At 58.9% G+C, this 57,671-nt stretch carries 45 protein-coding genes and 2 pseudogenes (1 of these 47 running past the window's edge); 26 read left to right on the forward strand and 21 right to left on the reverse strand.

From position 1 onward, the window contains the following. From M2400_RS19260 to tssB, 8 genes and pseudogenes are all read right to left on the reverse strand, one after another. A pseudogene (locus M2400_RS19260) lies at nucleotides 1-218 on the reverse strand (DotU family type IV/VI secretion system protein); the annotation flags it as partial. Then, nucleotides 211-1,557 (reverse strand): type VI secretion system baseplate subunit TssK, encoded by a 1,347-nt coding sequence (gene tssK, locus M2400_RS19265; protein ID WP_259197599.1) that lies wholly within the window; start codon nucleotides 1,555-1,557, stop codon nucleotides 211-213. The gene tssK and the pseudogene M2400_RS19260, both read right to left, overlap by 8 nt. A gap of 37 nt (nucleotides 1,558-1,594) precedes the next feature. Beyond that, nucleotides 1,595-2,944, reverse strand: coding sequence for a type VI secretion system lipoprotein TssJ (tssJ, locus tag M2400_RS19270; protein WP_259197600.1), 1,350 nt, complete (start codon nucleotides 2,942-2,944; stop codon nucleotides 1,595-1,597). Next, nucleotides 2,941-3,963: a type VI secretion system baseplate subunit TssG gene (tssG, locus tag M2400_RS19275; protein ID WP_259197601.1), complete on the reverse strand. Its 1,023-nt coding sequence runs from the start codon at nucleotides 3,961-3,963 to the stop codon at nucleotides 2,941-2,943. Before tssG ends, tssJ begins: the two co-directional genes overlap by 4 nt. Further along, nucleotides 3,927-5,693, reverse strand: coding sequence for a type VI secretion system baseplate subunit TssF (gene tssF, locus M2400_RS19280; protein WP_259197602.1), 1,767 nt, complete (start codon nucleotides 5,691-5,693; stop codon nucleotides 3,927-3,929). Before tssF ends, tssG begins: the two co-directional genes overlap by 37 nt. Nucleotides 5,694-5,700: 7 nt before the next feature. Then, nucleotides 5,701-6,114 (reverse strand): type VI secretion system baseplate subunit TssE, encoded by a 414-nt coding sequence (gene tssE / locus M2400_RS19285; protein WP_259197603.1) that lies wholly within the window; start codon nucleotides 6,112-6,114, stop codon nucleotides 5,701-5,703. Further along, complete coding sequence (tssC, locus tag M2400_RS19290; RefSeq protein WP_259197742.1) at nucleotides 6,115-7,587, reverse strand: type VI secretion system contractile sheath large subunit; 1,473 nt, start codon at nucleotides 7,585-7,587, stop codon at nucleotides 6,115-6,117. It abuts the gene before it with no gap. Between the two features lie 37 nt (nucleotides 7,588-7,624). Then, complete coding sequence (gene tssB / locus M2400_RS19295) at nucleotides 7,625-8,128, reverse strand: type VI secretion system contractile sheath small subunit (RefSeq protein WP_259197604.1); 504 nt, start codon at nucleotides 8,126-8,128, stop codon at nucleotides 7,625-7,627. 382 nt (nucleotides 8,129-8,510) lie between these two features. On the opposite strand from tssB, the gene vasI reads away from it, so the two are divergent. From vasI to M2400_RS19370, 15 genes are all read left to right on the forward strand, one after another. Beyond that, nucleotides 8,511-9,125 (forward strand): type VI secretion system-associated protein VasI, encoded by a 615-nt coding sequence (gene vasI, locus M2400_RS19300; RefSeq protein WP_259197743.1) that lies wholly within the window; start codon nucleotides 8,511-8,513, stop codon nucleotides 9,123-9,125. Further along, nucleotides 9,113-10,525 (forward strand): type VI secretion system protein TssA, encoded by a 1,413-nt coding sequence (gene tssA / locus M2400_RS19305; RefSeq protein ID WP_259197605.1) that lies wholly within the window; start codon nucleotides 9,113-9,115, stop codon nucleotides 10,523-10,525. The genes vasI and tssA overlap by 13 nt, the downstream gene beginning before the upstream one ends. Before the next feature lie 4 nt (nucleotides 10,526-10,529). After that, nucleotides 10,530-13,052 (forward strand): type VI secretion system Vgr family protein, encoded by a 2,523-nt coding sequence (locus tag M2400_RS19310; protein ID WP_259197606.1) that lies wholly within the window; start codon nucleotides 10,530-10,532, stop codon nucleotides 13,050-13,052. Then, nucleotides 13,049-14,854: an alpha/beta hydrolase gene (locus M2400_RS19315; protein ID WP_259197607.1), complete on the forward strand. Its 1,806-nt coding sequence runs from the start codon at nucleotides 13,049-13,051 to the stop codon at nucleotides 14,852-14,854. Before M2400_RS19310 ends, M2400_RS19315 begins: the two co-directional genes overlap by 4 nt. Then, the gene (locus tag M2400_RS19320; protein ID WP_259197608.1) at nucleotides 14,842-16,074 is read left to right on the forward strand and encodes a T6SS immunity protein Tli4 family protein; all 1,233 of its coding nucleotides are present in this window, start codon (nucleotides 14,842-14,844) and stop codon (nucleotides 16,072-16,074) included. Before M2400_RS19315 ends, M2400_RS19320 begins: the two co-directional genes overlap by 13 nt. Then, nucleotides 16,071-17,321 (forward strand): T6SS immunity protein Tli4 family protein, encoded by a 1,251-nt coding sequence (locus M2400_RS19325; RefSeq protein WP_259197609.1) that lies wholly within the window; start codon nucleotides 16,071-16,073, stop codon nucleotides 17,319-17,321. The genes M2400_RS19320 and M2400_RS19325 overlap by 4 nt, the downstream gene beginning before the upstream one ends. Before the next feature lie 103 nt (nucleotides 17,322-17,424). Further along, entirely contained in the window at nucleotides 17,425-21,036 is a 3,612-nt protein-coding gene (tssM, locus tag M2400_RS19330; RefSeq protein WP_259197610.1) for a type VI secretion system membrane subunit TssM, read from the forward strand. A gap of 63 nt (nucleotides 21,037-21,099) precedes the next feature. After that, entirely contained in the window at nucleotides 21,100-22,422 is a 1,323-nt protein-coding gene (locus tag M2400_RS19335; RefSeq protein WP_259197611.1) for a hypothetical protein, read from the forward strand. 110 nt (nucleotides 22,423-22,532) lie between these two features. Continuing rightward, on the forward strand, nucleotides 22,533-23,150 hold the full coding sequence (gene lexA, locus M2400_RS19340) for a transcriptional repressor LexA (RefSeq protein WP_177129347.1): 618 nt from the start codon (nucleotides 22,533-22,535) through the stop codon (nucleotides 23,148-23,150). Continuing rightward, nucleotides 23,150-23,761: a translesion DNA synthesis-associated protein ImuA gene (imuA, locus tag M2400_RS19345; RefSeq protein ID WP_017475309.1), complete on the forward strand. Its 612-nt coding sequence runs from the start codon at nucleotides 23,150-23,152 to the stop codon at nucleotides 23,759-23,761. Before lexA ends, imuA begins: the two co-directional genes overlap by 1 nt. A 7-nt stretch (nucleotides 23,762-23,768) precedes the next feature. Continuing rightward, the gene (locus M2400_RS19350; protein ID WP_259197612.1) at nucleotides 23,769-25,184 is read left to right on the forward strand and encodes a DNA polymerase Y family protein; all 1,416 of its coding nucleotides are present in this window, start codon (nucleotides 23,769-23,771) and stop codon (nucleotides 25,182-25,184) included. Further along, nucleotides 25,160-28,249: an error-prone DNA polymerase gene (locus M2400_RS19355; RefSeq protein ID WP_259197613.1), complete on the forward strand. Its 3,090-nt coding sequence runs from the start codon at nucleotides 25,160-25,162 to the stop codon at nucleotides 28,247-28,249. The genes M2400_RS19350 and M2400_RS19355 overlap by 25 nt, the downstream gene beginning before the upstream one ends. A gap of 114 nt (nucleotides 28,250-28,363) precedes the next feature. Beyond that, the gene (locus M2400_RS19360) at nucleotides 28,364-30,073 is read left to right on the forward strand and encodes an ATP-binding protein (protein ID WP_259197615.1); all 1,710 of its coding nucleotides are present in this window, start codon (nucleotides 28,364-28,366) and stop codon (nucleotides 30,071-30,073) included. Between the two features lie 165 nt (nucleotides 30,074-30,238). Then, the gene (gene uvrA, locus M2400_RS19365; protein ID WP_177042524.1) at nucleotides 30,239-32,767 is read left to right on the forward strand and encodes an excinuclease ABC subunit UvrA; all 2,529 of its coding nucleotides are present in this window, start codon (nucleotides 30,239-30,241) and stop codon (nucleotides 32,765-32,767) included. A 164-nt stretch (nucleotides 32,768-32,931) separates the two neighbouring features. Further along, nucleotides 32,932-33,543, forward strand: coding sequence for a hypothetical protein (locus tag M2400_RS19370; protein WP_259197620.1), 612 nt, complete (start codon nucleotides 32,932-32,934; stop codon nucleotides 33,541-33,543). Nucleotides 33,544-33,597: 54 nt separating this feature from the next. Here the strand turns inward: M2400_RS19370 and M2400_RS19375 are convergent, their stop codons facing one another. Then, entirely contained in the window at nucleotides 33,598-34,812 is a 1,215-nt protein-coding gene (locus tag M2400_RS19375; protein ID WP_177076946.1) for an MFS transporter, read from the reverse strand. A gap of 484 nt (nucleotides 34,813-35,296) precedes the next feature. On the opposite strand from M2400_RS19375, the gene M2400_RS19380 reads away from it, so the two are divergent. Beyond that, nucleotides 35,297-35,857 (forward strand): hypothetical protein, encoded by a 561-nt coding sequence (locus M2400_RS19380; protein WP_177129333.1) that lies wholly within the window; start codon nucleotides 35,297-35,299, stop codon nucleotides 35,855-35,857. A gap of 215 nt (nucleotides 35,858-36,072) precedes the next feature. Here M2400_RS19380 and M2400_RS19385 read toward each other — a convergent pair whose 3' ends face one another. Together M2400_RS19385 and M2400_RS19390 are read right to left on the reverse strand one after the other, a co-directional pair. Then, complete coding sequence (locus tag M2400_RS19385) at nucleotides 36,073-36,618, reverse strand: GNAT family N-acetyltransferase (RefSeq protein WP_177076956.1); 546 nt, start codon at nucleotides 36,616-36,618, stop codon at nucleotides 36,073-36,075. Nucleotides 36,619-36,898: 280 nt separating this feature from the next. Further along, nucleotides 36,899-37,375, reverse strand: a pseudogene (locus M2400_RS19390) (GNAT family N-acetyltransferase); the annotation flags it as partial. Between the two features lie 180 nt (nucleotides 37,376-37,555). Between M2400_RS19390 and yiaY the strand changes: the two are divergent. Beyond that, complete coding sequence (yiaY, locus tag M2400_RS19395) at nucleotides 37,556-38,704, forward strand: L-threonine dehydrogenase (RefSeq protein ID WP_259197629.1); 1,149 nt, start codon at nucleotides 37,556-37,558, stop codon at nucleotides 38,702-38,704. Between the two features lie 76 nt (nucleotides 38,705-38,780). Here the strand turns inward: yiaY and M2400_RS19400 are convergent, their stop codons facing one another. From M2400_RS19400 to M2400_RS19410, 3 genes are all read right to left on the reverse strand, one after another. Continuing rightward, a complete protein-coding gene (locus tag M2400_RS19400) occupies nucleotides 38,781-39,593 on the reverse strand; it encodes an oxidoreductase (RefSeq protein ID WP_259197630.1) in 813 nt (270 codons plus the stop codon). Nucleotides 39,594-39,720: 127 nt separating this feature from the next. After that, nucleotides 39,721-40,719 carry an NADP-dependent oxidoreductase gene (locus M2400_RS19405; RefSeq protein WP_259197632.1) on the reverse strand — a complete coding sequence of 333 codons (999 nt, stop codon included), beginning with the start codon at nucleotides 40,717-40,719 and terminating at the stop codon, nucleotides 39,721-39,723. 134 nt (nucleotides 40,720-40,853) lie between these two features. Beyond that, nucleotides 40,854-41,642 (reverse strand): SDR family oxidoreductase, encoded by a 789-nt coding sequence (locus M2400_RS19410; RefSeq protein ID WP_259197635.1) that lies wholly within the window; start codon nucleotides 41,640-41,642, stop codon nucleotides 40,854-40,856. A gap of 169 nt (nucleotides 41,643-41,811) precedes the next feature. Here M2400_RS19410 and M2400_RS19415 point away from each other — a divergent pair, with 169 nt between their 5' ends. The 3 genes from M2400_RS19415 (at nucleotide 41,812) to M2400_RS19425 (ending at nucleotide 43,336) form a co-directional block, all read left to right on the forward strand. Next, the gene (locus tag M2400_RS19415) at nucleotides 41,812-42,378 is read left to right on the forward strand and encodes a TetR/AcrR family transcriptional regulator (protein ID WP_259197636.1); all 567 of its coding nucleotides are present in this window, start codon (nucleotides 41,812-41,814) and stop codon (nucleotides 42,376-42,378) included. Nucleotides 42,379-42,556: 178 nt separating this feature from the next. Then, nucleotides 42,557-42,820 (forward strand): hypothetical protein, encoded by a 264-nt coding sequence (locus M2400_RS19420; protein WP_177019859.1) that lies wholly within the window; start codon nucleotides 42,557-42,559, stop codon nucleotides 42,818-42,820. Nucleotides 42,821-42,862: 42 nt separating this feature from the next. Then, nucleotides 42,863-43,336 carry a hypothetical protein gene (locus M2400_RS19425; protein ID WP_259197640.1) on the forward strand — a complete coding sequence of 158 codons (474 nt, stop codon included), beginning with the start codon at nucleotides 42,863-42,865 and terminating at the stop codon, nucleotides 43,334-43,336. An 18-nt stretch (nucleotides 43,337-43,354) separates the two neighbouring features. Here the strand turns inward: M2400_RS19425 and M2400_RS19430 are convergent, their stop codons facing one another. After that, on the reverse strand, nucleotides 43,355-44,101 hold the full coding sequence (locus M2400_RS19430) for a BPL-N domain-containing protein (RefSeq protein ID WP_259197643.1): 747 nt from the start codon (nucleotides 44,099-44,101) through the stop codon (nucleotides 43,355-43,357). A 192-nt stretch (nucleotides 44,102-44,293) separates the two neighbouring features. After that, a complete protein-coding gene (locus M2400_RS33415; protein WP_310503537.1) occupies nucleotides 44,294-45,790 on the reverse strand; it encodes a methyl-accepting chemotaxis protein in 1,497 nt (498 codons plus the stop codon). 953 nt (nucleotides 45,791-46,743) lie between these two features. Here M2400_RS33415 and M2400_RS19440 point away from each other — a divergent pair. The 3 genes from M2400_RS19440 to M2400_RS19450 all read left to right on the forward strand — a co-directional run bounded on the left by M2400_RS19440 (nucleotide 46,744) and on the right by M2400_RS19450 (nucleotide 51,639). Beyond that, the gene (locus M2400_RS19440; protein ID WP_259197645.1) at nucleotides 46,744-50,166 is read left to right on the forward strand and encodes a PIN domain-containing protein; all 3,423 of its coding nucleotides are present in this window, start codon (nucleotides 46,744-46,746) and stop codon (nucleotides 50,164-50,166) included. Between the two features lie 411 nt (nucleotides 50,167-50,577). Then, the gene (locus M2400_RS19445) at nucleotides 50,578-51,057 is read left to right on the forward strand and encodes a hypothetical protein (protein WP_259197647.1); all 480 of its coding nucleotides are present in this window, start codon (nucleotides 50,578-50,580) and stop codon (nucleotides 51,055-51,057) included. 93 nt (nucleotides 51,058-51,150) lie between these two features. Next, complete coding sequence (locus tag M2400_RS19450; protein ID WP_259197649.1) at nucleotides 51,151-51,639, forward strand: hypothetical protein; 489 nt, start codon at nucleotides 51,151-51,153, stop codon at nucleotides 51,637-51,639. Nucleotides 51,640-51,803: 164 nt separating this feature from the next. On the opposite strand, the gene M2400_RS19455 is transcribed toward M2400_RS19450, so the two are convergent. Together M2400_RS19455 and M2400_RS19460 are read right to left on the reverse strand one after the other, a co-directional pair. Then, the gene (locus tag M2400_RS19455; protein WP_259197651.1) at nucleotides 51,804-52,133 is read right to left on the reverse strand and encodes a DUF6124 family protein; all 330 of its coding nucleotides are present in this window, start codon (nucleotides 52,131-52,133) and stop codon (nucleotides 51,804-51,806) included. Between the two features lie 359 nt (nucleotides 52,134-52,492). After that, complete coding sequence (locus M2400_RS19460; RefSeq protein WP_003209751.1) at nucleotides 52,493-53,719, reverse strand: MFS transporter; 1,227 nt, start codon at nucleotides 53,717-53,719, stop codon at nucleotides 52,493-52,495. Nucleotides 53,720-53,941: 222 nt separating this feature from the next. Here M2400_RS19460 and M2400_RS19465 point away from each other — a divergent pair, with 222 nt between their 5' ends. Together M2400_RS19465 and M2400_RS19470 are read left to right on the forward strand one after the other, a co-directional pair. After that, nucleotides 53,942-54,493 carry a hypothetical protein gene (locus tag M2400_RS19465; protein WP_259197656.1) on the forward strand — a complete coding sequence of 184 codons (552 nt, stop codon included), beginning with the start codon at nucleotides 53,942-53,944 and terminating at the stop codon, nucleotides 54,491-54,493. 79 nt (nucleotides 54,494-54,572) lie between these two features. Then, entirely contained in the window at nucleotides 54,573-55,046 is a 474-nt protein-coding gene (locus tag M2400_RS19470) for a hypothetical protein (RefSeq protein WP_177042501.1), read from the forward strand. Nucleotides 55,047-55,073: 27 nt separating this feature from the next. Here M2400_RS19470 and M2400_RS19475 read toward each other — a convergent pair whose 3' ends face one another. From M2400_RS19475 to M2400_RS19485, 3 genes are all read right to left on the reverse strand, one after another. Continuing rightward, nucleotides 55,074-55,883, reverse strand: coding sequence for an AraC family transcriptional regulator (locus M2400_RS19475; RefSeq protein ID WP_177129308.1), 810 nt, complete (start codon nucleotides 55,881-55,883; stop codon nucleotides 55,074-55,076). 5 nt (nucleotides 55,884-55,888) lie between these two features. Next, a complete protein-coding gene (locus tag M2400_RS19480) occupies nucleotides 55,889-56,428 on the reverse strand; it encodes a kinase inhibitor (RefSeq protein ID WP_177042499.1) in 540 nt (179 codons plus the stop codon). A 101-nt stretch (nucleotides 56,429-56,529) separates the two neighbouring features. Then, nucleotides 56,530-57,393 (reverse strand): LysR family transcriptional regulator, encoded by an 864-nt coding sequence (locus tag M2400_RS19485; protein WP_177042498.1) that lies wholly within the window; start codon nucleotides 57,391-57,393, stop codon nucleotides 56,530-56,532. A 113-nt stretch (nucleotides 57,394-57,506) separates the two neighbouring features. Here M2400_RS19485 and M2400_RS19490 point away from each other — a divergent pair, with 113 nt between their 5' ends. Then, nucleotides 57,507-57,671, forward strand: partial view of a LysE family translocator gene (locus tag M2400_RS19490; RefSeq protein ID WP_259197661.1) — the start only. It continues 444 nt past the right edge of the window; the window shows 165 of its 609 coding nt (coding positions 1-165); it begins with the start codon at nucleotides 57,507-57,509; its stop codon lies beyond the right edge, outside the window.

The following is a 57,671-nucleotide window of genomic DNA, read 5'->3' on the forward strand; positions in this document are numbered from 1 at the left end:
ATCACCAGGCCGATCAGCGGCGTGGCGGCATCGCACAACGGGTTCCAGGCCACACCGCGCATAACGAATTCAGGGTCGGCGAGTAGCACGGGCGGCTTGGGCTTGGTCTGCTCCTCGGCGGAGTCCGGTTCCTTGCTGCCGGTCGCCTGTTGCAAATAACCCAAGAGCTCATTGTTGTCCGCAGGTGGCGTGGTGTCGGTGGGTGTTGCTTCATTCATCTCTCTCACTCCTGATTGCCCAGAACTGCAACTCCAGCTCCGGGAATTCGCCGGCGATATGGAAACCAAACCCGCTGCCACTGCTCAGGCTTTGCCAGGCGGGGTGATGGCGGTCGAGTTCGAAGTAGCTGAAGCCGGCATGGAACGGCAGGTGCCGTGGCGCCACCGGCAGCGGCCGCAGTGGAATGCCCGGCAGTTGCAGGCTGACCAGTTGCTCCAGGCCTTCGGTGGAGGTGACCTTGATCTGCTTGGGCAGTTGCTGGCGCAGGGTTTCCGCCGGCAATTCAGCCCGCACGGCGAGGATGAACTCGGCGTTGTCCAGCAGGCGTTTATCGTTCAAGGCGGCGGTACGTACCCCGTATTGCTGAACGACAATCGGCAACGACACCGCGCGTGGTTGCAGCACCGTGCCGAGGGCGCGGCGCAGGGTGTGCTCCAGCATCTGGAAGGATTCGCGCAGGTTGTCGTGCTGGTAGGCCGGGTATTCCTGGGGCAGGTGGCCCTCATCGGTAAAGGTCACCAACTCGCCGCAAGCCTGGGCCAGTGCGATGTACAGCCGCTCCGGGTGAACCTGACGCTGGCGGGCCAGGTGCTGGAACAACGGGAACAAGCGGTTGAGGGTTTGCAGCAGGTTGAAGTCGGTGACATCGGCCACCCCCGACTGCCCCGGTGAGCCGATCCGCTGGGCCAGGTTCTTGGCCCGCTCGCGCATCAGTCCGGCCACCTCACCCAAGTAGCGGTACAACGCCGGCACGGCTTGCAGGGACAGGCTGGTGGGGTAGAAATGCTCATCCATCACCAGGCTGCCGTCCGGGCGCTTGTCCTTGATTTTGCCCAGGGCAATGCCGGTGAAGGCGCTGCGGTCGCTGCGTTCGAGCATCAGTTGCAGGTTGGGCACGGCCAGGTCCATGCCGACCTGATCGCCGTCATCGCTGTGGGTGTCGCGAATTTCCTCGCGGCGGGCAATATAGCGGCTGTTGCCGTACTGCTCGGGCCAGCGCACTTCGAGGGCGCCGTTGGAACGCAGCGGCAGGGCCAGGTAGACGATCTGGCCGACCGCGCTGCTGTCGGCGATCTCCAGTGGGGAGGGCGGTGCCAGGTCGCGGGGAATGTCGAAGACGCTGCCATCCGGCATGATCCCGCGTGCCTGGGTAATGGCGATTTTGCCGAAGCTCAGGTATTCGTCGTTCAACGCCAGTTCGCTGAAGCCATAGAGCGCGTCGTTGAGGCTGTGCAGGCGCTGGTGCACGGCGGCTTCGGCGGCGCGGGCCTGTTGCTGGAAGTGCTGGGGTTTAACGAACAAACCTTCATGCCAGATGACGGGGTTGCGTGAACTCATCGGTAATTACTCGGGGCAAAAGCGGCTGAAAAAGGCGTCATCGGGTTTCTCCCTTGAGGCTGACCTGGGCGGCATCCAACTGCACCAGCACGGCGTACTGGCGGCCCTTGGGCTCGACGCGCAGCCGCTGTTTCCACTGGCCTGCATCGGTGTTGTGGTAGTTGGCAATCACCGCGATAAACCGGGTGTCTTCATCCAGGGTGCGCAGGTCGATGAACTTGAATTGGCCGGGGTTGAGCAGGTAGTCGTCGGCGCGGATGTAGGTGCTGCCCAGGGTCTTTTTCAGGTCGTCGGCCATGGCTTGTGGGCTGGCGTTGACCAGCAGCGAGTCATCGGTCAACTGCAAGACCTTGAAGGCGATGGGCGTGGCGACATGCGCCAGCGCCGGGTTGCCCCATGGCGTGGTGAGGCTTACACCCTGAGCGTCGTAGTCACCCAGCAGGGCGTCTTCGATGGGCGACATCGGCACGACGGTGGCTGGCTCCTCGCTCAATGGCGACTGGGCCGGCACGCTTTCGTAAAGGTGACTGAGCAGGGTTTGTACTTTGTCCGTCAGGGCTTGTGGGCTGGTTGCCTGCACGTTGAGGGTGTAGGGCGAACGGCTCGCGTCTTCATCCAGTGCCGTGCCGGTGCTGATCAGGCGCGGATTGACTTCGTCACTGGCGTACAGGCTCAGGGAGTAGCGGCTGGGCTGATCGTCGGGGCCGCCGACCGGGATCGACGGGGTCCAGATCACCTGGCCGATCTTGCCGAGCATGGTGCAGCCGCCGAGGGTGAGGCAGGCGAGCAATAAGGTGCCCAGGCGCAGGTTGCTGAACAGGCTAGCGCTGCGCTTGTGTGCAGGCGCGCCAATATCCGCGAGTGGTTCGGGCGACGGCGCTGTATGCATCGCTCGGAGAGGGTCGCCTTGCTCCGTCAAGTCCACGGGTTGGCAAAGACGCTCGAATTCCGGGCAAGTGGCAGGTCGCTTATCCGCCGGTGGCCGACTCGGCAGATCTTCCTGATGCCACACGTGCATCCCCTCAGCATGGTCACCGAGAAGCTCATCGAGCGAATGCTGCCCTGGGGCGTGCTCGCCCAACTGCACCGCGACCTGATATGCACCAATCTGCAATCGATCACCGTCGTTGAGGCTTATTGCAACATGGCGCTCAAGCGGCAGGTCGTGGCCGTTGACGTAGGTTCTACCGCTGCGGTCGATCACGCAGAACCGCCCTTCGACGACGCGGATGTCGCAGTGGTTGGGGCGTACGCTGTTGTGGCGATCATCCAGGCGCCAGTCCTCTGCGGCACTGCCGATGCTGCCGCCCTGTGGGCCAAACCGGTGAAGGGGCAAATACCCGTGCAGCAACTGCGCAGGATTATTGATAACCAGAGTCAGTTTCATGCGCGCCCCCGAATCCGCACCACGGCGGGATGACGTTGTTCCTGATCTTCGATAAAACTGGTCCAGCCCAGGTGGGTGCCGCTGGAGCGTTGCAGGTTGAACGGCGGTACATCTTCTTCGCGCAGCCCCAGTTCCAGGTCATAGGCGGTGGCATCGCGCAGCAGAAAATCCATCAATTGGCGCAAGCGCCCGAACTGATCACCGCTGGGCAAAAACTGCCGAAAGCGCGCCTGGGTCAGGTTGGGAATGACGAGGGTGAACTTGCTGGCGCGGGTCTTGCTGCGGTCACCCACCACAAAATCGCTGCCCAAGGTGGCGTTGGCCTTGCCCAGCGCCATGCGCTGACGCTGCGGCAACCTCACCGAGCGCGTCTCGAATTCACGGATGTAGACGCCGTGCAGATCGAAGCAATGCTCGACGATCCCGGACACTACCGAAGGCGAGCGACTACGACTGGCGATCAAGCCGGAGAAGCTCAGCAATCGCCCCCACGGCAGCGGCGTCGCACCGCGCAAGTCGTTGTCGTTCAGCCCGACCATCGAGAACACGTAACGCGAAAAGCGGTCGCTGGCCTCGGCCTGGAAGCGAATGTAGTAGCGGTACTTGCGCCAACTGGTGTGCAGCAGGGTCAGCAAGCGATGATTGAAAAAGTCCATGAACGCCGGGCGAATCCCGCGCTCCTGGGCCTGCTCATACGCCAGGCGATCCAGGTAATAGCCGGGCAAAGGCGAGTCGGTGCCGTGCAGGCCGAAGAAGCTGGTCTGCAAGCGGTAGCGCACCTCTTCGCGGTCCTCTTCAATGCGTGCCGCCTCGACCACATCGGAGGCCGGAAAACCCAGTCCCGCATGGCTTTGCAGGCGCACGCGACGGCGCGCCGCCGCACTCAAGGGGCGCGCTTCCAGGTCATCGCCATGCAAGGCGTGCAAGTGCTCCAGCAAACGGTGAAACGAGTAGTTCCGCGCGTCGGCCAGCAGCACATCGGCTAGATCACGGGTTGTCTGCCGGTCAACAGTGGCCATTCATAGCACTCGTTGTTGGTGGTATTGATCACTTCCAAACGGTGGAAGGAGTTGATGCTCGCGTAGAGGGCAAAGAAGTGCGAAAGCACGCTGGCGAACAGGTACAGCTCGCCCTCGCAGAGGAAGGCGTCCTGGTCCAGTCGCAGACGGGTTTGTACGCCGCGCACGGGCAGGCCTTTCATCAGCCAGTCGATGGGCGTGGTCACGGCATCCTGGATACCGTTGAGGCGCTTGCGGGTAGCGCGGGCCTGTTGCAGGTCGTGCAGGGCGGCGAAGTCATAGGCGCGGATCACGGCCTTGAGCGGCTCGGCCGACAGCAACGACAGGTAGTTCAGCGACAGGTTGGAAATCAGCGTCCAGTGCAGGCTGGCATCCAGTACCGGCCGGTAGGAACGGGTCGGTGCAATCAGATTGGTATAGGTGGCAAACGACGGCGTGGCCTCGTTGGACAGCGACACATCACCCACGCCCAGCGCCAATGGCAGGTCGCGGTTGGTGCAGGTCAGTTCGATCGAGGCCGTTTCATGCTCGCCGATGTACAGGCTTTCATCGCCACGCACAAAGGCGATGCGATGACGCAAGCCCTCGCGCCCGTGGGACTCCTCGATATGCGTGCGGAAGTACAGCGCGGTGCGGCCCCGGGCATGCTCAATCTCATGCTGGAACGACTCGAACGGAGTAAAGCGCCGCAGCGGATCGCCCTTGCGCTCCTTGTCGGCGGCGTCCCAGCCGGCCACCTGGTCGACACTGAAAATCTCAAAGGCGCCGAAGCGGTTGGCACTGGGGCTGATGCGCCGCTCCTGGCTGCGGCCATCCAGCGCGATGGGTTCGGCATCGTGACGGAACAGATTGACCGCCGGTGCGCAGAACAGGTGAAGGTCTGATGTGCGCAAATGCGTATTGACCGGCATCGGCCGGGAGAACTGAAACTCGAAGCGAATCTGTCCCGTGCTGACGGCCGGCCAGGCCTTGGCCAGCCGGGTCAGGCTGAAAAAGTGGAACCGCTGCGGCAACACAAAATATTCCTGCAGGATGCGGTAGCCATCGAACACGTTGCGCGGGTAGGGCAGCAGTGCCTCTTCGGTGGTGAAACCGGGAAAGCCCAACTCGCTCGGGTTCAGGCGATAGGGCGTGTTGTTGACGTACAGGGTGACGCTTTTGAGGTAACGGGACAGCCACAGGTACAGGGTCAGTGCGGTGGCGTTGTCGCCGCCCAGGTGAAAGTCCAGCTGATCGCACTCAAGGCTGTCGAGCGGTTGCTGGGTCAACACGTCGAGGTCGATGCGCAGCGTCGAGGCTTCGCGGCTGTGGGCATCGCTGACGTGCGCCAAAGTCAATGGGTACAGGTTGACGTCGGTGCAGGTGCGAAACTCGCAGGAGATGCCGTCCACGGGCTTGGCAAACAGCCGCGTGCCCTTGGGAATCACCTTGCGTTGACTGATCGCATTGGGCCGTGGCTCGAAGCGGATGATGGTCGCGCTGGGCAAGGGCCGCAGGTAGTTGGGCCAGAGCATTTGCAGCAACGGATGGGTCAGCTCCGGCAAGTCGTCGTCGATCTTCATGCCGAGCTTGGCGGTGAGGAAGGCAAAACCTTCCAGCAACCGTTCCACGTCGGGGTCACCCGCCTTGTCGCCAAGAAACTGCGCCAACTGTGGATTGTCCTCGGCAAACTCGCGGCCGAGTTCGCGCAGGTAGCGCAACTCCTCGGCAAAGCGTTGTTTCAAGTCCATCGCATCCTCATTTCACGCGGGTGTAGCCGTCGCGGCCATGCATGGCCACCTCGATCTGCACCTGTTCTTCCTTGTGATTGACCTGCACCTGGCAATCCAGGCGAAAGTTCAGTTCCAGCGGCAGGTCCGGGTCGGGCTGAAAGCGCACGCCCGTGACCTTGATGCGTGGTTCAAATGCTTCCACCGAACGCCGGATATCGGCGCTGATCGCTACCGCCAGATCACTGCTGGCTTGGGTGACGCCGTTGAAATCGCGCAGGCCCAGTTCAGGGCTGCTTTGCGAGCAGCCCTGGTGTGAGTTGAGCACCTGTTCCAAGTGGCGTTTGATCGTCTCGACACGCTGTCGCTCCTGTTCATCCGCGCTGCCGGGGCGGTAGCGCGCTGCGTCGGGTTCCAGGCGTTCGAACAGGCTGGTGCCCACTTAGTGGGTGTCCAGCCGTCCGACCAGCGAGATCTCGAAGTTGGCGCCCATGTACTTGAAGTGCGGCCGCACGGCCAACGACACCTGGTACCAGCCCGGATCGCCGGCCACGTCCTGCACGACGATTTGCGCGGCGCGCAAGGGGCGACGGCTGCGCACATCGGACGACGGGTTTTCCTGATCGGCGATGTACTGCTTGAGCCAGGTGTTCAACTCGCGCTCCAGGTCCTGGCGTTCCTTCCAGCTGCCGAGTTGTTCGCGTTGCAGCACTTTGACGTAGTGGGCCAGGCGATTGACGATGAACAGGTACGGCAACTGGGTGCCGAGCTTGTAGTTGGTCTGGGCTTCCTGGCCTTCGCGGGTCTTGGGAAAGTTTTTCGGTTTCTGTATTGAATTGGCAGAGAAGAACGCCGCGTTGTCGCTGTCCTTGCGCATGGTCAGCGGGATAAAACCGGCTTCGGCCAGCTCGAATTCCTTGCGGTCGGAGATCAGCACTTCGGTGGGGATCTTGGCCTGCAACTGGCCGAGGGATTCGTACAGGTGCACCGGCAGATCGTCCACTGCGCCGCCGGACTGCGGGCCGATGATGTTCGGGCACCAGCGGTAGCGGGCGAAGCTGTCGGTGATGCGTGAAGCCATCAGGAACGCGGTGTTGCCCCACAGGTAATTGTCATGGTTGCCGTCAACAGTTTCGTTGTAGTTGAAGCTACGGATCGGGTTCTCCAATCCATCGTACGGCGAACGCAGCAAGAAGCGCGGCAGCGTCGCGGCGATGTATTTGGAGTCTTCCATCTCACGCAGGCTGCGCCATTTGGTATGGCCGGGCCCTTCAAAAATGTCGCTGACTTCCTTGACCGACGGCAGGTCCTGATAGCTGTTGAGGTTGAAGAACTCAGGACCGGCAGCCATCACAAAGGGGGCGTGGGCCATGGCGCCCACGGAAGCGACGTAGCTCAGCAGCTTCATGTCCGGCGACGACGGGCCAAAGGTGTAGTTGCCAATCATCGCCGCAATAGGCTCGCCACCAAACTGGCCGTAGCCGGAGGTGTAGGTGTGTTTGTACAGGCCGCTACGGGTGATATCGCCCGCATTGTCGAAGTCGTCCAGCAGTTCCTCTTTGGTGACATGGAGCATTTCCAGTTTGATGTTCTCGCGAAAATCCGTGCGATCCACCAGCAGCTTCAGGCCGCGCCACGCCGACTCCAGTTGCTGGAACTGCGGCTGATGCAGGATCACGTCCATCTGCTGGCTCAACGCGCGGTCGATTTCGGCAATCATCTGGTCGACCCGATGCTTGTTGACCGGCTGCAGGTGGTCGCCGCTTTGCAGGATCTCACTGATGAACGCTGCCACGCCCTGGCGGGCGACGGCATAGCCTTCCTGGGACGGGCGAATGGTGGTGTTGGCCAGCAGTTGGTCGAGCAACGACGGTGGTTCGTCAATCACCAATACTTGGGCGACGGCGCTTTCCATAGTCATGGGGAGTACTCCGTTGAAAAGGGCATTCAAATCAGTGGTTGGGCGCGTCGAGCACCAGGTTCAATTCGCTGGCCAGGCGTTGGCGGGCCGTTTCATCGGTCAGCAGGCTTTGCAGGTGTTTGCGAAAGGCCGGGACATTGCCCATGGGGCCTTTGAGCGCAACTAAGGCTTCACGCAATTCCAGCAACTTGTTCAACTCAGGCACTTGGCGAGCGACGGCGTCGGGGCCGAAGTCGTGGATGTTTTTGAATTGAAATTGCACGTTCAAGTCGGTGCCATGGTCGTTGTTCAGAACAGACGGAACTGCCATGTCCAGAGCAACTTCGGCTTTGGTCAGGACTTCGTTGAAGGTGTCCTTGTCTATCCGAATGGATTGTCTATCCTCCAGCGCAGTTAGTTCGCCGTGGCCTTTGAAGTCACCTGTGATCAATAACTTCAGCGGCAACTCGACTTCAGCCTGTTGGTCGCCCGTGGCCGGGACATACTTGATGTTGACGCGCTCTTTGGGGGCGACAGAACCCTGAGTTTTCGACATGGGGAAAATCCTTTTCTAAAGGTCGGCGTATTAGAGCCAGCTGTTGCAAAGTTTGTCTTGTAGGACGACATGGACGCGATTCGTGGTCTTCGGATGTAGGAAATTGCTTTGCGCTTGGTGTTTCTAAAATTCCTACGTTATTTATGGAGGTGTCTGAAAGATGCCTCTTTTTATTAAGGGTTTGGTGGTGTGTTGTGCGTCTTTTACTTGCCTGTCCATTGAGTACGGGTGACGCTTTGCAAGTTAATTAATTTGACTTTCGGTCCAGGTAACTTTGGTTTGGAAGTGGAAAATATTCGGTTTGGATTTCAACGAGGCATATCAGGAGACGTTGATGCGCAACGGATGGCGAGAATGTAAATGGGGGCTCTGCTTGGCGGTTGTGGCGGTGATGGACGCGCAGGCGGCAACTCTGGATTGCCCTGCCATCGTCTCGCCCTTGAAGCGCCTGGAGTGTTTTGATCTGGCGGCCGGCACGCCGGTTCATCAACCACCTGCGCCGCCACGCGCCTTGGGCCGGGTGTTGCCGATTGTCGATCTGGTGCAACGCAATGAAGCCAAGCGCCCACCCGAGGATCAGCGGTTTCTGTTGTCGTCATTCCCGGAGCCGGACAACGACCAGCAACACCGGATGGTGATCTCAGCCCCCGCGTTGGGCGCGCTGCCGCCTCGACCGTACCTGGCCATCAGTTGCGAATCGAAAATCTCGCGCCTGCAATTGGTGCTGGATGAGCCGGCCAAGCCCAACAAAATTCGCATCCAGCTGTTCAAGGATGAACGGCCGGTCTCCGAGGCCTATCATTGGCAGGTGCTGGATGACGCCGGGCTGGTGGTCGATGCCGGGCGCGGGCTGCAGGCGATTGCCTTGTTGCGCAACATGGGTGGCGGCCAGCGCCTGCGACTGGAGAGTGACTACCCGCGGCTGCATGGCCTGGTCTTCGACGCTGAAGGGTTGGGTGAGCTGATCGAGCAGGAGCGCCAAGCATGTCGCTGGTAATCGACGTACCGGCGGACACCGTCAAGTTGCTGCTGACCCCCATCGATTCGGAGCAACCTGCCGGGCATTTCGATGTGGAGGACGAAACCTACCAGGCCATCGACCAGGAAATGGTCAAGCTCGGCGGCCTGCGTGAAGGCGATATCGACTGGCCGTATATCGACGAAGCCTCTCGCCAATACCTCGCCACCCAATGCAAGCACTGGCGCATCCTCGCTCACCTGCAGGTGGTGTGGCTGCGCACCCGGCAATGGGTGCGCTGGGCCGATGCCCTGGGTTTGTTGGCCGGCATGGTGGAAATGTATTGGGACAGTGCCCACCCCAAGCCCGGCCCCACCGGCTACTTGAACAAACGCAAGCAAGTGCAGCGCCTGTTGGGCGACCTCGGCCAGGTGTTGCCGACCCTGGAACGCAGCAGCTATGAACCGGTCTACCAAGCCGTGGCGGAACTGGCCCTGGCCAATCTGCAACGCTGTGCCGAAAGCGCCAGGCTCGACCCCGCGCCGCTGGAGGCGTTGCAACGCCAGTTGAACAAATACAGCGAGCCGGTCGTTGCCACTGGCCCCGCCCGTGTGGCCACCTCCGGCAGCGTGCTGGAGTCAGCCTTTTTCCCCAAACCGCAAGCCCCCAGCAACGAGCGCGAACAACGCCGCGCCGTGTTGATCATGGCCGAGCAGATCAACCAGCAAGACCCCTACGACCCCACCGGCTACCAATTGCGCCGCTTCGGCCTGTGGGCGCACCTGCGAACTGCGCCTCTCATCACCCGCGACCGTCGCACTGAGTTGACCGCCGTGCCCAAGGATATCGTCGACGGCTATCAGGACGCGCTGAACCACAACGCCATTGAGCCGAACCTGTTGCTGCGCATCGAAAAAAGCGTTTGCGCCTCGCCGTACTGGCTGCGCGGCAGTTATCTGGCCGCCCACGTCGCCTCGCGCCTGGCGATGGAAGAGGTAGCTGCTGCCATTCGCCAGACCTGCGAGCGGTTTGTCTGCCGTTTGCCGGCACTGCTGGAGTTGTGTTTCAGCGACGGCACGCCGTTCGTGGATGCGCAAACCCAGGCCTGGATCAGCGGTGCCGATCAGGCGCAAACCACCGGCAGCCCGGTGCAGGAATACGCCGGCCTGCGCGACGAACTGGCCGCCCAACTCAACACTGAAGGCGTTGAGCGAGTGCTGCTGCGCCTGCAGGAACTGCACGCCGCCCAAGACGCCCCGCGCCAGCGCAGCTACGCCAGCGTGATTGCCGCCGACCTGTTGGCCTCGCGGGGTTTGTCGTGGCTGGCGGACGACCTGTACGCCAACGTTGCGCGGTTGATGCGCGAGACCCCGGCGCGGGGCTGGGAGCCGCAGCTGTATCAGAAAGTGGCAGCTGTTATCAGTGACGTTAAGGATTAGTCGCATGCCCCGTCAAAGCGACCTGCGTTACACCTTCCAACCGCTGCGGGGCGATCCCTTCGAAGTGGTCTCGTTCACCCTCGAAGAAGGCCTCTCCCGGCCGTTCAAACTTGAGCTGGAGCTGGTCAGCCACCACCCGGCCATCGACTTCTACCGCATGCTCGATCTGGCTGCGGTGTTCACCATTTGGCGCGACGACACCCCGGTGCGCTACGTCCACGGCCTGGTCAGCCTGTTCCAACAAGGCGACACCGGCTTTCGCCGCACCCGCTATACCGCCGTGGTCGAACCGACCCTGTCCCGTTTCGACCTGCGTTCCAACTGGCGCATCTTCCAGGCCCAGGCAGTGCCCGACATCATCACCGGCCTGCTGGCCGAGCAGAAGCTGACCGACATCCGCAGCGAAATCTGCTTCGAGCACCAACCCCGCGAATACTGCGTACAGGCCGGCGAAACCGACCTCGACTTCATCGCCCGCCTCGCCGCCGAAGAAGGCCTGCTCTACACCTTCGAACACCGCGTCGACGGCCACACCCTCGTCCTCACCGACCGCGTCGGCTGCCTCGGCACCATCGGCACCCACACCGACTGCCCGGTGATCTACCAGCCCATGAGTGGCGGCGACTCCCTGGAACCGGCATTGAAACGCTTTCACTACACCGAACAAGTGCGCACGGCGCGCCAGGTGCAGCGCGACTACACCTTCACCCACCCGTACTACAACCAGCAGCACACCGCCACCGGCGACCAGGATTTGAACAACCAGCACAAGGACTACGAACGCTACGACTATCCCGGCCGCTACAAACGCGATATCGCCGGCAAACCCTTTACCAAGACGCGGCTGGCGGCGCTACGCAGCGACGCCAAACTGGCCCATCTGGAAGGCGACGATGAACGCCTGCAGCCGGGGTTGGCCTTCGACCTCAACGATCATCCCCGTGAAGACTTCAATGACCGCTGGCGCACCATCGCCATCAGGCACGAAGGCAAACAGCACACCAGTTTGCAGGAAGAATCGTTCGGTAGTGGCCTGGGCACCTCTTACTCGTTGAAAGCCAGCGCCATCCGCTGGACCTCGGAATGGAAGGCTCCGCTGCGCAACAAACCCTGCATCGACGGCCCGCAGATCGCCACCGTGGTCGGCCCGCCGGGAGAAGAGATCTATTGCGATGAATGGGGCCGGGTCAAGGTGCAGTTCCCGTGGGATCGCGCGGACAAAAACAACGACCACAGCTCCTGCTGGATCCGCGTCACCCAAGGCTGGGCCGGGGCGACCTGGGGTTCCATGGCCATCCCGCGTGTGGGCCAGGAACTGGTGATCAGCTATCTGGACGGTGATCCCGACCAGCCGATCGCCACCGGAAGCGCGTACCGCGAGACCAATCTGCCGCCCTATGAGCTACCTAAGCTAAACGCAGTAGCGACGACCAAAAGTCGCGAATTCAAAGGCACACGAGCCAATGAGTTGCGCATTGACGACACCACTGCGCAAATCAGCGCGGCGCTAATGAGTGATCACGAACATAGCGCGCTGCATCTGGGATACCTCACCCATCCACGCCACTATGGTGGCGGTAAACCCAGGGGGGAAGGTTTTGAGTTGCGTACGGATGGTCACGGCGCGTTACGCGCAGCAAAAGGTTTATTGCTGACCGCTGAAGCTCAACTGAAGGCCGGCGCGGGTCAACTGGAACGCCAGCAGGTCATCGAGGTGTTGCAAGCCGCCCTGGCATTGGCCAAGCAGCTGGGAGCATCTGCTGAAAAGGCCCAAGGAATTGCCCAGGATGCGCAGCCGCAACAGTCCCTGACTGATGCCGTGAACGCGTTCGGCCAGGGTGCCAATGATCAGACCAATGGCTCAGACGATGGCACGCAACCCATCATCGCGTTAAGCGGGCCCGCCGGCATCGCTGCCGCGACGTCCCGCAGTATTGCCATGGGTGCAGGCGAGCACATCGACAGCGTGGCGCAACACAATCTGCAACTCACCGCCGGCAGGAAGGTGGTGATCAATGCCGGCGATGAGCTCGGACTGTTTGCCCAGGGTGGCGACATGCGCCATATCGCCCATCACGGCCAGTTGCTGTTGCAGGCCCAGCACAACAGCATCCATGTGCAAGCGGATCAAAGCGTGGAAGTCAGCGCCAGCCAGCAACACGTGCTGGTGGCGGCGGACAAGCACATCACCCTGTTGTGCGGTGGGGCTTACATCAAGATGCAGGGCGGCAATATCGAGATGGGGATGCCCGGCAACTTCACGGTGAAGGCTGCGAACAAGTACTTCCTTGATCCCGGCAATGCCGCAATGGAACTCAATAGCTGGCCCAGCACATCGTTTAACGAACGCTTTCAAACCTTCTTTACCGACGGAAAACCTGTCCGAAACCGCGCCTATGCCTTGGTTCGCAAGGATGGCGCACGTTTTGAAGGACGTACCGATGCTGAAGGCTTCGTCACCCTGCAACAGGGCATGACGCTGGAAGGGCTTGTATTGGAGTGGCTTGAAAACGGAGAACCTGCATGACCGATAACCCGTCGGCGCCTCGCGTTGCGCCCATGACCTACAACGCCCGGGGCAATCCCGTGCATACCTGGACGCTGACGCCCAGCCATATCACCGACCCGGTGCACTGCATATTGCCGCCGGACGGGATATTGCCGGTGATTTTTGTGCCGGGGATTATGGGGTCGAATTTGAAGAGCAAGCCTGCCGAACAGGAAGGCGGAGAGCAAGAGGAGGCTGGCGTACCCGTCTGGCGCCTGGATGCGGGGTTCATGGGCAAGAATATGTGGCTGGCCATGAACTGGATCAACAAAAAGGCAGGCATCCGACAAAAGCTTTTGCATCCGGCCAGGGTGGAAGTTGATAACGAAGGCGCAGTGCCCAAACGTCCTGCTGGCACGGTCATGGCGCAGTCGGCGTCGGACAATAAAAACCCTACCCAGGCCCTGACCAAACGCTATAGGGAACGCGGCTGGGGCGAGGTCAGTGAGACCAGCTACCACGCGTTTCTTCTTTGGTTGGAAGAAGCCCTGAACAACCAGTTCCTGCCTCACCAATGGCCGCAATTCGACATTCGGCCCGAGCATCTGCATACCCTTGCTGTCGAACCTGGGCCGACTCATATCACCCGGTTAAAGCCCGAAGTCCCCATTGCCATGCCGGGATTGGGGGCTAACCTGGCCAGTCAGTTGCCGCCGGTTATCTCGGATGAGTTGTTGGCGCGCGGTGACTATCGAATGCCGGTGCATGCGTGTGGGTATAACTGGTTGGATTCCAACGAGCAGGCGGCACTCAGGCTGGCCGAGCGCATTGAAGAGCTGGTGCACCAATACGGTCGCAACTGTCAGCAGGTTATTCTGGTCACGCACTCCATGGGCGGGCTGGTGGCAAGGCGCTGTGCACAACTGCCAGGCATGACCGCCAAGATCGCCGGAGTGGTGCACGGCGTAATGCCCGCGACAGGGGCGCCAGTGGCGTATCGCCGATGCAAGGTTGGCATGAGCGACGAAGACCCGATTGCCGGTGCGGTAATTGGCCCCAGCGGGCAGGAAGTCACTGCGGTGTTCGCGCAGGCACCCGGTGCGTTGCAATTGCTGCCGACCCAAGATTACACGCCCGGCTGGCTGAGGCTGATCGACGACCGGGGCCTTTCGGCGATGCCGCGCCAACCGGTAAAAGATCCTTACGAAGAGATCTATTTACGTCGTGACCGTTGGTGGGGATTGTTGCGTGAGGAGTGGTTGGCGCCGAAGGGTGGAAAGGCAATTACGTGGAAGATATTCGCCGGCAACATTAAGAGAGCAAAAACCTTTCATCAAGACATCAGTGGGTCTTATCACCCTCAAACCTACGTCTACTACGGCAGCGAAGACAAGCACCCAAGCTTCGAGTCCATTACCTGGAAAATGCAGCGCGGGTCTCGCCTCAATGGTCCTAACGGTTCACACCCCGATAGCTTCACGGTTTCCAATCTTGAGATGCATCAGGTCAGAGACGATGGCCGCAGCCCTGTGTATGTCGGAGGCCACGAGCAACCGATACCGCCGATGCGTGGCGATCCCGATGCGCCCGTCAAGACCATGCAGACCAGCTATTGGGAGCTGCATTGCAAGATGCAGGACGGCTCCGGCGACGGCACGGTACCGGTCAGTTCCGGCAGCGCACCGATAAAACAGGCGCGCAACGGTGGCGTCCACCAGCAAATCAAGGCGCCCGGCTTTGATCATGAAGCGTCCTACACCAACCCGTTGGCACAGCAATTCACTCTCTATTCGATCATCAAAATTGCGGCGAAAGCCAAGAGGCCTCTATGCGTCGGCTGATCATTGTTTTTGTCTGCCTGGTGCTGGGCTCTCTCGCGGCATGCACTGCCTTCAAACAACCCAGCGAGCAGGAGAAACTCAACGTGAGCGAAATGACTACCCATATGCGCACTTGGGCGTTGGGCCGAGGCTTGATTGATTTGCCGGCCAACTGGAGTGGTGGCGGCGACGTGAAGCTCTACTACGGGTTGGGCGCCGATCATTCGTCCGTTGAAGTACGTGTGTTGGGGGAGGGCGTGACACAGGAGCGGTTTGATGCCGCATTGAATGAGCGTGCGCACCGAATCGCGGCGATCAAAAACTATAAGCAGTCTGATGTGCCCATGTTGGTTTCGGCGGTGCGGATCTCACCGCAAAGTGTAACGCTGCAGTATTTCGAGAGCACCGAACTCCCGGATACCTTCGTGCACGAATTCCATCTGCTGGTTGGCGACGCCTACGTCATGCTCCGCGCCGAATCCTATGACGGTGATACAGCCCCGGTTGAGGCCCGCCTGTTAAAACTGTCCAAGGAAATATTCAAAGTTTCACCTGAGAACGCCGGTGCAGGCTTTGCCCTGGGGTCGATTGTGATCCGAAGTCATCACGATCAGGAAATCGCCAGCTTCTATTTTCGCCCGCCAGCTTCGGATGTATCGCTGAACATCTACATCAACGCGCTCTCACCTGATGACGAAGAACGCTTGAGCGTGCGCACCCAAAAAGACACGAAGATTTTTCTCGCTGGCGATTACGAAAATCTGCGTGCTGGAAAAATCACGCTGGCCGACATGCAAGCGGAAGAGTCCCTGATCGGCTTCAGTGACGATACTCACCGACAAATACTCTTTGTCAGCGAGAACTATCGAGACAATCCCTCCCTGAGTCGTCCAGGCATGAGCTTCCGGTTATCGGCGGGTGGGAAAAAGCGCTCCGCCATTGATCCTGATAAACCAAGAGACCTTGTCCGCTGGACCCTCCCCGAATTCGCCAACAAAGGCTACAAACTGCCGCTTTGGCAGCTCCCAGCACCTGCGGAGCCCGTCAACCCCTCGCTGACCGACTACGAAGCCATGGCCGTGTGGGACGCAATCCTCAAGTCCGTGCGAATCCGCTACGGCGCGGTCGCGCCCAAGCCGGATCCCTGGGCCAACATTCGCGGGCCCAGTGCCGAGGAAGCTGCCGAAAGCAAACGTATCCTCGATGAATTCATCGCCAGCTTTGCGGAGCGCAAGCCATGACCCTGAGAGGTGAAGTGGTGGGCGTGCGTCGGCTTTTGATGTGCCTGGTGCTGGGCTCTCTCACGGCATGCACTGCCTTCAAACAACCCAGCGAGCAGGAGAAACTCAACGTGAGCGAAATGACTACCCATATGCGCACCTGGGCGTTGGGCCGAGGCTTGATTGATTTGCCGGCTAACTGGAGTGGCGGCGGCGACGTGAAGCTCTACTACGGGTTGGGCGCCGATCATTCGTCCGTTGAAGTACGTGTGTTGGGGGAGGGCGTGACGCAGGAGCGGTTTGACGCAGCTTTACGTGAGCGGGCCAGTAGGATCGCGGCGGTCAAGAACGATGAAATGGACGATATACCGATGTTGGTTTCGGCCAGGGTAGAGACACCGCAAAGTGCCATGTTGCAATACTACATGCGTCAAACCCGGCGCCAGACCTTCGTTCACGAATTCCACCTGCTGGTCGATGACGCTTACGTCATGCTTCGCGCGGACTCCTTTAAAGGCAACACCGCCCCCGTTGAGGCCCGCCTGTTAAAACTGTCCAAGGAAATATTCAAAGTTTCACCTGAGAACGCCGGTGCAGGCTTTGCCCTGGGGTCGATTGTGATCCGAAGTCATCACGATCAGGAAATCGCCAGCTTCGATTTTAGTCCTCCTGCTTCGGACGTATCGCTGAGCATCTACATCAACGCGCTCTCGCCTGATGACGAAGAACGCTTGAGCGTGCGCACCCAAAAAGACACGAAGATTTTTCTCGCTGGCGATTACGAAAATCTGCGTGCTGGAAAAATCACGCTGGCCGACATGCAAGCGGAAGAGTCCCTGATCGGTTTCAGTGACGATACTCACCGTCAAATACTCTTTGTCAGCGAGAACTATCGAGACAATCCCTCGCTGAGCCGCCCAGGCATGAGTATCCGTCTTTCAGCAGGGGGGATGAGCGCAGGTCCAGTTGACCCCGATGAGCCAGAAGACCTCGTGCGCTGGACCCTTCCCCAATTCGCCAACAAAGGCTACGACCTCCCGCTTTGGCAGCTCCCAGCACCTGCGGAGCCCGTCAACCCCTCGCTGACCGACTACGAAGCCATGGCCGTGTGGGACGCAATCCTCAAGTCCGTGCGAATCCGCTACGGCGCGGTCGCGCCCAAGCCGGATCCCTGGGCCAATATCCGCGGGCCCAGTGCCGAGGAAGCTGCCGAAAGCAAACGCATCCTCGATGAGTTCATCGCCAGCTTTGCGGAGCGCAAGCCATGACTGTGGGAAGACGGCTAAGGGATAAAGGAAAAGATGGGATGGGCGCAGATCGTTTTTATCTATCTGCGCGCAGCGAACTCTACAAATACGCTAGGAGCACTTCATGAAAACAGTCTGGAGTTACCTCAAACGCTGGGGCCTGCCGGCACTGCGCGAGTTCAACCAGGCGGTGCCGGTGCTGGTGCTGCTGGGCGTGGTGTTCTTGCTGATCGCCATCTGGTGGCTGGGCCCGCAGTGGACGTGGCGTGAGCGTCAACCATTGGGCGAGTTGGCGATGCGCGTCTCGGCCAGTGTGGTGGTGTTGGTGGTGCCGCTGCTGATCTGGGCGTGGCGGGTGCGTAATCGTTATCAGCGTTTGCAGGTTGAGCGCCAACACGAGGCTGCGGTACAAGCCGATCCCTGCCTGCCGTACATCGAGGCGCAGGAGCGTGCGCTGGACCGCAGCCTGGGCAATTTGTTGAACAACATGGAGCACCGCCGTTCGCTCTATCAATTGCCGTGGTACCTGGTGCTGGGCGAGGAAAACGCCGGCAAGACCAGCCTGATCACCCGCTCCAACCAGAGCTTTGCCTTGTCCCATGTGACCAGGGCCGGAGTGAGGGCTCATCAACATGAGCAACTGGCCTATCCGGTGGATTGGTGGATTGGCGACGAAGCGGTGTTGATCGACCCGCCGGGTGAATTCCTCAGTCACCCGGACTCACCGGCTGAAGACATCGGGCAGCAGGGCAAGGTCAAACCGGTACTGCCCACCGGCACACATGCACGCCTTTGGTCGCACTTGCTCGACTGGCTGACGCGCAACCGCAGCCGTCGAGCGTTGAACGGCGTGGTGCTGGTGATCGATGTACAGGCCTTGCTGGCGCAACGTCCCGAGCAACGCAAGGCCCACGCCAACCTGCTGCGCACGCGGTTGTTTGAGCTGACACGACAGTTGGGCACGCGCCTGCCGGTGTACATCACGCTGAGCAAGTTCGATTTGCTGGAAGGCTTCGAAGAATTCTTCGCGCGGTTGTCGCGCAGCGGGCGCGAAGACCTGCTGGGCTTCACTTTCAGCCTGGACGCGGTGGATGATTTTGATGCCTGGTTGGCGGAGCTGACGCGAGAATACCAAACCTTTGTCGACTGCCTCACCGAGCAGGTTTTCAACAGCACCAGGGTGTCGCGCACGTTGGCTGAGCGCGATCGCCTGCAGGCGCTGATGTATCAGATGGCGGGCCTGCGCCCGGCACTGTTCGGCTTCCTCGGCGAAATGCTCGGCAGCGATCGTTTCACCACCCCGGCATTGGTGCGCGGGCTGTATTTCTCTTCGGTCTTGCAGCAAGGCACCCTGAGCAATGCTTTCGTCAAAGAGGCGGGGCACGCCTATCAACTGCCGCCACCGCCACCCGAAGTCAAACCTGCCGGTGGCACGGCCATCTACTTTGCTCAGCAACTGTTCCAGCGGGTGATCTACCCCGAAGCGGGCCTGGCGGGTGACAACATCAAGGTGGCCCGCAGCAAGCGGCGGTTGCTGATCGCCGGGTTCAGCGTCGCCTCCTTGGGCTGTCTGGTGGTCATCGGGACCTGGCAGTTTTACTTCAATATCAACCGCGACAAGGCGGCCAGCGTGTTGGCCAAGAGTCAGGAGTTCAGTGAGCGGGACATCGACGCCAAGGTCGACCCCACCGGGCGCAACCTTTTGCTGCCGCTGGACCAGATTCGTGATGCGGTGCTGGTGTACGGCGACTACCGGGAGGCGTGGCCGTTGCTATCGGATACCGGCCTGTATCAGGGGAGGGCGATTGGCCCGAGGGTGGATGAGGCCTATCTGAATCTGTTGTCCAAACGCTTCCTGCCGGCGATCGCCAGCGGCGTGCTCGATGCTGTCAACACCGCGCCCGCCGGCAGCAATCAGCAACTGGTGGCCCTGCGCGTTTACCGCATGCTCGAAGAACGGCAAAACCGCCGTCCGGCCATCGTCGAAGAGTGGGTCGCCAAGCAGTGGCAGCGCGCCTATACAGGCCAGGGGCAGTTGCAGGCCGATCTGATGGGACACCTGGGCTACGCACTCAAATACGCCGACGCCGACCTGCCACGCTACCGTGAGCGCATTGCGCAGGTGCAACAGCAATTGCGCCAGTTGCCCATGGCCGAACGGGTCTACATGAGCCTGAAACAGGATGCCCTGGAGCGTTTGCATCGCCCGCTGGACCTGCGCAATGAGGTCGGCCCGGCGTTCGATATCGTCTACCGCCCGCTCAACACCGATCAAGAGGGCAGCGGCCTGCAGTTGCCGCCGCTGCTCACCGCCAAGGGCTTCAAGGACTACTTCGAGCCTGGCACCGAGGGCATTATCGAACTGGCCATGATCGACCAGTGGGTGCTCGGCGAACGGCAACGCCTGGACTACTCCGACGAAGACCGAAAAGTGCTCACCCAACGCATTCGCGCCCTGTACAGCGCCGACTACGTGGACAGCTGGCGACGGGCACTGAATCAGTTCGCGGTGACCGACTTCGACGACCTCAGCCACGGCGTGGCGGTGCTGGAACAAGTCACCGGTCCGGCGGCCCCCTTGCGGCGCCTGCTGGAAACCCTGCGCGACAACAGCGTGATCTACCCGGCTGTGCCCTTGGCTGAAGGGCAAGCACCGCTCAAACTGGACAAGGTGCCAGAGGGGCAACAACAGGCGGCAGGGATTCGGCGCGCATTCTCCAGTCTTTCAGAACTGATCACCGCACGAGGCGAGCAGCCGTCTTACTACGAAGAAACCCTGCGCTCGGTCAGTGCCGTCTACGACTACGCCAAAACCGTGCACGACAATCCCGATCCCGGCAAGGCGGCGCTGAAAACCGTGCTTGGCCGTTTCTCCCTCGGCGGTGCCGACCCCATCGCCAACCTGCAACGCGTCGCCGTGGGCCTGCCCGAACCGCTGAACCAGCACGTCAAAAAACTCGCCGACCAGACTTCACAGGTGTTGGTGATTGCCGCGCTACGCGAACTGGAAAAACGCTGGGACAGCGAAATCTACAGCTTCTACCGCGACCGCCTGGCAGGTCGCTATCCGTTCAAGGCCAGCGGCGAGGACGCCTCGCTGGAGGACTTTGAAGCCTTCTTCGGTCCACAGGGGCGCCTGCAACTATTCCACGATCAGTACCTGAACGTGTTCCTCAAGGACAACCTTGACGCCCTGTACTCCGACAGCCTCGGCGGTTACCTGGTGCGCAGCGACGTGTTGGAACAGCTGAAAAAGGCCGAGCGCATTCGTGACACCTTCTTCAACCATCGCGGCCACTTGGCCGTGCAACTCACCATCGAACCCCTGGCCCTGAGCGCCACTCGCCTGAGCAGCATGCTCAGCGTCGACGGCCAACTGATCCCCTACCAGCACGGCGCGCCGCAACGCACGGGGTTGGTGTGGCCCAACAGCCTGGGTAACACCCATGGCAGCCAACTGACCCTGGTGCACAGCACCGGCAACACCGCCAGCCTGAGCTATCGCGGGCCGTGGTCGTTGTTTCGCCTGCTCAGTCGCGGGCACCTCAATGGAAGAACTGATACCAGCGTGGACCTGACCTTTGCAGTCGCCGATGGACTGATGAGATATCGCATCGGCGCAGAGAAGGCTAACAACCCGATCACCCAGCGCAGTTTTGAAGGGTTTGTGTTGCCGAGGACGTTGCTGGAAGAACGACGGAGCAAAAAGATCGCCGTCGACGTGACGCAACGCTGAGCAATACCGCGAAAAACCGCCGGTGCCGAGATGAATCAACAACGAGTGAAATAGGACCTTTACATGGCAATCAGGCTACAAATATTGACCGAAGACCCCAAAGAAATTGAGTTGATCGAGCGTTATTGGGCCGTCGATGAGTTTGGGCAATACCTCGAAAAAGTGAGCGCACTCACGGAGCTCATTGAAATGGCTCAGGGCGTTACGCTGACCAGCTTCATACGGGAGCGCTGCAATGCGTTCGATGAAAATCAGGTCTGCCCAACATGCGCAGAATTGATCGAAATCAAAAATCGTTCACAGGCCAGGAAGGTCCCCCAGCCATCCATCAAGCTCTGTGAGCTGTGTCAGAAAGATCAGGATGACCTGGCACTAGCCGCTAAAAAGACGAAGGCCGCGGAGCTTGAACGGCAGTTGGCAGACTATTCCCGCAAGCAGTCAGCCCGAACGGTGGATTACTCAGCGGTTCCGGATGCCCATGTGCTCCTGCTGTTGGCGTTAGACAGGGCCATTACACCGAGATTGGCCAATGGCGGCTTCACAGTAGGTGATTGCCGAGGACTGGTACCGCGGTATGTCGGTGACTTTGTGCAGCAATTGCGCGAGGCGGGGCTGGTCCTTGATGACCCCGGCAAGGCCCGGCCGGGCACCTACTATTGGGAGGGCGAGGAGATTTGGGTGGTGAGCGACCAAGTGGTTTATCGCCTGGCGCCCGATGCTCAATCAAGAGGTGCAGACGAGGTTATTCGGAGCCTGTCGGACAGGGTGTACACAGACGCAGAAGGGCTCTTCAATCTGTGGCTGGATTACTCAGTCGCTGATGTCATGCGCTATTTGGATGCCCAATGCGAACTCTACAACCACGACCTGTCCGAACAGGAACTGAAGGAAATCAAAAGCACTCTGCGCTCGGCACTGGAAACCTACAGTGTTTCGCAACTCTGGTCGGTGGTCTGGAAGGTGGTCAGAGACGCCGCGAGCCTTGCGAATCGCGAGTATTACAACCGTCCAAAAGCGGCTGCCACTATTCCTGGAAAAATTCGCCGAAACCTGGAGAAGGTGCAGCGCGAGTCGATTGAACTCAAGTCCTGGAGCCGCCCCGAGCAGCATCCTGCCGGGACACTGGGCATGGTGTTGGGTGAAATTCTGGGTGTTGACGAAAATACCTCAGGCCATATGGTCTCCTCTCTTGTTACCTGGTTCACCGGGCAAGGATGTTCACCGGGTGTCGAAGCAGCGCTTGACGAACCGATACGGGAATTGATGACCATAGCGTTGACCCGCGACATCGGCGCATCAGTGATGCTGCGGTTCGCGGAGTTGATTCGTGCCGGCCACGACGTTGGTTTTGCGATTGAGGAAATAGGTGAGGCGCTTAGGTCGTGAAGGTGACGGGGCACCGTTCTCACCGCTGAGGAGGGCTTCTACACTACCCGCCCCAGGTTGCACGGGAAGCGACTGACGGATATTGCAGGAAATTTCCCACAGGAGTACAAATGTACTCCATGACGACTCTCACTCCCCGCCGTACCGCCATCCTGACCTTTATCCGCGACCGCATCGCGCAGCAAGGCCAGTCCCCCAGCCTCGCCGAGATCGCCGAGGCGTTCGGCTTTGCCTCCCGCAGTGTGGCGCGCAAGCATGTGCTGGCGCTGACCGAGGGTGGCTTTATCGAGGTCAATCCCAACCAGGCCCGCGGCATTCGCCTGCTCAATCAGCCGGCGCGGCCTGAGCTGCTGGACATCCCGGTGCTTGGCCGGGTGGCCGCCGGCCTGCCCATCGGTGCCGATGCCGAGGTGCACAACCGCCTGCTGCTCGACCCGGCCACGTTCGCGAAAACCCCGGACTACCTGCTGCGGGTGCAGGGCGATTCGATGATCGAAGACGGCATCCTCGATGGCGACCTGGTGGGCGTACGCCGCAGCGCCGAGGCCTTGAACGGGCAGATCGTGGTGGCGCGCCTGGACGGTGAAGTCACCATCAAGCGTTTCGAACACGTGGGCGAGCGCGTGCGCCTGCTGCCGCGCAACCCCGCCTATCAACCCATCGTGGTGCGGCCCGATCAGGACTTGGCCATCGAAGGGGTGTTCTGCGGCCTGGTGAGGCAAGGCTGATGGGCGCCGTCGTTGCACTGGACTCGCTGTTCAATGGCGGCCGCGTCTGGAAAGGCCGGCCCGCCGCGCCGCCTGCCAGCGTGCATCCCACCGGGCTTGCGGCCCTGGATGCAGTGCTGCCCAGCGGTGGCTGGCCGGAAGCGGCGCTGAGCGAAATCCTGATGGCGAAGGAGGGTGTGGGTGAGTTGCAACTGGTGTGGCCGACACTGGCGCGCTTGTCGGCGGCCGGTGAGCGCATCGTGCTGGTGGCGCCGCCTTACACGCCGTACCCCCACGCCTGGCAAAACGCCGGGGTGGATGTGCGCCAGTTGTCGGTGATCCAGGCCGATGAGCGCGATGCGTTGTGGGCGGTGGAGCAATGCCTGCGTTCCGGCAGTTGTGGCGCGGTGCTGTGCTGGCCGCGCAAGGCCGATGATCGGGCCTTGCGCCGCTTGCAGGTGGCGGCGGAAACCGGCCAGACCCTGGCCTTTGCCTGGCGCTCCTTGAACGAAGCCATCAACCCGTCACCGGCCGCCTTGCGCCTGGCGGTGGAGGCCAGCCCGGCGCAGGTGCGGGTGCTCAAGTGCCGGGGCGGCCTGGCCCATCCCGCGCCCATTGCGCTTGGGCACTGAGGTTGGCATGCGCTGGGTGTGTATTGTCTTCCCGCAATTGGCGCTGGACGGGGTGCTGCGTTCGCGCCCCGAGCCAGATCAGCCGTTGGCCCTGCTGGCCGGCACGCCGCAGCGGCGGGTGCTGCAAACCGTCAATGAGGCCGCGCGCAAACTCGGCCTGCGTCCCGGCCAATCCCTGACGGCAGCCCATGCCTTGACCAAGGCGTTTGCCTGCGCCGAATACGACCCGGCGCAGATCGAGTACTGGCAGCAATTTCTGGCCGCCTGGGCCTACCGTTTCAGCTCCCAGGTCAGCGTGTTTTACCCACGGGCGTTGCTGTTCGAGATCGAGTCGAGCCTGGGCCTGTTCGGGCCCTGGCCGCAGCTTGAGGCACGCTTGCGCAAGGAGCTGACCGAACTGGGGTTTCGTCACCGCATCGTCGCCGCGCCGAACCCGGCGGCGGCGCGGATCCTGGCGAATGCCTACGACGGCCTGGCCGTGGCCGATGAGTCATGCCTGCAACAAGCCCTGGCGCCCATCCCCATCGACCGCGCCGGCCTCGACCCGCAGGCTGCCACCGCATTGTCACGCATGGGCTTGCGCACCTTGGCCCAGGTGCAGGCGTTGCCCCGGCATACCCTGGCCCGGCGTTTCGACGCGGCGCTGCTCAAGCACCTTGATGCACTGAGCGGGCAACGGCCGCTGGCCCTGGCGTTCTACCAGCCGCCGGACCGTTTCGATGTGCGCATCGAGCTGAATTTTGATGTGTTATCCCACCAGGCCTTGCTGTTTCCCTTGCGCCGCTTGACTGGCGACCTGTCGGCGTTTCTGTGTGGCCGCGACAGTGGCGTGCAGCGTTTTGACCTGCACCTGGAACACGCCGCAGAACCCGACACCGTGATCAAGGTCGGCCTGCTCAGCGCCGAGCGCGACGCGGCGATGCTGTTCGAACTGGCCCGCGGTCGCCTGGAGCAGGTCCAAGTCACCTCGCCGGTGCGTGGCTTTCGCCTGGTGGCCCAGGACCTGCCGGTGTTTGTGCCCCAGCGCCAGGACCTGTTCGACGAGCGCCCGCAACAAACCCTGCCGTGGGAACAGCTGCGCGAACGCCTGCGGGCGCGGCTGGGGGACGAGGCGGTACAAGGCCTGCGCTTTCACGCCGACCACCGCCCCGAATGCGCCTGGCAACCCGGTGCCGACACTCGCCCGTGCGCGCCCTCAAACAACCTGCAGCGTCCCGGCTGGTTGCTGCATGAACCGACGCCCCTGGCCGAGCAGGGCTTGCAGATATTGATGGGCCCGGAGCGCATCGAGTCCGGCTGGTGGGATGGCGCCGATGTGCGCCGTGACTACTACCTGGTGCGCACTCGCGCCGGCCAGCAGGGCTGGGCGTACCGCACCGTCGGCGAAAGCGGCGCGCTGTGGCTGCAAGGCTGGTTCGCATGAAGTACGTGGAACTGCATTGCCTGTCCAACTTCAGTTTCCAGCGTGGCGCCTCCAGCGCCAGGGAACTGTTTGAGCGAGCCAAACAGCAAGGCTACGAGGCGCTGGCAATCACTGATGAATGCACCTTGTCGGGCATCGTCCGCGCCTGGCAGGCGGCCAAGGCCGTCGAGTTGCCGCTGATCATCGGCAGCGAGATGCGCCTCGAAAACGGCCCCAGGCTGGTGCTGCTGGTGGAGAACCTGGAGGGCTACCAGCACCTGTGCCGGCTGATCACCATCGCCCGCCGCCGGGCGGAAAAAGGTCACTACCGCCTGTTGCAGGAAGACTTCACCTGCGTGCAAGGCCTGTTGGCGTTATGGCTGGTCGAAGACACTGACACCCAGGCCCATATCCAATGGCTGCGCAGCACCTTCACCGACTGCCTGTGGCTGGCCGTGGAGCTGCACTGCGGCCAGAACGATGCTCGCCACCTTGAGCAACGCCTGAACCTGGCCGCCAGCCTGCACTTGCCGGCGGTGGCCTGCGGCGATGTGCATATGCATGTGCGTGGCCGTCGCGCCCTGCAAGACACCATGACCGCGATCCGTCATCACGTACCCGTGGCTGAAGCCGGCACGCGCCTGCATCCCAATGGCGAGCGGCACTTGCGCAGCCTCGATGCCTTGGCCGCGCTGTACCCGGCGCACTTGCTGGAAGAGTCTCTGAACATCGCCCGCCGCTGCACCTTTGACCTCGGCCAGTTGCGCTATCAATACCCGCGTGAACTGGTGCCTGCAGGGCAAACCCCGGAAACCTGGCTGCGCACCCTGACCGAAGAGGGCATTGCCCAGCGCTGGCCGAAAGGCGTGGACGCCAAGACCCTTCGGCAGATCAACGATGAGCTGAAGCTGATCAGCGAGCTGGGCTACGAAAGCTACTTCCTCACTGTGCACGACATTGTGCGCTTTGCCCGCAGCCGTTCGATCCTGTGCCAGGGCCGCGGCTCGGCGGCCAACTCGGCGGTGTGTTTTGCCCTGGGCATCACCGAGATCGACCCAAGCCTCACCAGCATGCTGTTCGAACGCTTCCTGTCCCGAGAACGCAACGAGCCGCCAGACATCGACGTGGACTTCGAACACGAACGCCGCGAAGAAGTGCTGCAATACGTCTTCCAACGCTACGGCCGCACCCGCGCCGCGTTGACGGCGGTGGTCAGCAGCTACCACGGTGCCGGCGCGGTGCGCGACGTGGCCAAGGCCCTCGGGTTGCCGCCGGACCAGGTCAACGCCCTGGCCGACTGCTGCGGACGCTGGAGCGATGAAGCGCCACCTCTGGAACGCCTGCGCGAAGGCGGCTTCGACCCCGACAGCCCGGTGCTGCGCCGGGTGCTCACACTCACTCAGCAACTGATCGGCTTCCCTCGGCACCTGTCCCAGCACCCCGGCGGTTTCGTGATTTCCGAACACCCGCTGGACACCCTGGTGCCGGTGGAAAATGCCGCCATGGCCGAGCGCACCATCATCCAGTGGGACAAGGACGACCTCGACGCGGTGGGCCTGCTCAAGGTGGATATCCTCGCGCTGGGCATGCTCAGTGCGATTCGCCGCTGCTTCGACCTGCTGCGCCGCCATCGCAACCGGGACCTGAGCCTGGCCTCGGTGCCCAAGGAAGACGCGGCGACCTACGCGATGATCAGCAAGGCCGACACCATTGGCGTGTTCCAGATTGAATCGCGGGCGCAGATGTCGATGTTGCCGCGTTTGCGGCCGAAAAAATTCTACGACCTGGTTATTGAGGTCGCCATCGTGCGCCCGGGCCCGATTCAGGGCGGCATGGTGCATCCGTACCTGCGGCGGCGAAACAACGAGGAAGAAACCACCTACCCATCGGCGGAACTCAAGTCCGTGCTGGAGCGCACCCTGGGCATCCCGCTGTTCCAGGAGCAGGTCATGCAGATCGCCATGGTCGCTGCTGATTACAGCCCCGGCGAAGCCGACCAGTTGCGCCGCTCCATGGCCGCCTGGAAGCGCCACGGTGGCCTCGAACCCCACCAGCAACGCCTGCGCACCGGCATGCTGAAAAACGGCTACACCGAAGCCTTCGCCGCGCAGATTTTCGAGCAGATCAAGGGCTTTGGCAGCTACGGATTTCCCGAGTCCCACGCCGCCAGTTTCGCCTTGCTGACCTACGCCAGTTGCTGGCTCAAATGTCACGAGCCGGCAGCGTTTGCCTGCGCCCTGATCAACAGTTGGCCCATGGGCTTCTACAGCCCGGACCAGATCCTGCAGGACGCCCGGCGCCATCATTTGCAGATCCGCCCGGTGGACGTGCAGGCCAGTGACTGGGATTGCAGCCTTGAACCGATCGACGGCCAGCAACCGGCCATTCGCATGGGCTTGCGGATGATCTGCGGGTTTCGCGAAGAGGATGGCCGGCGCATCGAAACGGCGCGTCAGGCCCGGGCGTTTTTTGACATTGCCGACTTGGGCGAACGGGCCCGGTTGGACACCCGCGCCCAGGAACTGCTGGCGGATGCCGGCGCCTTGCGTGGCCTGGCCGGGCATCGGCACCGGGCGCGCTGGGAAGTGGCCGGGGTGCAGAAGCAACTGGGCCTGTTCGCCGGGGTGGCCAGCCCTGAAGAGGCGGTGGTGGAGCTGCCGCAACCGACGGTGGGCGAGGACCTGTATGCCGACTACGCCAGCGTCGGCACCACCCTCGGTCCACATCCCCTGGCGTTGTTGCGCGATGAGCTGCGGGCACGGCGTTGCCGCAGTTCCCAAGAGTTGTTGTGGGTCGAGCATGGACGCAATGTGAGCGTCGCCGGTTTGGTCACCGGTCGACAACGCCCGGGCACCGCCAGCGGCGTCACCTTCGTCACCCTGGAAGATGAATTCGGCAATATCAACGTGGTGGTCTGGCGCGACTTGGCCGAGCGCCAACGCCAGGCGCTGGTGGGCTCGCGTTTGCTCAAGGTGGATGGGCGCTGGGAGGCGGTGGGGGAGGTTCGGCACCTGATCGCCGGGCGCCTGACCGACCTGACCCCGCTGCTGTCGGGTATCAGTGTGCGCAGCCGGGATTTTCGCTGAGCCGGCCCTTGCCCGTTCATCCGTGCATCAGCACTATGCAATGAAACCAACCGCTGCTGTCGGGCTCAAAGTTTTCATTGCCGCCCACCTTTTATCTTTTTGCAGAGCCGACCGATGCAGTTTTTATCGAATACCCACGGCTGTGAAGGCTGGGCTGGGGAAATGGCCCGGAGGATTCGTGCTTTCGACTGGTCCGCCACCGACCTCGGCCCGCTGGACCACTGGCCCGGCAGCCTGGTGAGTGCCGTGCAGATGATGCTGGCCTCGCCGATGCCCATGGTGATGTTGTGGGGGCCGGCGGGTTACATGATCTACAACGACAGCTATTCGGTGTTTGCCGGTGGCCGTCACCCGTATCTGCTGGGGGTGACGGTGGAACTGGGCTGGCCGGAAGTCGCCGACTTCAACCGCCATGTGGTCGACACCTGCCTGGCCGGCGGCACTTTGTCCTACCGCAATCTGCCCCTGGAACTGCTGCGCGACGGCCGCCCCGAAGAAGTCTGGATGGATCTGTATTACAGCCCCGTAGCCGGTGACGACCAGCGGCCGGGCGGGGTGTTGGCGATTGTGGTGGAGACTACCGAACATATGATCTCCGAACGCCTGCGCCAGGAGCTCACCCACAACCTGGAGCAGCGCGTCGCGGCGGAAGTGCAGGCCCGTTCCACCGCCGAAGAACAGTTGCGCCAGTCGCAAAAGCTCGAGGCCATCGGTGGCCTGACCGGCGGCGTGGCCCACGACTTCAACAACCTGCTGCAAGTGGTCGCCGGCAACCTGCACCTGCTGGCCCGGCATGAACCGGATAACCCCCAGGTGCAACGCCGGGTCAGCGCCGCCATTGCGGCCGTGGAGCGCGGGGCCAAGCTGACCTCGCAACTGCTGGCGTTTGCCCGTCGCCAGCCGCTGTCGCCGGCGGTGTACAACCCGCTGCGCATCTACGAAGGCCTGGGGGAATTGCTGCAGCGGGCGTTGGGGGAAACCATCCACATTGACGTGCAGCTGCCCCAGGATCCGTGGTGCATCCATGTCGACCGCAACCAACTGGAAAACGCCTTGCTCAACCTGGCGATCAACGCCCGGGACGCGATGAAAGGCGAGGGCGTGATTCGGATTACCGGCGAAAACATCATCCTCAATCCGCCGGACTGCATCGGTAAAAGCATCAACCCCGGCGAGTACGTACGCCTGGCCGTCACCGACAGCGGCGCCGGCATGTCGCCGACGATTCTGGCGCGGGCCTTCGAACCGTTCTTTACCACCAAGCCGGATGGCCACGGCACTGGCCTGGGGTTGAGCATGGTGTTCGGGTTTGTGCGGCAAAGTGGCGGGCATGTGGAGGTCGCGAGCGAGGAGGGCAGCGGCACCGTGGTGCAGATGTATTTCCCCCGCAGCCTTGCAGAGCCGCAAAGCCAGGAAGCGCCCGTCGAGCTCACCCAACACACCGGCGGCCAGGAGACGATCCTGGTGGTCGAGGACAACGAAGGCGTGCGCACCGCGGCGGTGGAACTGCTCGAACAATCCGGCTACACCGTACTGACCGCCGAAGACGGCGACCGCGCCATGGGGATGCTGCGCGCCGGCCTGCAACCCGACCTGATCTTTACCGACGTGGTGATGCCGGGCCGGCTCAAAAGTACCGACCTGGCCGAATGGGCGCGGGAGCAAGTACCGGCGGTGGCGGTGCTGTTTACCTCCGGGCACACCCGCGACATTCTTTCCAGCAACCACCTGCTGAGCCAGGATATTCACCTGCTGAGCAAACCCTATGGCCCGGATGAGTTGGCCCAACGAGTGCGCTCGGTGCTGAACTCCCGGATGATGTGACGAATGGAGATCCAGCCAGCAACACCAAACCACTGTGGGAGCCGGGCTTGCCCGCGATGGCGGAGTGTCAGGCACCCCATTCGGTAACTGGCACACCGTCATCGCGGGCAAGCCCGGCTCCCACAATTGATCTTCACTGACTTGAGCACACCGACAAGGTTACCCATGACTTCCCAGCGCAACCTGCCCCCCGACACCTCGCTCACCACCCAACGCCCAGGCTTCGTCCGGGTGCGGGGCGCCCGGGAGCACAACCTGCGCAACGTCGACGTGGACATCCCCCGCGACGCCCTGGTGGTGTTCACCGGTGTGTCAGGCTCCGGCAAATCCTCGCTGGCTTTTTCCACCGTCTACGCCGAAGCCCAGCGGCGCTACTTCGAATCCGTCGCGCCCTACGCCCGCCGCCTGATCGACCAGGTGGGCGTCCCCGACGTCGACTCCATCGAAGGCCTGCCCCCCGCCGTGGCCCTGCAACAACAGCGCGGCACCCCCAGCACCCGCTCCTCGGTGGGCAGCGTCACCACCTTGTCCAGCCTGATCCGCATGCTCTACTCGCGCGCCGGCAGCTACCCGGCGGGGCAAGCGATGCTGTACGCCGAAGACTTTTCCCCCAACCTGCCACAAGGCGCCTGCCCGCAATGCCACGGCCTGGGCCGCGTGTACGAAGTGACCGAAGCCCTGATGGTGCCCGATCCGTCCCTCACCATCCGCCAGCGCGCCGTCGCCTCCTGGCCGCTGGCGTGGCAAGGCCAGAACCAGCGCGACATCCTCGTCACCCTCGGCTACGACGTCGACATCCCGTGGCGCGATCTGCCGAAAAAACAGCGTGACTGGATCCTCTTCACCGAAGAAACGCCCACTGCGCCGGTATATGCGGGTCTCACCCCGGCCCAAACCCGCGACGCCCTCAAACGCAAACTGGAGCCGAGCTACCAGGGCACCTTCACCGGCGCCCGGCGCTACATCCTGCACACCTTCACCCACTCCCAAAGCGCCCTGATGAAAAAGCGCGTTTCGCAATTCATGCAAGGCAGCCCATGCCCGTTGTGCGAAGGCAAGCGCCTGAACAAGGCCGCGCTGTCGGTGAAATTTGCCGGGGTGGACATTGGCGAGCTGTCGCAAATGTCCCTGCTGCAACTCGCCGAACTGCTGCGCCCGGTGGCCGAAGGGCAGGGCGATAAAAAACTCTCCGTGGAAAAACGCCTGGCTGCCCAGCGCATCGCCCAGGACCTGCTGGAGCGCGTCAGCACCCTGACCGACCTTGGCCTGGGCTACCTGGCCCTGGAACGCAGCACGCCGACCCTGTCCTCCGGCGAGCTGCAACGCCTGCGCCTGGCCACCCAACTGGGCTCACAACTGTTCGGCGTGATCTACGTGTTGGACGAACCGTCCGCCGGCCTGCACCCCGCCGACGGCGAAGCGCTGTTCGCCGCCCTCGACCGATTGAAGGCCGCCGGCAACTCCCTATTCGTGGTGGAACACGACCTGGAAACCATGCGCCGCGCCGACTGGCTGATCGACGTCGGCCCGGCTGCCGGCGAGCACGGCGGCCAGGTCCTGTACAGCGGCCCGCCCGCAGGCCTCGCGCAGATCGAAGCATCGCAAACCCGCGAATACCTGTTCGCCGAAAAGCGCCCGGTGAGCCAACCACCGCGCCAACCCACCGGCTGGCTGAGCCTGGAAGGCGTCACGCGCAACAACCTCAACGACCTGAGCGTGAGCTTCCCCTTGGGCTGCTTCACCGCCGTCACCGGCATCTCCGGCTCGGGCAAATCCAGCCTCGTCAGCCAGGCGCTTTTGGAACTGGTAGGCGCAGGCCTGGGCCGTGTGGTGGAAACCGAAGACGAACCCAGCCTCGAAGACGACGCCCCGCAAACCAGTGGCGGACGCATCAGCGGCGGCCTGGAACACATCCGCCGCCTGGTACAAGTGGACCAGAAACCCATCGGCCGCACACCGCGCTCCAACCTCGCGACCTACACCGGCCTGTTCGACAACGTACGCAAACTGTTCGCCGCTACACCGGCGGCGAAAAAGCGGAATTACGATGCGGGGCAGTTCTCCTTCAACGTCGCCAAAGGGCGTTGCCCGAACTGCGAAGGCGAAGGTTTTGTCAGCGTCGAATTGCTGTTCATGCCCAGCGTGTACGCGCCATGCCCGACGTGCCATGGCGCGCGATACAACCCGGATACGTTAGCGATCAAGTGGCAAGGATTGACCATCGCCCAAGTGCTGGGGCTGACGGTTGAGCAGGCGGTTGAGGTGTTTGCCGAAGAGCCGGGCGTGCTGCGCTCGCTGCAAGTGCTGCGGGATATCGGGCTGGGGTATTTGCGCCTTGGCCAGCCGGCCACCGAGTTGTCGGGCGGGGAGGCGCAGCGGATCAAACTGGCGACCGAGCTGCAGCGCAATGCTCGCGGCGCCACGTTGTATGTGCTGGATGAGCCGACTACCGGGTTGCATCCGCGGGATGTGGACCGGTTGTTGAGCCAGCTCAATCACCTGGTGGAGGCGGGGCATACGGTGATTGTGGTGGAGCATGAAATGCGCGTGGTGGCGCAGAGTGATTGGGTGATTGATATCGGGCCGGGGGCAGGGGATCGCGGCGGGAAGGTGGTGGTGAGTGGCACCCCGCAGAAAGTTGCGAAGAGCAAGAGCAGCCGGACTGCGCCGTTTTTGGGGCGGGAGTTGGGATAGTTTGTGGCGTTTTGCCCTAAGCTGCAGCTCAGGTAGTCTCAAACCCGGCCCCCAGGTTTTTCGTCGTGTAACTCATGGAGCTTTCTGAGGGCAGTACGCCGCTTTACCAACGATTGACCCGGTATGCCCTACCGGTTCGCAATTTCACCACAAGGAAATAAAGGATGAACAAGTGGTTACTGGCGTTCGCCGCGATGCTATCGCTGGGCGGCTGCGCCACCCCTTCCAACATGATTGATCGCGCTGATGAACGAAAGCCCATCGATCCGCAAAAAGCCATTATTGTCGGTTTTGTTTCCGAGGGCTTTCTCACTCAGCCCCACGGGCTGTATGTACTGCTCAAATATCAGGATCCGAACCCCCAAGCGATAGCGACACGCATCGCACTTACCACCCTGGACCAGAACAACGAAGTTCTTGGCAAACCGCATATCATGGGCAATACCTTCGTATACGAAGTACCTGCGGGCACCTATGACGTCACCCACTGGTTCTACCGTTTTTATGACGGGTTCAGTGCCGATCAGAAAAAACCGCTGACCTTCAGCGTCAAGCCTGGGGACGTCGCCTATATCGGCAACTTCCACGCAAACTCGCTGACGATGTGCCTTTCCAATACTGATGACTTTGCAAAGGCCGTTATCGATATCAAAAAGGCTCACCCCTTCCTGGCTAACGTGGCGATAACGAACCTGTCCCATGACCTGCAATTTCCAGGCTGGCCGAATACAAAGGCCACGGATGTGTTTGGAAAAGGGTTGTGCAAGGTGCAGTAACACCGGATGGTTTGGCGTTGTCCGCTGCTTGTGGCTAAGAGCGGTCCTTTGCACTCACTGGCCGCGATCACCGCGTCCAGTGTCATAGCGTTTCGAATAGGAAGCGCCCATCAGATAGAAACACCCGCCCGCCACGATAAACGCTGCGAGCATATAGAACATGAAATGCGCCGGCTGCGATGCCAGGGCAAATCCGCACAACACCGGCCCCAGCGCACCGCCGAGGCTGGACAGGTTTTGCGCGCCGTAATACATGCCGCGCAAGTGCTCCGGCGCGATGCGGTCGATGAACATGTACTCGGCCGGGAACACGATGATTTCACCCACGGTGAATATCCCCACGGCCAACGCCCAATGCAACACGGTGGTGGACAACGCAAAACCGACGACGCCCAGCAGAAACAGACTGAAGCCCGCCGTCAGCCATTGATTCAAATGCTCATTGGTAATGCGCTTGCCCACCATGTACTGCAGGCAGATCACCACCGTCGCATTAACCGCCACCACCGAACTGATGACCTGGTAGGTAAATTCCGGGGTGCTTGTAGTCACCAGGTATTGGGAGATGTAGCCGGTGAACTGGCCGAACGCCACAGCGCTCAACGCGCCGCCAACCGTGAAGCAGACCAGGCGATAGTCCTTGAGCAGAATGCGCCCCACCGCGACGAACGACACCGGCGCATTGGCCGGGTCGGCGGAGCTGAGGCTCCTGTCGCCCCACACCATATAAGTCACGAAGAAGCCCATGCCGAGGATCGCAGATATCAAGAACGGCAGTTTCATATCCATGTGCGCGAGCCCGGCGCCAATGAACGGCCCCACCGCGTAACCCACGTTGATCAGGGTGTAGCGCACCGAAAACACTTTGCCGCGTTCGGCTTCCGGCAGCAGTTTGCCAAACGCGGCCTTGACCACAATGTCGATAACCGAATAGGCGAAATTGAACGACACCAGAAACAGGAAAAACAGCCACAGGTGCGACGTGACGCACATACCGATGAAGCCCACGGTGAAGAAACCCGTGAAACTCAGGATCAATCGATAGCTGGAAATCTTGTCAGTCAGGTAACCGCCGTAAAGGCTTAGCAACGAGCCGACAAGCATCGCACCGCCCACCACCAGGCCGATGTCGCTGATACCCAACGTGAAGTTGGATGACAGATAAATCACCATATACGGCAGGGTAATGGCGCGCCCCAGTGTCAGAAACAACGCAGACGACAGCAGCAGATTGACCGAAAACGGGTAGTGTCTGAAGGCGGCGAGCATCAGAGTGGGTTCCTGTAATGGGCAGTATCAGGGGCTGAGTCATATATCGTTACATATCCTACTTTGACTTGACAGCGGGATCTGTCAGCTGGAAAGCCACAACATCTTTTTAAAGTGCTTCCAGGTTTTGACCTGCGATGTGTACATGAAGTGCTCCCTGCGGATTGACGGTCAAGAGCGCCGTTTTTTCAGCGCAAAAGGGCCGGCGCGAAAGTGGCTGCACAAACAGCAACCATCCAATACCAGGCCTGGTCGGCTTATTGCCCGAGGGGTAACGCTGCGGGTGTGATAACCGCCCGACGAGTCCTGGATGCAGTAATTCGGGGACATCGGTTTTTCCTTGGCGGCGGCCTTTTCTCTCCCGATGTGTCGCACGTACAGTCTGCCCTGTTATTCTGATTCAGCAATCCGACGTGTAAATAAGATGCTATTCGGCATCAAGTGGCAGGAATGTCGGCTAATTGATAGTTAGGGAAAACTGAGTATGCGTCGCTTAATAGCCAGCGGGTTTGTGTTTGTCAGCATTGCGATATTCTGTTCCGGCTGCACATCTTATTCGTCCCAGCCGACAATCAACGAACCCGCTGAACCCGAAACAAAAGAAATCATCTCCAGCTTCAGTTACGCAATAAACTCCCCATGGAAAGACAGTCGCTTCGGCAAGGACGCATACGCTGCGACACTCAAAGTTATTCCCGATGCACAGGATAAGGGCTCCAGCCTTGCTGCCCCGACCCTGCCGGCATTAGAAATAGAGATCTCGGAGTTCTCATCTGGCGGCGCTTGCGGACAAGAATACTTGACGGGCCTGAGTCTGGGTTTGATCCCCAGTTGGTGTACGCGGACAAACCTTTTCAAGTTTGATTTTATATTGAATAAGGATCAGCGCTTTTGCAGGCAGAAAACCTACTCGATCAACTCCACGTCGTTTTCACATCTCACGATGATTCCGTTTGCACTATTCAATACGGACAATCAGCCATTGACGCTCTATCAGGCGGCGCTTAAAGATTTTCTTCGGATAGGTCAATGTGCGACGCGTTGAGAGGCCTGTTAACAGGCTTTGTTTTGCGGCTACGAGGGGCTCATTCGAGGCGTTGGGACGTTCGAAATTTATCTTAGGTGAGCGGCAGCTTTTGGCCGTTTTCTGCACGTCGTGAGAGTCAGAAAACGGCCAGATGCAGACATCTAAAGCGTCTACTAAACTCGGGGCGATTCAGGTTTTGGGTTGGAACATCCGTAGATGAGTGACCGCGCCTTTCACCTCAGCGATGCCTCCCAGTGAGCGCGCGTCAGTCCGTAACACTTCGCCAAGGCCGGCTTGGCGGATATTTTCAGTTCGGCGTCATACAAATGCACTGCGCCCAACTTCAGCGTGGCCGTTTGCGAACGAATGTTTGTAGGCGCTATGTGGAAATAGACGATGTCGTAAGCCCGGAATGCATGCTCCAGCATCAACTGCTTAAGCTCGCGGTTGGCATCGCCACCCCACTTCGCACGCACCAGAAAGGTAAAGCCGATGGCTATGCTGTTCGGTAGATCCGGCGGCGTGTAGTAGCTTGATGTGCCAACGATATCCCCTGAGGCAATATCAGTGACCGCGAGCGCTTTCTTCGTGGCGAGTAGAGAGGCGAAGTACACCTCGAACACATCGCGTTTATAACGATCCCTGGCGGGATGGCCGTCCCAGATGTGTGGATCAGCCGCTGCCTGAAACATAGCGTCAAGATCACTGTCTGCCAGAGGTTTAAGCCTCAGTGTGCTGCCGCGCAGATCGGGTTGGCAATCGAAGTCGTGGGCGGACATGGGGTTCTTTCCGAGTGGCCAAGGGGGATGGAGCCAGTCTAGAGCGGCAGTTTGATAAAGAAAGATCCAATGTGACGGGTATTGAGGGGGCCATCACTGTAGAAAAATGGACGGATTTATTTTCCGGTTGGAAAGCGCCCTCTGTGGGTCAGACGACGTTTAATAATAGTGTCTGCCCCCCTAATTTCCCCTAAGCGAGAGCTGCTGTTGAATTGCCGTCATAAAGCGGCCACGAAAGGCCATTGTCGGCCATTAGCAAACGCCCCCGCACCGACATCTTTCAACCACCTGCCAAACGATACAGCGCCTGAGCATGAGATGGCGCCAGCCCAGTGCGCTGCAAATTACGCCGACTCTGCGAACCGGGAAGCGCTGTCGCGGCGACCACAAGGCTGCCGTGCTTCTTTGCTTGCTCTATCCGGTGAGATATCAGCGCTCCGTGGTAGCCCAGGCCTCGTGCATTTTTTCGGGTAGCCGCCGTCCCCAGGTAGGCAACACCATTGCTGGCCAGGTACATCAACGCGCCTGCAACGACCTGCCCATCAGCTTTAAGGACGTAGATCTTCAGACGATCATTTGACATCAGCCCTGCAAACGAAGCCTGGCTCAACTGACGATGTTCTGGCTTGGTATGAAAGCTACTCGCATGAACCGCTGCGAACTCCGGAAGAGAATCTGAAGTGGCCTCTTCGATGTCGAATGATTGGGGATTCAACACCGCATTCTCGATAGGGCACATCAGCTGCAGGTGCGTCCACTCACCCAGTACTAAAGGAGGAGCCAATGCCCGCTAAAGGACCATTTCGGCCTGGCGCCAGAGGTTTAGGCTCAGCTTCGTGATCGTCAACGATGACAACAAGACGCACCGCACCCCCTGCGATATGAGTAGAAAACCTCACCTGACTCCCGCGTTTCCAGAATAAAAAGAGGAATTATCATGAGCAGCACCTTCTTCATTCCATCCGTGAACATGATGGGCATTGGCAGCCTCGACGAGGCGATGCTCGCAATCCGCAAGTACGGGTTCCGCAAAGCCCTGATCGTCACCGATGCCGGCCTGGCCAAAGCCGGCGTGGCTGCCAAGGTCGCCGGCCTGTTGGCCCAGCAAGACATCGACTCCACCCTGTTTGACGGCGCCAAACCGAACCCCACCGTCAGCAATGTCGAGAAAGGCCTTGAATTGCTGGGCCGCAGCGACTGCGATTTCATTATTTCCCTGGGCGGCGGTTCACCCCATGACTGCGCCAAGGGCATTGCCCTGTGCGCCGCCAACGGCGGGCACATCAGTGACTACGAAGGCGTGGACCAATCCGCCAAGCCGCAAATGCCACTGATCGCGATCAACACCACCGCCGGAACGGCGAGTGAAATGACCCGCTTCTGCATCATCACCGACGAAGTCCGCCACGTGAAAATGGCCATCGTCGACCGCAACGTCACACCTCTGTTATCGGTCAACGACCCTTCGCTGATGGCCGCCATGCCCAAAGGCCTGACCGCCGCCACCGGCATGGACGCACTGACCCACGCGGTGGAAGCCTACGTGTCGACAGCGGCCACGCCGATCACCGACGCCTGCGCACTCAAGGCCATCGAATTGATCTCGGCCAACCTGCGCACCGCCGTTGCCCAGGGTAACGACATGACCGCCCGGGAAAACATGGCCTATGCGCAATTCCTTGCCGGCATGGCCTTCAACAATGCGTCGCTGGGTTATGTGCACGCCATGGCGCACCAACTGGGCGGCTTCTACGACCTGCCTCACGGCGTGTGCAACGCGATCCTGCTGCCCCATGTGTCGAGCTTCAACGCCAGCGTAGGCCCGGCCCGGTTTAAAGACATCGCCCATGCGATGGGGGTTGAGACTCAGCATCTGGATGCGCAGAAGGGCGCTGCGGCGGCGATTACGGCTATCCGCAAACTGTCGGCGGATGTGGGAATTCCGAGCGGCCTCGTCGAGTTGGGCGTCAAGGCTGACGATATTCCGACCCTGGCAGCCAATGCCATGAAAGATGCCTGCGGCTTTACCAATCCGCGTCCTGCCACTCAGGACGAGATTGAGCAGATCTTTCATACGGCGATGTGATTGATGTGAAGTGACGTGAGAGAAAACGCCCCGCCTTCGGTTGAAGTGTGGGGCGTTTTGGTTTGGGCGCTGTCCGTCAGACCGGGAGGCGGAATTGCTTGCGTAAGCTCTTGTCAAAAAATCCTGCGGGAGCAAAACGGCGCAGTAGGCTGATTTGCTTCGCGGCGTTCCCGGCGGTGTAGCGATGCTTGGGGCGAACATCGCTCGCTGCTTTCACGACTACAGCCGCCACGACTTCTGGCAGATCGGCTTTCGGCATCACATCGCTTAGCAACGCTTTGAACCCGGCTCGAGCCTGGTCGTACTCCTTTAATAGTGAATCCGGTTCAATACCGTTCTGATCGAAGACGGTTCGCACAAATGCGGGCTCGATAACCGAAACTCGAATATTGAAGGCACGAACCTCGTGATCAAGAGATTCCGAATAGCCCTCTAGAGCATGTTTGACCGCTGAATAATGAGCGGAGTAAGGCGCGGGTACTAATCCCAAAATCGATCCGATATTAATGATGCGCCCCTGGCCCTGTTGCCGCATCGACGGTAATACCGCATTGGTCATGCGGATGACGCCGAACAGATTGACATCGAACAGTGCCTGCACCTGTGAAATCGAGAATTCCTCCGCGCCACCCAGTAGGCCGACGCCGGCATTATTGACCAACAGGTCGATCCGCCCCGTCTGAGCGAGTACGGTTGAAATTAGAGCGCTGACAGATTCACTGTCTGTCACATCGCAAGTGAGCATGGACACCTGCGTTGGACCGTCGCCGCCCTTGCGGCTCGTGCCAAACACCGTATATCCAGCCCGAACCAGAGCCTCAGCAGTAGCGTGACCAATACCAGATGACGCACCGGTTACTATCGCGGTTCTTTCGGGAGATGTACGCATTTGATACTCCAATGCCACAATGGCTGGATATAGGCGGTTTTTTGAATGCATCTAATAGTGGGGTGAATAAGTTATTGCCAAGTCGCGTCACTCAATCAGAACAATGATCATGGAGTGACAGGATTAGTTATTTTATTTTAATAACGACCTTGCCCTTTGACCTTCCTTGTTTGACATAGCTCAAGGCGTCGGCTGTCGACTCGAAAGGAAATGTTCGGTCAATCACCGGCTTTATAATTCCGGACTCGATGAGCGCCGTGATCTTATCCAGTTGGGCACCACTGGCACGCATAAACACAAACCCATAGCTGATATCCTTTTTGCGTGCCTTTCTGCGGATGCCGCTGCTCAACATACGCATAACCAGGCCCAGTACCCAGGGCAACTTTTGCTCTTGGGCAAACTGTGGAGTCGGCGGCCCCGAGATCGATATGAGCTGACCACCCGGCTTCAGAATGGTAAGCGACTTCTCCAACTGATCAGCGCCCAGGCTATTTAATACGACGTCATAGTCTTGCAAAACGCTTTCGAAATTTTGCTTCTTGTAGTCGATGACGACGTCTGCTCCTAGTGCCTTCACCCAATCCACATTACTTGTGCTGGTGGTTGTCGCAACGAAGGCGCCCAGATGCTTGGCCAACTGGATGGCGAGGCTGCCGACGCCACCGGAGCCGGCGTGGATAAACACCTTCTGGCCTTGTTTCAGCCTGGCGGTTTCAACCAGCACCTGCCAAGCCGTCAGCGCAACCAGCGGGAGAGAGGCTGCCTCTTCCATGCTGATGTTTTCAGGTTTCAACGCGAGGGCGTCTTCGTGCACCGCAATCAGCTCGGCGAATGTGCCTATGCGCTTTTCAGGTGGGCGTGCATAAACCTCATCACCCGGCTTGAAGCGCCGCACTGAGGCCCCTGTACTCACGACCACTCCCGCCAGGTCATTACCCAATATCAACGGAAATGAATACGGCAAAATCAGCTTGAATTCGCCGGTGCTGATCTTCGAGTCGAGCACGTTGACGCTGGCGGCATGCACCTGAACAAGAACGTCATGGGCACCCACTTCAGGGGTAGGCGCCTCGCTGATGTGCCCATTCTTTTTGCCGTAACGATCGATTGAAAATGCCTTCATATTGATTCAACTCTCATCGCTTTGAATGGGACTAACTTGAATGGTTATATTGGCCCCGTGATGCGGGTCGAAAAGCTGCAACTGAGGTAGGCCGTTGCAGGCGCTCTATTACCAGCGCCTGCTTCACCAGGGTTTTATGCCTTGGCTTTGTATCGCTCGGCGACATCGGATTGCCGGATCTGCGACAGCAAGGCCTGACGTGCAGCCTGCAAGGCATCCCAGCGGGCACCATCCTGCAAGGGGGGAATCGTCACCGGCTCGCGACGATCAAAGCCAACCAGCGCCGCATCGACCAGATCTCCCACTTCCATGACGTCAGACAGAGTGTTGATGTCGATGCCTGCCCGCTCCCAGATTTCGGTACGAGTGGCTGCTGGCAAGACGGCTTGCACATAGACACCTCTGGGCGTCAATTCCAGGCTCATACCTTGTGATAGAAACAGCACAAAGGCTTTAGTGGCACCGTAGACCGTCATGCCGAACTCGGGCGCCAGGCCAACCACTGAACCTATGTTGATAATAGCGCCGTCACCCGCTTGTGCCAGGCGTGGTGCGATAGCGCTGGCAAGCCGCACCAGTGCAGTCGTGTTGAGCGTAACCAACTGAGCAACGCTGTCGGTGGACTGTTCGACAAAGCTGCCGGATTGCGCGGCGCCGGCATTGTTTACCAGGATGCCAATGCTGGCATCATCGCGCAGGCGTGTCTCAACGGTCTGCAAGTCGCTGCTTTGAGTCAAGTCAGCCTGAAGTACATCGATGCCGACATTGTGTTTTTCACGCAGTTGCGCGGCGAGAGCGTCCAAACGATTCTTGTCGCGGGCTACCAGTACCAGGTCGTGCCCGCGTTGTGCGAAGCGCTCGGCATACGTGGCGCCGATGCCAGTGGAGGCGCCGGTGATGAGAACGGTGGTAGGAGTACTCATGGCTTGATTCTCTGCTGTGGGTGTTGAAGGGCGATTCAGGTGTATTGCCTGGAAGGCATGCGGCGATGGATTTATGATGTCAGTCATAATCAAAGACGTCAACGGTTTTGATTATGGTCGACATCAGAGTATAGTGAGGGCCATTGTTCAGGCGACACAGGGGCGCGAAATGAAGATCACCAAAACGCAATCACTCGCCAACCGGGCTCATATTGTGGAAACGGCTTCAGAGCTGTTTCGTGAGCGCGGCTACGATGGTGTGGGTGTGGCGGAGCTGATGGCCACGGCTGGTTTTACCCAGGGAGGCTTCTACAAACACTTCGGTTCCAAGGCTGATTTGATGGCCGAGGCAGCGGAAAATAGCCTTTCGCAATCGTTAGCCAGCACCAGCGACCTCGATGTTGCGCAGTTCGTAAATTTTTATGTATCGCGAGAACACCGAGACGGCAGGGGCGGTGGATGCACGATGGCAGCGCTGTGTGGCGACGCTGCCCGCCAGTCGGATGAGCTAAAGGCGACCTTTGCCAATGGGGTAGAAAACACGCTCGCAGCCCTCGAGGAAAAGTACCAGGTGGGTCCGGATACGACGAAGCAAGAGGCGCGAGCAAAAATGATCGATCTGCTGGCGCATGCAATCGGTGCAGTCATGTTGTCGCGGGCGTGCCCGGATGACTCTCCACTCGCGGATGAAATACTGGAAATTTGTCGTGCCGAGATAGTGGCGTCATTGCCTTAGAGTGAGAAAAAACGCCGCTGAGTGTTTGGGATTGTCAGCGAAATGGCCCTATAAAATGCGTCGAAAATGGATCTTTTACCGATCCATTTATCTTCTATAGTCGCCCAACGCCCCAAGCATTTAACCTCGGTCATTAGTTCGGCGATGGGGTCGGGGATCCTCATTTGCGGAAGTTGATATGAATTATAAAAACGGCTCTATCAGTATCGGCGTGTCTGCCCTTTTAGTGTTGTCAGTTTTGCGTTTGTCCACTAACCAACCGCCTACCCGGGAAGAGTTTGTAAAGTATCCATCTCTCCGACAGAAATGGTTCACGATATGCGACGCACGCAGCAACCTTGCCGAGCTCAATGATGAAGGCTGCAAACATTTACGCGAATGGCAGGCGGCCACCAAATTTCCTGTACTGGACAATTTGATGAATCAAAACCTGGGTAAGTAGCTAGCTGCCCCTATGCTTTTTCAGTTGCCTGGAGCATCCCGTTTGAATCCGGAACTCATCATCTCCCCGCACGACGGATCCATCCGAATTCAGCGAAATGAGTCCTGCATTGTGATCGACAGCACCCTCACCGCAGATACGGCTGTGGCGGAACTGGCACCGTTCTATCTGTCGGAACTGGATCATGGAAATGGTTACGTGTGGAACTCGTACAGCGGCATCAACATCAACGGTATTCCAGGCTCTTTTGCGCTGTGTTTTTATGCGGGGCGTTTGATGGAAGTCCATTTAGGCTTATCCAACTCGAACGAGGCCACCCGCAATGTGTGGCCTTCACAAGCGTCAGTTGAGCGGGACGTCGCCTTACTCCGAAACGCGTTGATGCAACAGCTATCCCGGTCTTTCGAGAGCGGCACAGAGACGTTCCCATGGGGCAGTGCGTGGGCTGTTTTTGATGCAAAGGCATTTTTGCCCAGCGCAGGCGTCAGATACCGACTGCCTGAGACATCCCTTTAAGCGAGGCTTCTGTGCCCCCTACCAGCGGCCCTCAATGCTGCGCACTAACGCCCCAAAAAGCTCACCCCGCGGCATCTCACTCAAGGGAATATCCGCCTTCTCGAACCACTCCCGATCCGCCTCAGGGTGCGGGCCACTCAGCACCACGACCCCGTTTTCATACGTGTAACGCGCTGCCGCCACATCACCATTCTGGTAGGTCGCAATGGTAGAAGAAGGCACGGTCGCGTCAGGCTTGGGAAAGTAAGGCCCATCCTGATAAAAGACGCTATCGGGTTTCCCATCCCACACCACCTGCACCGCCGCGTCTGCAATGCCCGCGACCTCAAACCCAGGCCGGCCCGCCTCTGAATCAAGGTCGTAAGGTATCAGGCCAAAGTTGCTGGTATCGGCAAGATAAGCGCCCATACACAGCCCCAGGTAGCGCCCACCCTGGGCGACAAAGTTACGAATGGCTTGCACCCGCGCATCCCCCAAACTATCAAGCGCCGCAGGGATGTCCTGACCGCCGCCGGGTTGAACGTAGAGGTCATAATGCGCGAGGCTTTGCGGCGTGATGTCGATCGATTCATCTGCACCTACAAAGTCAATCCGGGAATTCGGGAGGACGCGCAGCAGGGCTGTTTTAACATTCTCTGAACATCCCTCGCAGCCCGCGGGGCCTCGGTAGATAGCCACATGGGTGATGGGTGTTGCGGCGTGCACCGAGTAAGGAAGCAGCGTGAACAACGCAAAAAACGTCGCGGCGATGGCATGCAGATTCATGGTTGTAGAGTCATCTTGAAGCTGATGGGGGCGATTCGGACTTTGCGAGTCAAAGCCTAAAGCTAATAGCCGTTTGAAGGCGTTAACATTTGTAAATCGGTTGAGGAAAAATCGGGGTCAGACCCCATTTAAAACAATGGCGGTCTGCCCCCTATTTGTCGGCTTGAATCAAACGCCGGCCCATGCTCCCACTCACTGATGAAACCGGCGCCCCAGCGCATCCAGCCGCACCGCAATCGGTGGCAAGCGCTCGCTGCTCCGGGCCAGCGTCTCCACATCCTGCGCCGTATTCTGCGCGATGCTCTGCACTGACTGCAGCCGCCCCACAATTTCCACATTCGCCGTGGATTGCTCCCGAGTGGTCGACACAATCCGCCCATTCAGCTGATCAATCTGCGAAATATCATTGCCCACCGCCCGCAGCATCTCCACTGCCACTTGGCTGTCTTCCACGCAGCGCTCCACGCCTTGGCGGCTGTCGTGCATGGCTTCAACCGCCCGCCGGCTGCCGTGTTGCAACCCTTCAATAATTGTCTTGATCTCCTGGGTCGACACCGCCGTGCGCTGCGCCAGGCTGCGCACCTCATCGGCGACCACGGCAAACCCGCGCCCTTGCTCACCCGCGCGGGCGGCTTCGATGGCGGCGTTGAGGGCCAGCAGGTTGGTCTGGTTGGCGATGCTGTTGATGACCTCCAGCACCGAGCCGATCTGTTCGGCCTGCACGGCCAGCCCTTGCACCGTCTCGTTGGTGTCGTGGAGGCGGGTGGCGAGTTGGGTGATTTCCTGCTGGGCGCGGCCGACGCTTTCCTGGCCACGGATGATCTGCTGGCTGGCTTGACCCGCGTGCTCGACGGCATGCTCCACGTGCACAGCGATATGACCCATGGCGTCTTCCATGCGCTGCATGGAACCGGTCATTTGCGCGATTTCCGCCAGTTGGTGGCGCGCGCCTGTTTCCAGGGTGCCGCTGGCGTGGGCCAGTTCCTGGCCGAGTTGCCCGAGGCCGTGGGAGTCGCGGGCGACACCGTCGATCAGGCCGGTGATCTGGGTTAGAAAGTGGTCGAAACGGGTGGCAAGGGACACATGGACTTTTTCCGCGTTGCCCTTGGCGGCCTCACCGCTGAACCGGGTGGTGACGGCGAGCATTTTTTCGAGCATTTCCTGGCTTTCTACCGCTTCGGTCTGGCTGTGCACCGCGAGGTAGAGCAGGGCGACCGTCTCCATCACCACGTAGAACGCGTGGACGAAAATCATGCTCCAGCCACCGTGATGCTCCATCACAAACACCGGGAAACCCTGGTGCTGCAAGGCATGGAACACCACGTGATGCACAGCGATAGTGACGGCGGCCACCAGGATAGGCAGCCAGTCACGGTAGAACGTCAGCACCGCCAGCAGCGCGAAGATACCGAAGTGCGATTCGATGACACCCTCGGCTTGGTTGATGTGCAGTGCCGCCATCACCATCAGGCCGATGCCAAGTGCGCAACGCATCAGGCGAGTGCCGCCGATGACGCGATAGGCCAGGGTAAGCACCACGCTGGTGCCGCCGCCTATGAAGAGCGCTTGCAGCAGTGTGTCGTGCCAGAACGCCAGGCCCAGGGAGAACAGGGCCATCAGCCAGATCAGGGCGAGCATGATGCGGTCGGCTTTGCGGTAGTGCTCGACGAAACGGGCTTGGGCAGGCATTCACTCGTACTCCATGTGGGCGGGCCGGGGTGAGGCAAGCATGCGACGTGCCATACGGGCATGCGGGGAGCGAATCAGGTGCAGGGGAGTGGGGGTTGATTGGTGGTAGGAGGTTATCGGCGGTGTTGGGTGGGGCTTTAGGTTGTTAACGGCCGATTCTGTTGAAAAAGTCGGCCGTGTTTTCTAAAGCAGAAAGTACGCGTCGGAGATTGAAATCCTGAATGTCCGCATAGCCTTTCAGGCTGAGATTTCACGTAGAAGCGTGCCGAAAAGGCGCTTTCACCGATCCATCCTACGGCATTCTGAAAAAACCGACTTTTCAACAGAATCGGCCAAGAGCAGACGTTCGAGGAGACCTTCAATTCCAGATGCGGCTATCAGCACTGCAAATTTGACCGGAATCTGGTGGTGCTCAAGTAATTACCGAGTCGTTTAGCGTCAGCGCTTTTTGCTTCGTACATCATGGATGTCCGCCGGCACAGTTGGCCACGAGCTTGTGAAAATCACCCAGGCCGGCTTGTAACCCGCTACTCAGAAGATCGCCATGGGGCATGCAGGTGTGGAAGCGCGCTAGGTCGACCACGTATTTCCTTCGACCTTATCAGCCACCTATATGGGCTTGAATAGCCTCATTCTGTGCCCCGAAACGTCTACGCTAAGTGCTCACGCGCCAGCATGGGTACTCCCTAACGATACTGAATGGCACATAGCTACCCTCTCGGGTACGATTAGGTTTCGAATGACGACTGGAGGCGTACTGGAATGAGCTTTTCCTTGGCTGAGAACCCTGAATTGATCTTGGGCGGCGCGTTGGCGCTGTGCTTGATAGTTGTAGTGAGCATTAAGTTCGTGCGGAATCGAAATGTAAATGTCAGAGCAGACAACGGCTCCGCAGCTTTGAACGGGAAGAACTCTGGCAACATTACGATCAATCATAACAAAGAGAAAAAGTAGTGGGTATTAGGGATCTCATCAATCGCCTAGGACGGAAGTCTATTGCCACAAACGTCTCAGCGAAAAATTTGAGCGTTGCTATCAATGGGCCAAATAGCGGCCCTGTGACAATAAATGATATTGACACGATTGCTGAGGCTCTCTCCAAGTCAAGTGCAGTTCAGTACGCAGCTTTAGCCCAAGGTGTGGCTGGAGATCTTCAAACTGAATTTGATCGTCAAGTTGATCACTATCGAGAACAAATGAATTCTGGGGCTATAAAATCAGCGCTAGGGTCATTTGAAAAGCTTTTAGCAGATCAGAAAGACAATCTCAGTGATCTTTTAAAGTTTCGTATTAAAGCAAATATTGCTCTCTGCCAGTATCAGTTGGGAAATATTGCTAAAGCTCCAAACCTCCTTCTCGAAGCTTGTACTTACGCACCTGATGACAAGCGGGCTGTAGCATTCAAGGCATTGGCATATATCCTTCAGGATGACTGTGACAAAGCGCTGGAATATGGGTATGAAAAAATTCTTGAGTACCCCGACAACGAAATTTTAGCAGGATTTATTTTACAAGCCGCTCGTATTAAATATCATAATGAAGATACTTTTTTAGATCCGTTTGACCAATTCAGCGAACGACTCCAATTGAACCAGGCTGTTCGTATCGCGCACATTCACCTCCTAGCCTCTCGACGCATTGAAGGCTGGAGGGCTACGGCACAAAAGTTTCTAGAAGAATATCCCGACGATGCACAGGCCAAGAACCTTATAGCTATAGGTATTCTCCATCATTATGTTGATAATCGTCAAACAGCCAATGGCTTCACTTTTACTCAGGATGAAGTGAATGAGTTGAAGTTAGCTGCTGATTATATAAGTGCTGAATGGCAGCAGTTTAAATCAAGCGACCGAGTTGCTCACGCCAGCGACCTCCAAAATATACAAAACCTCCTGATCCTCTATAAGCTTTCGGATAATGTCGATGCACTTGTCAAAGAGTGTTCGTACGTGCTGGCTGAGTTGGTAGGCGATCAGGAAGTTATCGAGACGATCGCGAGAAGTCTTATTAATCTCCAAGAGGCTGAGCTATTCGAGCAGGCTGTGCAAAAGGTCGCAGATCCGATCAATGCAAAAAAACTTCGATTCTTAAATAAACTAGCAAGAAAAGATTGGCAAAGCCTGAGCAGTATTCAAGATTATAATCTTGACAAATTTGATGACCCGTTCGCAAACCATGCACGTGTAGTGGTGTACATAGCGAGAGCTTTTGTCGGCAAGGCACGTGGTAAAGACCAGTTAACGCAGCTTCTCTCGAACTGCGAGCTAGACAGCCGAGGTAGGTTGCTGCTTTTTGAGTTTGCAACTGCTAGTAAAATTAATTCTATCGCCAACATGGCCCACTTGTACGGGTATAGTCGAGTGACCGAACACAGTGAAACCATTGAGTTCTTTCACTACATGAAACTCGTCCGCTTCTTGATGCTATGGCGAGAAATTGTCCTGCGGCTTGAATTTCATCCTGCGGCCAGTGAAAATTATGAGCTGAAACATATGCTCGCATTGGGCTTCCTCAATGAACACCCAATAAGAGCAGAGGCCGTAACTTTTTTTGAAAAGCACATAATCCCGAACACTCAAGGCTTCGAGCTACTGGCTGGTTTTTTTTATTTTAAACGTAATGATTTTCAGCGATCTGTCCCCCTGATCGAAAAATATTTAAATGACGGCGGAGGAGATTTATTTGCTTTCATAGTGCTATGCGATATTGCTAAGTTAAGTCACGATGTTTCGGCTCTGAAGCAGCTCTTCAAAACGCATAATCCTAGCTCTTTAAATGGCACTCCTGAGCAGCGAATGCATGTGGCGAAGCTACGGGCATCACTTGGGCAGGGATCCGAAGCTCTCGCTGATGCCTATCAAATATGGGTGGAAAATCCTGATTTAGCTCCCGTAGCACTGGGCTTCTTCAGCACCTTCCTCATGGTTGAGAAAGATGGCATCTTCGATGCCGCCAAGGGGGTCGGAAATGGATATTTCTACCGCCTTATCCCCTCAGAAGGACAGGCAATTGAAAAGTCGGTTGATATCAATACAGAGGACCTCCTAGAACTCTGTCCGGAGAAAGTCGACTTCTATACCCAGCGCGTCTGGGGGAAGGGAGTTGGATACGAATTCACTCAGGAAAAACTTCAAGGCGATATTGTGTGGAAGGTTGAAGAGGTAAAACATCCTTACCTCCATGCGTTCCATGAGATATGCCAGACCTATGAAAACCGGTTTCCAACTGCGGGAGGATTGTGGGCATTACGAGTTGAAAATGACAATATCGAGTCATTGTTAGCATTCATGCGACGGCAAGCTGAATTGGACGACACTGTATTTGGGGAAATTCTTGATAAGAATATACCTCTTGAAATTGCTTCAGGGTTGTGCAAGAAGAACATTTTTGATGTCTACGATCTAGTTCGATCCAGAGGCGGGATGATCAGCACCTGCGTGGGTACGCATGAAGAAAGGCAGATTGCCATAACGCTAGCTGATAGTTATCAAGGTAGACCAGCAATTCTTGACACCTACACTGCCAAGGTCGTAGTGGAGTTGGGCATTTTGGACGCTCTGAAAGCATTTTTCAGCAGCATCATCGTGTCGCACAGTACCTTGCAGACATTGCAGATGATCTCTGTTAATAAAGCAGATTTTCTTAGCGTCGCAGAGTCTCGTAATGCTCCTATGGTGCAGGTTATCAATAAAATTCAAGAGGTATGTGAAATTGTTGAGTACAACTTTCCTAGGGAGTCCGATGAGTTAACGGATCAACTGGTCGAAACGAGTGCTGCTGCCATTGCACCATACTTCATCGCTAAAGAACGGGGAGCGCTGTTTATCTCAGAGGACTCTTATTCAAGGGGGTTCGCTGCTAATATTTATCAGGTTGCAGATGGCGTTTGGCTCCAAGTGGTAGTAAACGCTTTATTGCAGCGGGGGCTGATCACAAGGGAGTTATATGCTAATGCAGTCCTTGGCTTGGCGGAGCGAAGGCATCGATTCGTCTCAGTCTCCCCCATCCTCCTCGAACATATCTATCAGGCTGATACGGACGCAGGACTTTCGCAACTATCTACCTTGTGTGAGTTCATAGGAGGAGCGCAGGCTGAACTGGAGAGTCATTATCAATTAGTGCTCCATTTTATTTTGGCTCGCTGGTTGATTGACTATAACCATAACTATGACCCTGCGCTGGAGAGCTTGCTTCTGATCAGTCACGGAGATGCTTTTCCGTCTGCTAAAGCGATGAAAGCGACGTCAATGTTATTAGAAAAGCTGATCTCGATACCTGGTGGTAAGCAAAAGCTGTTTGTACTTATGGATTTGCCGGTGCTCAGGTTGAGGGATTTTATCACTGGCTGGTGGGAAGGGCATTTTTACACTGGGTGACCGTCGCAGGGACCTGCCCTCAGTTATGGTAACGCATTCGGTTCAGGCGCCTTACTTAGCCTCGTTAATCACCTCTAGGATTATGTCTGCATTGACATATTGCCCGTGGGACTATCCTCAGGCTGATCAATAGGAAGGTAAGTCAAATAGGGATCAAATTTTTTGATGCGTTGGATGTTTTTGGCGTCTACAGCTGATCGTTAACGTTGTGAACGACCGCTTCTGGCCGATTCTGTTGAAAAATAGGTAAAAATAGGGGTCTGACCCTAAGGGATATGTAAAGGATTGCAATATTTTATTTAAATAACAGTCGTCTAAATTCAGCCTAGAAAAAACAGGGTGCAGGCGACATTTAAAACAACGATCGTCTGATCCCGTCTGTGTAGGTTAAATTCACAATTGGTTTGTGACATGGCCGGTAGCGAGGTAGCATTGGAATTCTGCAAATATTTTACTCCGGAGTGGGTGTCTGCCATGGCATCAGTTGTTGCTGCATGCGGAGTTTTTCTAGCTTTTTGGCAGTTGCGAATGTCGAAAAATATTGCTCAACTCGAATTCGAAGATAGTCTCGCGAGAGAATATAGAGAGCTGGCAGCCAATATCCCAACCAAAGCGTTACTGGGAATTGAAATATCTGAGGAGGAATTTCAAAAGTCCTTTGATGAGCTTTATAGGTATATTGATTTAACGAACGAGCAAATATCCTTAAGGCAACGCGGGCGTATTAAAATTGAAACGTGGGAAAACTGGTTGTCAGGAATGAAGTCAAACCTCGAACTTATTCCTTTCAAACGTGCCTGGAATGAGATTAAAAATAGCTCGCAGAGTTTTCAGGAGTTAAGGCGTTTAGAAAAAGAAAATTTTGAGTTCGATCCCATATTTTGGATCTAACACTCAACTAGCGCAAAGTAGCGGCAAAAATAGGGTGTGCCAAGCTTCAAATATTCGTGGTTTTTGCCTGGACTTAATATATAGGAAGTACTTATGAATGTTACCAGTGTTGGGCGCTATAAGCTTGGGTTCAACTCTACGAGCTTCACCATTGAATGCCCCTTTGGTACTCCTAAGTTTTCTGGGCTAGCTACATCTAACCTTCCGAAACTTTATGCCATTTGTGTTGACGACTATTCATATCCAATTTATATCGGTATGACCAAGCAACCAATACGAAATCGTCTTCGGTTGGGTTGGAGCGCGAATGGCAACAATGGTTACCACGGCTACGCATGGCGCAAATACTTCACAACAGCCACTCTCGATCTTTGGTGTCACACCGATCCTTCAGCAGGTAACGGAAGCGTCGATATAGAGACTGTCGAAGCCGAACTAGTCTATCTAATTCGTCAGGCTGGCCAGTGGCCGCTCTTCCAGACTGAAATCCATTTTCACCGCTCCTCGGAGGTGCACCGTAACGTGGCAGCCGGTATCGGTGCTCACTATGGCCTTAACACTAAGATCGAACAGATAGGCTAACTGTTAGCTTTTGCCCGATCTCTATTATTGAGCACGGGATGTGCGGCGAATACACTTATCTGGCGGCAACAACTGGGAAGCTTTTGTCGCTGAGGCGCCGTAGATGCCTACAGCGCCTCAGCGAATCAAATGAGCTAGTCGAACAGCTTGTGCCACGTCCGGCCTCAGCTACAAGGCACCTCCCGATCCATCAGCTTCCCCATCAACAGCACTCCCAACTCACTAAGCTGGTGAATCGCCAACGCCACATCACGGTCTTTCCCTCTCAGCTCTTCCGACAGATCAAGCAGCAACGCGCTGACCGAGGCAAAGGTTTCATAGCTATTGGTAATCAGACTTTCACTGCTGGCATCAGATGCAACACTGAACAGCGCACCCGACGGCGGGGTAGTTTTGGCGGAGGAGGGATTGAGATAGTGATCCAAGGCGCGTTGCGCGGCTTGGTTGAGTTTCAAATCGGGAGTTCCCGGAGGATTCGGCGTTACCTTGAACATTGTTTGGATTCTCTATGTGGGCCGCCACCTTCTCGCTACTAAACGATTGGGGTGGCAGCTGTGCACAGGTTAGTAGACCGGGAATCCAAACAAAGACCGGCGCGCCCTAAGGCGCCCTGCGCACAGCCACCATCAAGCACAGACAGAGACGTCTGATTGATGAAGCTCATGCACATTGCTCGGATAATCTAGGGCTACTAAACCCGATCACTGAGGTTTCAGCGACCGAGCAACCTTAGAGACGCCGACCCAGGTGCACAAGCCGGCGGATTCTGACGCAACTGTAGGCAATGGAGCAAGGTGCCGTGCTCACTGCCTCCAGCCACGGGACTGGAATCAATCAGTCCCGTTTTTCTCGATCAGGCAGGCTGAGCCGCCAGGCTATTACTCACCTTGCGCCCCAACACCAGCACCGTCACAAACCCGGCACCCACCAACGCCGTCGCCAGACTCAACAGCACCGAAGTCCCCATCTTGTCTACGATCTGCCCGCCAAAGAACGAGCCCACGGCAATGATCACCTGGAACAACGCCACGAACAGCGGCATGCCACGTTCCACATCCTTGGGCGCAACCACAAACATCCAGATACTCGCGCACGCCGGGAAGGCGCCAAACGCGAAGCCCCACAAGGCGATCAGCATCACGGCGCCGCTCATGCCAGTAGCGAAGTAGGGAAACAGCGCAGTGCTGGTGCCGATCATCAGTGCTACCAGCAGCAGAGTGTGGCGCACGCTGCGGTTGGCGGCGAAGCCGGCGAAGACGTTGCCCATCACGCCGGCCACGCCGTAGAGCAGCAGCAGGGAGCCAATGGTCGGGCCGTCGAAGCCGGAGCTGTTTTTGAAGAACGGGGCGACGTAGGTGTACGCGGCAAAGTGTGCCAGGCCGATCAGCAGTACGGCGATCAAGCCAACCCGGGCTTGTGGGTTGATGAACAGGGCCGGCAGGTCGGCGATGCGAATGGCTTTTTCCGGTTCAAGCCGGGGCAGCAGGAACATCTGTGCCAGCAGTACCGGGATGCCCACCAGTGCGGTGACGAGGAAGGTCATGCGCCAGCCCATCAGGCCGCTCAGCCAGGTGCCGACGGGCACGCCGAGGACGGTGGCCAGGGTCACGCCCATCATGATGATCGAGGTGGCTTTGGCTACGCCCACGCCCTTGGGCGCCAGGCGGCCGCTGAGGGCGATGGCCGTGGCCCAGAAGCCGCCGATGCTGATGCCCAGCAGTACGCGGCCGAACAGCAGCAGGCTGAAGTCGCTGGCGTAGGCCACCACCATGTTGGCGATGATCATGATCAGGGTCAGGCCGATCAGCAGGTAGCGACGGTCCATGGCGCCAATGCCCACCGACAGCAGCGGGGCGGCGAGGGCGGCCATGATGCCGGGCAGGGTGACCATCAGGCCGGCGTGGCCGGCGCTGATGCCGAGGTCGGCGGCGACGTCGTTGAGTACGCCCACCGGCAGGAATTCGCTGGTGACCAGGGCGAAGGCGCCCACGGCGACGGAGAGAATCGCCAGCCACTGCTGCAGGACAGTTTGTTGATTATGTTCGGGGAGGCCGCTAGGGGCCCGGCTTGCGCTTGGCATGGTGTTGGGTTCCGGGAGGAGATTTCGCCTGCGGGCAGACGGGAGGGAGAAAGTGGAGGCGATTATAGGAATGGGTTTTGGTAAGCCAATAGGCGAGCAGTTCGATAGTAATCATCAACCTCATCGATTAGACGCTCTAAACCCCACGACACGGTGAATGGACAGCAGTACCGCCGTTCCGTAGCATTCCGCGCTCGTTTTCGTGTTTCAAGGATGAACTCCATGCCGTTTTTCCCCCGTCGTTTGCCTGGCGCTATTGCCGTTGCTGCGTTGTTTGTCTCTGTGCTGGCAGGGTGTGCGGCCAAGAGTAATTACGTCGATGCCACCGAACCCGACGCCGCCAAGCTGCGCTTTGTGTCCAATTCCTCAAACGCTAAGCTCTATTACCTCGACGACCAGCATTGCGCGGGGCGAGAGGCCGGTGCGCTCAACAACCTTTACGTGCCGGACACTCCTCGCCGTGCGGGCATGATCGTGCCGCCGCCGGCCAAGGCCCGGGGCTTTCTGGAGATCAAGGTCAAGCCTGGCACCGAGGGTTATGTGTTTGTCAGTACTGACGGCTACAGCTGGATGTGCGGCTTCCAAATCGGACTGACTCCGGAAGCTAACGCTGAATATGAAGTGACCTTGAACGTGCGTGGCAATAAATGCGGCGTTGAGTTGAGCCGTTTGGGGCGGGTAGATGGGAAAGATGTGCGGGTGCCGATGCCAGCCGTCCAAAACGGTACCCCGGCATGTCTGGGGATGAAGCCTGCGGGATCAGTTGCTAAATAGTCGTCATCCGTAACGGCTCAAAAGGACAGATCGAAAATGGATTCGTCCGCTTCTTCACCACCGGCTCGGAGGGTTGGATATGCAAGATTGGCCGACGCTATGTAAGTTAAGGGCTGGGAGTTACGTTGATTTTCTGAAGGACGCAACGGCTCTGGAAGATGGGGTCTATAAAATCTCGGACTCCATCTACTGTCTGGCAGATAGCGTTCTTGAAGCAGGTGCAGAAAGAATCCAGTGGGTCTCACTTTTTTGGGCATGCAGTGAGCCAGCCTTTCGACGAGTCTATTTCAGAGAGATTGAAAACGACGATAAGGCCGAATGTGCCCCACCGGTGGAGTTGCTTCCCTCCGGAGCGGGAATGAACTACGGCAGTATCCGCGATGCTTTGAGGTGTCTGGATCCAGAGCGTAGTTTGGAGTGTGCATCCTATCGCATCATGTCTGACGGTGCGTTCGTGCATAAGACTCTGGAGGGGCGCAGGGCAACTTATTACTTCCGCTCAGCTGAAATTATCGAGAGTGAGTTGCCGTACGCAATTTTGTGGCGCAGTTAAATCAGGCATCACGGCCTTATGACAACCTCACATCGCCGCCCGTAACGACCGCGGCGACAGCCCATAGTGCGACTTGAACCTCACCGCAAACCGCGATGCCGACGCATACCCGCACGCGTTGGAAATCTCGCCAATGGAATCCCTGGACGTTTGCAGCTGCTGCAACGCCGCCCCCAGGCGAACATTTTCCAGGATCGACCTGAAGCTCGCATCCTCATTGGCCAACTGCCGGCGCAGGGTCGACTCCCCCAAGTTCAACTGCTGCGCAACGCTGGCCACCGTCCAGTCCCGGGACAGGTTGCTGCCAATCAACCGCTGCACCCGCTCACTCAACGGATCATTGCGATCCATCAGCAACGGCCCCGCCTGGCCGGCCAGGCACAGGCACAGCAGCACGGCTTCGCCATAGTGGGTGCACAAGGTCGCCGGGGCGCCGGTACCCAGTGCGGTCAGCAGTTGGTCCCAGGCTTGGCGGGTCTGTTTGTCCAGGCGCACGCACAGGTCTGTATTCAGGCTGCCCTTGAACTGCGCGCCATACCGGGCAACGAAGTTGCGCAACACCGGCACCGGAAACGACACCACGTCAGCGATGTAGTCACCCTGGGCGCCGGGAAAGTTGGTTACGCCCAGCTCGCGACCCGCCGGCAGCAAAATCAAATCCTGTGGGCCGGCGCGCATTTCGCGCTCGTCCCACTGCATCAGCTTTTGCCCCTGGCGCACGCGGCACAGGGCGGTCATGAAGATCGGCACGCGTTGCAGGGTGTGGTGTTGCCGGGCCCTGATCACGCAGCGTTCGATGATGCTTTCCCTGTGCCGCAAACCTTCGTGAACATCCATCGTGACTAGCGTCCGTAAGGGGCCGTGATTGTGGCCTTGGCCAGGCTGTTGGCATTGAGCATGTAGCCGACCAGGGCGCCGCTGGACTGATTGTCGATCGGCAGCGTGTCGACTTTCAACGCCCATACGGTGAATTGATAGCGATGGGGTTTATCACCCACGGGCGGGCAGGCGCCGCCGAAGCCGGGCTGGCCGTAATCCGTGCGGCCCTGCACAGCACCGGCCGGCAGGTGGGCGCCCACGTTGCTCGGCAGGCTGGTGACGGTGGCGGGCAGGTTGACCACGGTCCAGTGCCACCAGCCGCTGCCGGTGGGTGCATCGGGGTCGTAGACGGTGATGGCATAGCTTTTGGTGCCCGCCGGGGCGTTGGCCCAGGACAGGGCAGGGGAGGTGTTGCCGCCGTTGCAGCCGAAGCCGCTGAACTCTTGCAGGCGCGTCAGTGGGCGCTGGTCGGCGATGTCCGGGCTGCTGAGGGCGAAGCTGGCGGCGTGCCCGCTGGCGGCCATGATCAGGGTAATCGCAGGTGCAAGTGCTTTGAGTTTCATCGCGGTGGTGTCCAGGCGTGGTTTGAGCGTTAAGCCTAAACAGCGCCGGCACGCGGCACTGCGCCGAAGCGCTCGATGATTGTGCCGAAACGCTCTGTGCGCTAAGGCTGAACCCTCAGCGTGCGGATGATGAACGCATGCAGGCTGTTGACCGCCTTGGACCCGCGAGACGCCCGGCTGCGCAGTATCGAAACTTCCATGGGCTCAATGCTGCCCAGGCCGTGCTCGTCACCCAGTACCTGCAGCGATTCCTGCACGGTGCACTGGGTGATCGCCGCAATCGCCAGCCCGCCCTCGACGGCAGCCACCTGGCCGGCAAGGCTGGAGCTGTTGTACACCACCTTGAATTCGCGCCCTTGCTGGGTGAGTGCGTTCACCGCATAGCGCCGGGCCAGGCTTGCGCTTTCGTAGACGGCGATGGGGATCGGGTCGCGTCGCCACAGTTCGAACTGGGGTGAGCCGACCCACACCATGGGCTCCTTGAACAGGAAGGTGCCGCTTTGCGGTGAGTCCCTGGACACCAGCGCCAGGTCAAGGTCGCCGCTGCGCAACTGCGGGATCAGCGTGGTCGACTGTTCACAGGTGAGTTCGATTTCCACCCCGGCGTAGCGCGGCGAATAGCGCTTGAGCAGCGGCGTGAGGTACCGGGCCGCGTAGTCTTCCGCGACGCCCAGGCGGATGCGCCCGGTCAGTTCTTCGCCGTGAAACGCCGCCTGGGTCTCGGCGTGAAGGGCGAGCATGCGCCGGGCGTAGCTCAGCAGGGTCTGGCCGTCTGCGGTCAGTTGCAGGTGCCTGGGGCCTCGGCTCAACAACTGCCGGCCAAGGGCGGCTTCGAGTTTTTTCATCTGCATGCTGACGGCGGACTGCGAGCGGTTGACCTCATGGGCGGCGCCCGACAGCGAGCCGGCATCCACCACGGCCACAAAGCATTTGAGCCAATCAAGTTGCAAATCACTGGCCGGCATCGCGGTGACCTCTATTCGTTAATCGAATGGCTAAGGCCTGAATTATGCGCTTTTCATGAGGGTTTGTTCACCCGCAACATTCTGCCCGGAACCAATACTTACTGGATCGGATCATGCCCTTTGATACCTGGCTGCTTTACCTGGTTACCTGCGTCGGCATCTCGGTGGTGCCAGGGCCCAATGCGTTATTGGCGCTGACACATGGCGCCCTTCACGGCAGCCGCAAAACACTGTTCACCATCAGCGGCGGCGTGCTCGGTTTTGCGATTGTGCTGGCG

Origin of the sequence: Pseudomonas sp. BIGb0558 (assembly GCF_024807515.1) — a bacterium.
Classification (GTDB): Bacteria; Pseudomonadota; Gammaproteobacteria; order Pseudomonadales; family Pseudomonadaceae; genus Aquipseudomonas; species Aquipseudomonas yamanorum_A.

What these genes read in the sequence shown, in the direction of transcription:
- lexA (WP_177129347.1), top strand. Translation starts at nt 22,533, where the DNA reads ATGTACTCCATGACGACTCTCACTCCCCGCCGTACCGCCATCCTGACC.
- M2400_RS19320 (WP_259197608.1), top strand. Translation starts at nt 14,842, where the DNA reads ATGCGTCGGCTGATCATTGTTTTTGTCTGCCTGGTGCTGGGCTCTCTC.
- M2400_RS19350 (WP_259197612.1), top strand. Translation starts at nt 23,769, where the DNA reads ATGCGCTGGGTGTGTATTGTCTTCCCGCAATTGGCGCTGGACGGGGTG.
- M2400_RS19455 (WP_259197651.1), bottom strand. Translation starts at nt 52,133, where the DNA reads ATGTTCAAGGTAACGCCGAATCCTCCGGGAACTCCCGATTTGAAACTC.
- tssA (WP_259197605.1), top strand. Translation starts at nt 9,113, where the DNA reads ATGTCGCTGGTAATCGACGTACCGGCGGACACCGTCAAGTTGCTGCTG.
- M2400_RS19410 (WP_259197635.1), bottom strand. Translation starts at nt 41,642, where the DNA reads ATGAGTACTCCTACCACCGTTCTCATCACCGGCGCCTCCACTGGCATC.
- M2400_RS19325 (WP_259197609.1), top strand. Translation starts at nt 16,071, where the DNA reads ATGACCCTGAGAGGTGAAGTGGTGGGCGTGCGTCGGCTTTTGATGTGC.
- M2400_RS19420 (WP_177019859.1), top strand. Translation starts at nt 42,557, where the DNA reads ATGAATTATAAAAACGGCTCTATCAGTATCGGCGTGTCTGCCCTTTTA.
- M2400_RS19485 (WP_177042498.1), bottom strand. Translation starts at nt 57,393, where the DNA reads ATGCCGGCCAGTGATTTGCAACTTGATTGGCTCAAATGCTTTGTGGCC.
- M2400_RS19380 (WP_177129333.1), top strand. Translation starts at nt 35,297, where the DNA reads ATGCGTCGCTTAATAGCCAGCGGGTTTGTGTTTGTCAGCATTGCGATA.
- tssG (WP_259197601.1), bottom strand. Translation starts at nt 3,963, where the DNA reads ATGGCCACTGTTGACCGGCAGACAACCCGTGATCTAGCCGATGTGCTG.
- M2400_RS19465 (WP_259197656.1), top strand. Translation starts at nt 53,942, where the DNA reads ATGCCGTTTTTCCCCCGTCGTTTGCCTGGCGCTATTGCCGTTGCTGCG.
- M2400_RS19470 (WP_177042501.1), top strand. Translation starts at nt 54,573, where the DNA reads ATGCAAGATTGGCCGACGCTATGTAAGTTAAGGGCTGGGAGTTACGTT.
- M2400_RS19445 (WP_259197647.1), top strand. Translation starts at nt 50,578, where the DNA reads ATGGCCGGTAGCGAGGTAGCATTGGAATTCTGCAAATATTTTACTCCG.
- tssM (WP_259197610.1), top strand. Translation starts at nt 17,425, where the DNA reads ATGAAAACAGTCTGGAGTTACCTCAAACGCTGGGGCCTGCCGGCACTG.
- uvrA (WP_177042524.1), top strand. Translation starts at nt 30,239, where the DNA reads ATGACTTCCCAGCGCAACCTGCCCCCCGACACCTCGCTCACCACCCAA.
- yiaY (WP_259197629.1), top strand. Translation starts at nt 37,556, where the DNA reads ATGAGCAGCACCTTCTTCATTCCATCCGTGAACATGATGGGCATTGGC.
- M2400_RS19475 (WP_177129308.1), bottom strand. Translation starts at nt 55,883, where the DNA reads ATGGATGTTCACGAAGGTTTGCGGCACAGGGAAAGCATCATCGAACGC.
- M2400_RS19450 (WP_259197649.1), top strand. Translation starts at nt 51,151, where the DNA reads ATGAATGTTACCAGTGTTGGGCGCTATAAGCTTGGGTTCAACTCTACG.
- M2400_RS19310 (WP_259197606.1), top strand. Translation starts at nt 10,530, where the DNA reads ATGCCCCGTCAAAGCGACCTGCGTTACACCTTCCAACCGCTGCGGGGC.
- M2400_RS19375 (WP_177076946.1), bottom strand. Translation starts at nt 34,812, where the DNA reads ATGCTCGCCGCCTTCAGACACTACCCGTTTTCGGTCAATCTGCTGCTG.
- M2400_RS19415 (WP_259197636.1), top strand. Translation starts at nt 41,812, where the DNA reads ATGAAGATCACCAAAACGCAATCACTCGCCAACCGGGCTCATATTGTG.
- tssF (WP_259197602.1), bottom strand. Translation starts at nt 5,693, where the DNA reads ATGGACTTGAAACAACGCTTTGCCGAGGAGTTGCGCTACCTGCGCGAA.
- M2400_RS19430 (WP_259197643.1), bottom strand. Translation starts at nt 44,101, where the DNA reads ATGAATCTGCATGCCATCGCCGCGACGTTTTTTGCGTTGTTCACGCTG.
- tssJ (WP_259197600.1), bottom strand. Translation starts at nt 2,944, where the DNA reads ATGAAACTGACTCTGGTTATCAATAATCCTGCGCAGTTGCTGCACGGG.
- M2400_RS19315 (WP_259197607.1), top strand. Translation starts at nt 13,049, where the DNA reads ATGACCGATAACCCGTCGGCGCCTCGCGTTGCGCCCATGACCTACAAC.
- M2400_RS19460 (WP_003209751.1), bottom strand. Translation starts at nt 53,719, where the DNA reads ATGCCAAGCGCAAGCCGGGCCCCTAGCGGCCTCCCCGAACATAATCAA.
- M2400_RS19480 (WP_177042499.1), bottom strand. Translation starts at nt 56,428, where the DNA reads ATGAAACTCAAAGCACTTGCACCTGCGATTACCCTGATCATGGCCGCC.
- tssB (WP_259197604.1), bottom strand. Translation starts at nt 8,128, where the DNA reads ATGTCGAAAACTCAGGGTTCTGTCGCCCCCAAAGAGCGCGTCAACATC.
- tssC (WP_259197742.1), bottom strand. Translation starts at nt 7,587, where the DNA reads ATGGAAAGCGCCGTCGCCCAAGTATTGGTGATTGACGAACCACCGTCG.
- M2400_RS19360 (WP_259197615.1), top strand. Translation starts at nt 28,364, where the DNA reads ATGCAGTTTTTATCGAATACCCACGGCTGTGAAGGCTGGGCTGGGGAA.
- M2400_RS19400 (WP_259197630.1), bottom strand. Translation starts at nt 39,593, where the DNA reads ATGCGTACATCTCCCGAAAGAACCGCGATAGTAACCGGTGCGTCATCT.
- M2400_RS19385 (WP_177076956.1), bottom strand. Translation starts at nt 36,618, where the DNA reads ATGTCCGCCCACGACTTCGATTGCCAACCCGATCTGCGCGGCAGCACA.
- M2400_RS19335 (WP_259197611.1), top strand. Translation starts at nt 21,100, where the DNA reads ATGGCAATCAGGCTACAAATATTGACCGAAGACCCCAAAGAAATTGAG.
- M2400_RS19405 (WP_259197632.1), bottom strand. Translation starts at nt 40,719, where the DNA reads ATGAAGGCATTTTCAATCGATCGTTACGGCAAAAAGAATGGGCACATC.
- tssK (WP_259197599.1), bottom strand. Translation starts at nt 1,557, where the DNA reads ATGAGTTCACGCAACCCCGTCATCTGGCATGAAGGTTTGTTCGTTAAA.
- imuA (WP_017475309.1), top strand. Translation starts at nt 23,150, where the DNA reads ATGGGCGCCGTCGTTGCACTGGACTCGCTGTTCAATGGCGGCCGCGTC.
- M2400_RS33415 (WP_310503537.1), bottom strand. Translation starts at nt 45,790, where the DNA reads ATGCCTGCCCAAGCCCGTTTCGTCGAGCACTACCGCAAAGCCGACCGC.
- M2400_RS19370 (WP_259197620.1), top strand. Translation starts at nt 32,932, where the DNA reads ATGAACAAGTGGTTACTGGCGTTCGCCGCGATGCTATCGCTGGGCGGC.